This is a genomic window from Janthinobacterium sp. TND4EL3 (genome assembly GCF_900156175.1).
Taxonomy (GTDB): Bacteria; Pseudomonadota; Gammaproteobacteria; order Burkholderiales; family Burkholderiaceae_D; genus Janthinobacterium.
Map to the genome: position 1 here is coordinate 1 of NZ_FTMV01000024.1, position 54,649 is coordinate 54,649.

The 54,649-nt window shown below is 65.3% G+C and carries 44 protein-coding genes; 29 read left to right on the top strand and 15 right to left on the bottom strand.

Going from position 1 to position 54,649, the window contains the following annotated elements; translation table 11 throughout:
• Positions 1 to 187 precede the first annotated feature (187 nt).
• The gene (locus tag BXA07_RS26265; protein WP_076572418.1) at positions 188 to 451 is read left to right on the top strand and encodes a PAAR domain-containing protein; all 264 of its coding nucleotides are present in this window, start codon (positions 188 to 190) and stop codon (positions 449 to 451) included.
• A 6-nt stretch (positions 452 to 457) separates the two neighbouring features.
• Here the strand turns inward: BXA07_RS26265 and BXA07_RS26270 are convergent, their stop codons facing one another.
• The 4 genes from BXA07_RS26270 to BXA07_RS26285 all read right to left on the bottom strand — a co-directional run bounded on the left by BXA07_RS26270 (position 458) and on the right by BXA07_RS26285 (position 5,996).
• Entirely contained in the window at positions 458 to 1,780 is a 1,323-nt protein-coding gene (locus BXA07_RS26270; protein WP_076572420.1) for an aspartate aminotransferase family protein, read from the bottom strand.
• Between the two features lie 81 nt (positions 1,781 to 1,861).
• Complete coding sequence (locus tag BXA07_RS26275) at positions 1,862 to 2,758, bottom strand: MurR/RpiR family transcriptional regulator (RefSeq protein ID WP_076572421.1); 897 nt, start codon at positions 2,756 to 2,758, stop codon at positions 1,862 to 1,864.
• 44 nt (positions 2,759 to 2,802) lie between these two features.
• Entirely contained in the window at positions 2,803 to 3,087 is a 285-nt protein-coding gene (locus BXA07_RS26280) for a hypothetical protein (protein ID WP_076572423.1), read from the bottom strand.
• 242 nt (positions 3,088 to 3,329) lie between these two features.
• The gene (locus BXA07_RS26285; protein WP_076572425.1) at positions 3,330 to 5,996 is read right to left on the bottom strand and encodes a TonB-dependent receptor; all 2,667 of its coding nucleotides are present in this window, start codon (positions 5,994 to 5,996) and stop codon (positions 3,330 to 3,332) included.
• Positions 5,997 to 6,301: 305 nt separating this feature from the next.
• Here BXA07_RS26285 and BXA07_RS26290 point away from each other — a divergent pair, with 305 nt between their 5' ends.
• On the top strand, positions 6,302 to 6,706 hold the full coding sequence (locus tag BXA07_RS26290; protein ID WP_076572427.1) for a T3SS (YopN, CesT) and YbjN peptide-binding chaperone 1: 405 nt from the start codon (positions 6,302 to 6,304) through the stop codon (positions 6,704 to 6,706).
• Positions 6,707 to 6,710: 4 nt separating this feature from the next.
• Here BXA07_RS26290 and BXA07_RS26295 read toward each other — a convergent pair whose 3' ends face one another.
• The 3 genes from BXA07_RS26295 to cphA (BXA07_RS26305) all read right to left on the bottom strand — a co-directional run bounded on the left by BXA07_RS26295 (position 6,711) and on the right by cphA (BXA07_RS26305) (position 14,869).
• Positions 6,711 to 9,866 (bottom strand): GGDEF and EAL domain-containing protein, encoded by a 3,156-nt coding sequence (locus BXA07_RS26295; protein WP_076572429.1) that lies wholly within the window; start codon positions 9,864 to 9,866, stop codon positions 6,711 to 6,713.
• Between the two features lie 187 nt (positions 9,867 to 10,053).
• On the bottom strand, positions 10,054 to 12,624 hold the full coding sequence (gene cphA, locus BXA07_RS26300; RefSeq protein WP_076572430.1) for a cyanophycin synthetase: 2,571 nt from the start codon (positions 12,622 to 12,624) through the stop codon (positions 10,054 to 10,056).
• Positions 12,625 to 12,691: 67 nt separating this feature from the next.
• Positions 12,692 to 14,869 (bottom strand): cyanophycin synthetase, encoded by a 2,178-nt coding sequence (gene cphA / locus BXA07_RS26305; protein WP_076572432.1) that lies wholly within the window; start codon positions 14,867 to 14,869, stop codon positions 12,692 to 12,694.
• Positions 14,870 to 15,336: 467 nt separating this feature from the next.
• Here cphA (BXA07_RS26305) and BXA07_RS26310 point away from each other — a divergent pair, with 467 nt between their 5' ends.
• Both BXA07_RS26310 and BXA07_RS26315 read left to right on the top strand, forming a co-directional pair.
• Positions 15,337 to 17,607 (top strand): cyanophycin metabolism-associated ABC transporter, encoded by a 2,271-nt coding sequence (locus BXA07_RS26310; RefSeq protein WP_083708560.1) that lies wholly within the window; start codon positions 15,337 to 15,339, stop codon positions 17,605 to 17,607.
• Positions 17,608 to 17,609: 2 nt separating this feature from the next.
• Positions 17,610 to 18,080 (top strand): cyanophycin metabolism-associated DUF1854 family protein, encoded by a 471-nt coding sequence (locus BXA07_RS26315; protein WP_076572434.1) that lies wholly within the window; start codon positions 17,610 to 17,612, stop codon positions 18,078 to 18,080.
• Between the two features lie 134 nt (positions 18,081 to 18,214).
• Here the strand turns inward: BXA07_RS26315 and BXA07_RS26320 are convergent, their stop codons facing one another.
• Together BXA07_RS26320 and BXA07_RS26325 are read right to left on the bottom strand one after the other, a co-directional pair.
• On the bottom strand, positions 18,215 to 20,737 hold the full coding sequence (locus tag BXA07_RS26320) for a TonB-dependent receptor (protein ID WP_076572436.1): 2,523 nt from the start codon (positions 20,735 to 20,737) through the stop codon (positions 18,215 to 18,217).
• Positions 20,738 to 21,170: 433 nt separating this feature from the next.
• Complete coding sequence (locus BXA07_RS26325; RefSeq protein WP_076572437.1) at positions 21,171 to 22,685, bottom strand: AMP nucleosidase; 1,515 nt, start codon at positions 22,683 to 22,685, stop codon at positions 21,171 to 21,173.
• Positions 22,686 to 22,798: 113 nt separating this feature from the next.
• Between BXA07_RS26325 and BXA07_RS26330 the strand changes: the two genes are divergently transcribed.
• From BXA07_RS26330 to BXA07_RS26345, 4 genes are read left to right on the top strand one after another with little or no spacing between them, the layout of a single operon-like run.
• Entirely contained in the window at positions 22,799 to 23,398 is a 600-nt protein-coding gene (locus BXA07_RS26330) for a TetR/AcrR family transcriptional regulator (RefSeq protein ID WP_076572439.1), read from the top strand.
• Between the two features lie 17 nt (positions 23,399 to 23,415).
• Positions 23,416 to 24,219: a type I methionyl aminopeptidase gene (gene map / locus BXA07_RS26335; RefSeq protein WP_076572440.1), complete on the top strand. Its 804-nt coding sequence runs from the start codon at positions 23,416 to 23,418 to the stop codon at positions 24,217 to 24,219.
• Between the two features lies 1 nt (position 24,220).
• Entirely contained in the window at positions 24,221 to 24,619 is a 399-nt protein-coding gene (locus tag BXA07_RS26340) for a hypothetical protein (RefSeq protein WP_076572442.1), read from the top strand.
• Positions 24,620 to 24,675: 56 nt separating this feature from the next.
• Positions 24,676 to 25,326 carry an FABP family protein gene (locus BXA07_RS26345; RefSeq protein ID WP_076572444.1) on the top strand — a complete coding sequence of 217 codons (651 nt, stop codon included), beginning with the start codon at positions 24,676 to 24,678 and terminating at the stop codon, positions 25,324 to 25,326.
• On the opposite strand, the gene BXA07_RS26350 is transcribed toward BXA07_RS26345, so the two are convergent.
• Both BXA07_RS26350 and BXA07_RS26355 read right to left on the bottom strand, forming a co-directional pair.
• Positions 25,323 to 27,785 carry a tetratricopeptide repeat protein gene (locus BXA07_RS26350; protein ID WP_076572446.1) on the bottom strand — a complete coding sequence of 821 codons (2,463 nt, stop codon included), beginning with the start codon at positions 27,783 to 27,785 and terminating at the stop codon, positions 25,323 to 25,325. The two genes, BXA07_RS26345 and BXA07_RS26350, sit on opposite strands and share 4 nt — an antisense overlap.
• A gap of 81 nt (positions 27,786 to 27,866) precedes the next feature.
• Complete coding sequence (locus tag BXA07_RS26355; RefSeq protein WP_076572448.1) at positions 27,867 to 28,646, bottom strand: AraC family transcriptional regulator; 780 nt, start codon at positions 28,644 to 28,646, stop codon at positions 27,867 to 27,869.
• 108 nt (positions 28,647 to 28,754) lie between these two features.
• Here BXA07_RS26355 and BXA07_RS26360 point away from each other — a divergent pair, with 108 nt between their 5' ends.
• Together BXA07_RS26360 and BXA07_RS26365 are read left to right on the top strand one after the other, a co-directional pair.
• Positions 28,755 to 29,645 (top strand): DMT family transporter, encoded by an 891-nt coding sequence (locus BXA07_RS26360; protein ID WP_076572450.1) that lies wholly within the window; start codon positions 28,755 to 28,757, stop codon positions 29,643 to 29,645.
• Positions 29,646 to 29,682: 37 nt separating this feature from the next.
• Positions 29,683 to 30,279 (top strand): O-methyltransferase, encoded by a 597-nt coding sequence (locus tag BXA07_RS26365; protein WP_076572490.1) that lies wholly within the window; start codon positions 29,683 to 29,685, stop codon positions 30,277 to 30,279.
• Here the strand turns inward: BXA07_RS26365 and BXA07_RS26370 are convergent, their stop codons facing one another.
• Positions 30,280 to 30,789, bottom strand: a complete 510-nt coding sequence (locus BXA07_RS26370; RefSeq protein ID WP_076572492.1) for a GAF domain-containing protein — start codon at positions 30,787 to 30,789, stop codon at positions 30,280 to 30,282.
• 67 nt (positions 30,790 to 30,856) lie between these two features.
• On the bottom strand, positions 30,857 to 31,747 hold the full coding sequence (locus BXA07_RS26375; protein ID WP_076572452.1) for a LysR family transcriptional regulator: 891 nt from the start codon (positions 31,745 to 31,747) through the stop codon (positions 30,857 to 30,859).
• Between the two features lie 83 nt (positions 31,748 to 31,830).
• Here BXA07_RS26375 and BXA07_RS26380 point away from each other — a divergent pair, with 83 nt between their 5' ends.
• The 13 genes from BXA07_RS26380 (at position 31,831) to BXA07_RS26440 (ending at position 48,152) form a co-directional block, all read left to right on the top strand.
• Complete coding sequence (locus BXA07_RS26380) at positions 31,831 to 32,823, top strand: aldo/keto reductase (RefSeq protein WP_212592370.1); 993 nt, start codon at positions 31,831 to 31,833, stop codon at positions 32,821 to 32,823.
• 131 nt (positions 32,824 to 32,954) lie between these two features.
• The gene (locus BXA07_RS26385; RefSeq protein ID WP_076572454.1) at positions 32,955 to 33,788 is read left to right on the top strand and encodes a CheR family methyltransferase; all 834 of its coding nucleotides are present in this window, start codon (positions 32,955 to 32,957) and stop codon (positions 33,786 to 33,788) included.
• A 1-nt stretch (position 33,789) separates the two neighbouring features.
• On the top strand, positions 33,790 to 34,398 hold the full coding sequence (locus BXA07_RS26390; protein WP_076572456.1) for a chemotaxis protein CheB: 609 nt from the start codon (positions 33,790 to 33,792) through the stop codon (positions 34,396 to 34,398).
• Between the two features lie 106 nt (positions 34,399 to 34,504).
• Positions 34,505 to 35,632: a hybrid sensor histidine kinase/response regulator gene (locus BXA07_RS26395; RefSeq protein ID WP_076572457.1), complete on the top strand. Its 1,128-nt coding sequence runs from the start codon at positions 34,505 to 34,507 to the stop codon at positions 35,630 to 35,632.
• Positions 35,629 to 39,012, top strand: coding sequence for a hybrid sensor histidine kinase/response regulator (locus tag BXA07_RS26400; RefSeq protein WP_076572459.1), 3,384 nt, complete (start codon positions 35,629 to 35,631; stop codon positions 39,010 to 39,012). Before BXA07_RS26395 ends, BXA07_RS26400 begins: the two co-directional genes overlap by 4 nt.
• 46 nt (positions 39,013 to 39,058) lie before the next feature.
• On the top strand, positions 39,059 to 39,457 hold the full coding sequence (locus BXA07_RS26405) for an MAPEG family protein (RefSeq protein ID WP_076572461.1): 399 nt from the start codon (positions 39,059 to 39,061) through the stop codon (positions 39,455 to 39,457).
• Between the two features lie 106 nt (positions 39,458 to 39,563).
• Positions 39,564 to 41,249 (top strand): RecQ family ATP-dependent DNA helicase, encoded by a 1,686-nt coding sequence (locus BXA07_RS26410; RefSeq protein WP_076572463.1) that lies wholly within the window; start codon positions 39,564 to 39,566, stop codon positions 41,247 to 41,249.
• 86 nt (positions 41,250 to 41,335) lie between these two features.
• Positions 41,336 to 42,367 (top strand): ligase-associated DNA damage response exonuclease, encoded by a 1,032-nt coding sequence (locus BXA07_RS26415; protein ID WP_076572465.1) that lies wholly within the window; start codon positions 41,336 to 41,338, stop codon positions 42,365 to 42,367.
• On the top strand, positions 42,360 to 44,000 hold the full coding sequence (locus BXA07_RS26420; RefSeq protein WP_076572467.1) for an ATP-dependent DNA ligase: 1,641 nt from the start codon (positions 42,360 to 42,362) through the stop codon (positions 43,998 to 44,000). The genes BXA07_RS26415 and BXA07_RS26420 overlap by 8 nt, the downstream gene beginning before the upstream one ends.
• Before the next feature lie 7 nt (positions 44,001 to 44,007).
• Entirely contained in the window at positions 44,008 to 46,473 is a 2,466-nt protein-coding gene (locus BXA07_RS26425; RefSeq protein ID WP_076572469.1) for a ligase-associated DNA damage response DEXH box helicase, read from the top strand.
• Positions 46,470 to 47,144 carry a ligase-associated DNA damage response endonuclease PdeM gene (pdeM, locus tag BXA07_RS26430; RefSeq protein ID WP_076572472.1) on the top strand — a complete coding sequence of 225 codons (675 nt, stop codon included), beginning with the start codon at positions 46,470 to 46,472 and terminating at the stop codon, positions 47,142 to 47,144. The genes BXA07_RS26425 and pdeM overlap by 4 nt, the downstream gene beginning before the upstream one ends.
• A 194-nt stretch (positions 47,145 to 47,338) precedes the next feature.
• The gene (locus tag BXA07_RS26435) at positions 47,339 to 47,695 is read left to right on the top strand and encodes a KGG domain-containing protein (protein WP_076572495.1); all 357 of its coding nucleotides are present in this window, start codon (positions 47,339 to 47,341) and stop codon (positions 47,693 to 47,695) included.
• 190 nt (positions 47,696 to 47,885) lie between these two features.
• Positions 47,886 to 48,152: a hypothetical protein gene (locus tag BXA07_RS26440; RefSeq protein WP_139335784.1), complete on the top strand. Its 267-nt coding sequence runs from the start codon at positions 47,886 to 47,888 to the stop codon at positions 48,150 to 48,152.
• A gap of 19 nt (positions 48,153 to 48,171) precedes the next feature.
• On the opposite strand, the gene BXA07_RS26445 is transcribed toward BXA07_RS26440, so the two are convergent.
• The gene (locus BXA07_RS26445; RefSeq protein WP_076572497.1) at positions 48,172 to 48,765 is read right to left on the bottom strand and encodes a DUF2239 family protein; all 594 of its coding nucleotides are present in this window, start codon (positions 48,763 to 48,765) and stop codon (positions 48,172 to 48,174) included.
• Between the two features lie 87 nt (positions 48,766 to 48,852).
• Entirely contained in the window at positions 48,853 to 49,350 is a 498-nt protein-coding gene (locus BXA07_RS26450) for a pyridoxamine 5'-phosphate oxidase family protein (protein ID WP_076572476.1), read from the bottom strand.
• Positions 49,351 to 49,614: 264 nt separating this feature from the next.
• Between BXA07_RS26450 and BXA07_RS26455 the strand changes: the two genes are divergently transcribed.
• The 6 genes from BXA07_RS26455 to BXA07_RS26480 all read left to right on the top strand — a co-directional run.
• The gene (locus tag BXA07_RS26455; RefSeq protein ID WP_076572478.1) at positions 49,615 to 50,268 is read left to right on the top strand and encodes a PepSY-associated TM helix domain-containing protein; all 654 of its coding nucleotides are present in this window, start codon (positions 49,615 to 49,617) and stop codon (positions 50,266 to 50,268) included.
• A gap of 32 nt (positions 50,269 to 50,300) precedes the next feature.
• On the top strand, positions 50,301 to 50,816 hold the full coding sequence (locus tag BXA07_RS26460; RefSeq protein WP_076572480.1) for a DUF2271 domain-containing protein: 516 nt from the start codon (positions 50,301 to 50,303) through the stop codon (positions 50,814 to 50,816).
• Positions 50,817 to 50,828: 12 nt separating this feature from the next.
• Positions 50,829 to 51,653 carry a DUF4198 domain-containing protein gene (locus BXA07_RS26465; RefSeq protein ID WP_076572482.1) on the top strand — a complete coding sequence of 275 codons (825 nt, stop codon included), beginning with the start codon at positions 50,829 to 50,831 and terminating at the stop codon, positions 51,651 to 51,653.
• A gap of 26 nt (positions 51,654 to 51,679) precedes the next feature.
• A complete protein-coding gene (locus tag BXA07_RS26470; RefSeq protein WP_076572484.1) occupies positions 51,680 to 52,720 on the top strand; it encodes an FAD:protein FMN transferase in 1,041 nt (346 codons plus the stop codon).
• Between the two features lie 13 nt (positions 52,721 to 52,733).
• The gene (locus BXA07_RS26475; RefSeq protein WP_076572486.1) at positions 52,734 to 54,098 is read left to right on the top strand and encodes a sulfite reductase subunit alpha; all 1,365 of its coding nucleotides are present in this window, start codon (positions 52,734 to 52,736) and stop codon (positions 54,096 to 54,098) included.
• A gap of 103 nt (positions 54,099 to 54,201) precedes the next feature.
• Positions 54,202 to 54,649: IS1/IS1595 family N-terminal zinc-binding domain-containing protein (locus tag BXA07_RS26480; RefSeq protein WP_139335785.1), on the top strand; the 448-nt coding region annotated here is incomplete at its 3' end.

Sequence of the window (54,649 nt, forward strand, 5' to 3'; positions counted from 1 at the left end):
AGCGACCTGTCCGCCCCCGTGGCGCTGGTGGTGGCGCCGCCCGCCGTCGTGCGGCCGATCCAGCCCGGCAAGCCGTGGTTCCGCGCGCGCAGCGGTAATCACGCGTATCTGCCCTGGTGGGGCTTGCGCCACGATGCGCCCGAGTATTACCAGGGGTTTTCACAGTGAAACGCGATCAGGAGGCGATATGCGCGGCGTAATCCGCTTGAACGATCCTACCAGCCACGGCGGTAAGGTGGTGGGCGCGGCGCCGGACAGCACGGTGCTGGGCGTGGCCGTGGCGCGCAAGGGCGATCCTTGCACCTGCCCCATCAAGGGGCACGTGCGCTGCGTGATCGCCGAGGGCGATCCGCAAGTGCTGATCGATGGCGTGCCCGTGGCGTTTGATGGGCACAAGACCAGCTGCGGCGCCAGCCTGATGTCCACCGTGGGCAACAGCGGGCGCGGCTAGAGACGGTCAGCCCACGCAGGCGTCGATGGCCGTGCCCAGCTTGTCGACGATTTCATCGACGTGGCTGGCGTCGATGATGTAGGGCGGCGCCAGCAGGATGTGGTCGCCGTGCAAGCCGTCGATGGTGCCGCCCATGGGGTAGCACATCAGTCCGTTTTGCATGGCTTGCGCCTTGATGCGCGCGTGCAGGCGGCGGGCCGGGTCGAACGGCTGCTTGCTGGTGCGCTCCTGCACCAGTTCCAGGCCCAGGAACAGGCCGCGGCCGCGGATGTCGCCCACGTGCGCATGGTCGCCGAAGCGCTGGCGCAGGCGCTGTTGCAGCAAGCCGCCCATGGTGCGCACGTTGGCCAATAAATCGCGTTCCTCGATCTGTTGCTGCACGGCCAGGGCGGCGGCGCAGGCCGTGGCGTGGCCGATGTACGTGTGGCCATGCTGGAAGAAGCCCGTGCCGGCGCGGATGGTCTCGCGGATGTCCTTGGACACCATCACGGCGCCGATGGGCTGGTAGCCGGCGCCCAGGCCCTTGGCGATGCAGATGAGGTCGGCCGTGATGCCTTCCTGCTCGCAGGCGAACAGGCTGCCCGTGCGGCCTATGCCGCACATGACTTCGTCGAGGATCAACAGGATGCCGTGGCGCTGACAGATGGCGCGCATGCGCGCAAAATAGCCGGCGACGGCGGGCAGGGCGCCGGCCGTGGCGCCGACGACGGGTTCGGCGATGAAGGCCATGACGTTCTCCGCACCCAGTGCGACGATATTGTCTTCCAGTTCCTGGCCCAGGCGCGTCACGTAGTCGCCATCCGTTTCATGGGGCGCCTGGTCGCGCCAGGCGTAGCAGGGCGACACGTGGGTCACGCCGATCAGCAGCGGTTCGAACTGCTGCCGGCGCCAGGCGTTGCCGCCCGTCGCCAGGGCGCCCAGGGTGTTGCCGTGATAGCTCTGGCGGCGGGCGATGACGTGGCGGCGCTGTGGCTGGCCCCGCTCGACGAAATACTGGCGCGCCATCTTCAAGGCGCTTTCCACGGCTTCCGAGCCGCCCGAGACGAAATACACGCTGTCGATGCCGGCAGGCGCCCGGGCGACGAGAAAGTCGGCCAGTTCTTCCATCGGTGCGCTGGTAAAGAAGGAGCTGTGCGCGTAGGCCATCGTGGCAATCTGCCGCTGTACGGCGGCGATCACGGCCGCATCCGAATGGCCGAGGCAGGAGACGGCGGCACCGCCGCAGGCGTCCAGGTAGCGCTTGCCGTCGGCATCGACCAGGTAGGGCCCGTCGCCACCGGCGGCGACAGGGTAGCTGGCGGTCAGGCTGCGGTGGAAGACATGGCTCATGGCATCGCTTTCATATCGGCAAAGGGGAAAGCCGATTATAGGACGCGCCGCGTCGCGATGCAACATTTGATGTATTTGTTTTTAATTTGCATCATTTGATGTTTTTGCGTAGGCGCCCAGTGCCCGCAACTGGCTTTCCGCCGCACCGATGGCCTGCACGGCATCCGGTCCCGCGCGCGCCACCAGCAATTCCGCCAGGCTTTCCACGGCGGCGATGCCGGCCACGATGGAGGGGAAGAAGGAGGGGCTGTCGACGGCGATGACGATGCTGGCGTCGGCCTGCAGGGCCAGCGGCGAGATGGCGCTGTCGCTGATGGCGACCACCTGGCAGCCGGCCTGGCGCGCCGCCTGCGCCACCAGCAGCGCTTCGCTGGAATACGGCGCGAAGCTGACGACGACGACGGCTTCGCCCGCCTGCAGGGCGCGCAAGTCCATTTCCAGCGTGCCGCCCTGGCCGCTCAGCAGCTGCACGCTGGGGCGCAGCAGCCGGTACAGGTAATGCAGGGTGTAGGCGATGGGGTGGGCGGCGCGAAAGCCGGCCACGTGCACGCGCGGCGCCGCCTGCAGCAGGCTGGCGGCCGCGTCCAGGGCGGCGTGGCTGGCGCTTTCCGTGGCGGCCAGGTTGCGCTGCTGCGCCGTGAAGACGTCGGCGATGAGGTCGCGCTCCTGCCCTTCCTTGCCGGCCAGCGCATCGGCCTTGGCCGCGTAGCCGGCCGGCCCTGCGCGCAGGCGTTCGACGAAGAGGGCTTTCAGCTCGGGCCAGCCGGCAAAGCCCAGCTGCTGCGCCAGGCGCACGAGGGCGGCCGATTGCACCCGGGCCCGCGTGGCGATGCTGCGCATCGACAACACGGCCACGTCGTCCGGATGGTCGGCCAGGTAGCGCGCGCCGGCCTGGAATTGCGGGCTCAGTTCCGCATGGCGCGCCTTGATCAGGGCCATCAATGCCGCATGGTTATCGGGGGGTGTCGCTGCCTGCATCGCCGTGCCTCATTCAATACGTTGCGGCGATGGTACAGGATTCGTCAGCGCACCGGTAGCGGCAAGCCTGGCGCCAGGGCCGCCGTGCGCGGACGCAGGCGGGCAAACAGGTGCGGCCCGGCCGGCTGGCGGCGCGGTCCCGTCGTCAGCACACGCAAGGCGGTGGCCAGCGGCACGTCGTGGCAGTGCAGGAACAGGGCGGCGGCACCCGTGCCGGCCATTTCCTGCAGGGCCAGCGCATGTTCGACCAGCGCCGCCGTGCGCATGTCCAGCCGCATGGGAATGTCGGGCTGGAATAATTGGGCATCGATGGGCCGCGCATCGCGCATGTGCTGTCGCCGGGTAGGATGGTCGAGCTGACAGCATAAAAGGCGCGCGGTTTCCCATCTTGCGCTAAATCAATTCCCATGGCGAAGAGATGCCACAAGGCAAAAAAACGCCAACCGTTGCCGGCTGGCGCTGAAAACCCTCGCAAGGAAGAAAAAACTCTGATTGGCAGTGCTGTTTCTATGCCTGAGCAAACCATCGCCGGCGCGCGGCGCGCCGCGCGGCCGGTTTGCTCAGGTCACTGTCACAAGCTCCAACGTAATGACAAACCGACGACCTTGTCATACCGGCGCACGTCGCGCACATACTCCGGCGTGTCGTGATAGTCGTGGTAGGTCGAGTCGAGCAGGTTGTTGGCGTCCAGCGTCACCGTCATGGTCGGGTTGATCTTGTACGAGATCGACGCGTCCAGGGTCTTCGTCGGCGCCACGGTCAGGTGGATGCCCTTGCCGCGGTAGTTGTAGTCGTCGACGAACTTGTCGCGCCAGCTGTAGGCCAGGCGTGCCGACCACGGGCCCTGCTCGTACAGGCCGACGACGTTGGCCGACCATTTCGACATGCCCGTGAATGGATGCGAGTTGCCATCCACCTCTTCCAGTTCGCCCGTCATGTAGGTGGCGTTGGCCTGCAGGCCCAGCCCTTTCATCCAGCCAGGCAGCTTGTCATAGAACTGCTGGTAGGCCATCTCCATGCCCTGCAAGTGGCCCTTCGAGGTATTGCGCGGACGCGTGATGTCGTATTCGATGCCGTTGTAGGTTTCCTTGGCCGAGCCGGACAGGATGTAGTTCTTGAAGTTGTGGCGGAACACGGTGGCCGTGACGGAACCCGTCGGCGCGAAGTACCATTCCAGAGCCAGGTCCAGGTTCTTGCCTTCCACGGGCTTCAGGTCCGGGTTGCCGCCGCCGCCCGTCGGGCGCACCATGTCCAGGCTCTGGCTCAGGGTCACGCCGGGATTGAAGTCGGCGAAGTTGGCGCGCTGGATCGCCTTGCCCGCCGTCATGCGGCCGATCAGGTCCTGGCGCAGCATGGCTTTCAAGGTCATGCTGGGCAGGACATCCGTGTCGGAAGTATTCACGCGCACGGGCGAGATGACACCGTTTTGCGAGGAATTGCCCTGCAGGTCCTGCTTGGTCTGCACCACGCGCACGCCCAGGGTGCCGTCGAACGGCACCGCGCCCAGGTCGAAGCCGATGCGCGCCTTGCCGTAGACGGCATTGGTTTTTTCCACGTCCTGGAAGTGCGTCAGCGGATCTTCCGGGCTGCGTTCGCTGCTGCCCGTAAACAGCTGGCGCAGCAGGGCCGTGTTGTTGAGCATGAAATCGCGGCAGGGCGTGATCCAGCTTTGCAGGCCGAAGTTGCCCGTGTTCTGGTGCGAGGTGCAGGCCAGGCCGGGAATGCTGTCGGCGGTGATGGGCGAGGACAGGCCGCCCTGCACGTTCTTTTCGCGGATCGATTCGGCCTTGCGCTTGGCGATGCGCACGCCCGTGGAGAATTCACGGAAGAAGCCCGTGCTGTCCATGTCGTAGGTGGCGTCCGCGCGCCAGTCGGTGGAGCTGCCTTCGTCGTGGCTGTGGTTGTCGTAGAAGCCGAGCAGGGTGTAGTTCTTCGGATCGGCCATGTTGTAGCCGGGGTAGCTGATCTGCGCGCCGCCGTTCACATTCGTGCTGCCGATGACGCTGGTCGGATGGGCGAGGAAGTCGAGGATGGGGAATTCGCGCTCGAAGTTGCTCACCGTGCGCGCCAGTTCCGTCGTCACGCGCAATTGCGGCGTCACGTCCCAGCGCGCGCCGATGGCGCCTTGCGAACCGATCGAGCGGTCGCGCCGCGCCTGGGTCGAACCGAGCGTGAACGGCGACCACGGGCCGTCGATCTTGCCTACCGTGCCAGCCTGGTTGGTGCCGGGGATCAGCGTGATGTCGGGATTTTGTCCCCAGGGCAGCGAACCGACGAAGAACTGGCTGTCGAACGCATGCTTGATCAGGGTCGACATGCCTTCCGCATACACTTCGACCTGCGAGTTCGGGCGCCACTGGAAGGCGGCATTTGCCGCGTAGCGCTTGCGGTCGCCCACGGTCGGGATCATGCCGACGGAATCGGGGCCCGTGATATTGCCCGCTTCGGGGCGCTTGACGGGTTCGGCGTTCCAGATCGTCTCGTCATAGTATTTGCTGCGCTGGTAGGACAGGCCGAGCAAGGCGCCGAATTCGCCGTATGGCGTCTTCCAGCGGTTCGAGACCATGCCGCTGACGTTCGGGTCCGTCGAGCCGGACTTGTCGCGGTGCTCGGCGCGCACATTGCCCGAGGCGGTAAAACCCTTGAAATCGAAGGGGCGGTTGGTGCGCACGTCGATCACGCCGGCCGTGCCGCCTTCGACCATGTCGGCGCCCTGCGATTTATACACGTCCACGCGCTGCAGCATGGCCGTCGGGATGTCGGCCAGGTACAGGCTGCGGCCCACGGACGTGAACATTTCGCGGCCATTGAGCAGGGTCACGACGCCGGGCAAGCCGCGGATGATGACGGAACCGGCTTCGCCGCCTTCGCGGCGGATCTGCACGCCCGTCACGCGGCCGAGGATTTCGGCCACGTTCTTGTCGGGGAATTTGCCGATTTCATCGGCGACGATGGAGTCGACCACCTGGTCATTATTCTTCTTGATCGTCTGCGCGCTCTGTGCCGCCCGGCGCACGCCCGTGACGGCCACCACCGCGATGCCGCTGTCGGCTGGCGTCGCAGCAGGCGCTGTTTCTGCCACTTCTGCCGCCGGCGGCTCCGCGGCGGGCGCCTGCTGCGCCCACACGGAAGCGCTGCTCAGCAGGCCGGCGCCGGCCAGCGCGGCCACCGTGGCCTTCAAGGTCAGCCGTGTGTTGTGCCGGGACGTGCGGGTGCCCGTTGCTATCAATCTGTCCATCTTGTCTCCACCTGTATTTTAGTTATGTTGAGAACGCTGCGGCAGTCGCCGCCAGAGCTGAAACTTGCTCAAGAAACATGGTATGGGGAATGACTTTGCCCCACAAATGACTTCTTTTGCGATGTCAATATCAATTCCGGTATCCCTGCTGCATCCATGCGCCCTGGCGGCAGGCGCGCGTGCGTTGCAAGCACTCCACAGGGGCGGAAAATAGTTTTGTATTTTTTGCGGCCGGCCGCGTTGAGGTGGTGATGCAGTGGCGCCCATGATGTGCGCCGCCATCCCACTCACTGAAAGGATCATCCATGACCACACTCACCACCGCCACCGAATTCCTGCTGCAGCACCTGCGCGCGGAGGGCTACCCGGCGCAGACCGATAGCGATGGCGATATCGTTTTCCGCTTCGAGGGCATGGGGTATGTGCTGTGCCTGGACGCCGACGATGTCCAGTTTGGCAAACTGCTGCTGCCGAATGTCTGGCCGATCGATTCGCCGCAGGAGCAGCAGCGCGTGCTGGCGGCGCTCGATGAAGTCAACCGCCGCATCAAGCTGGTGAAGGGCCACGTGGTGCGCGGCCAGGTGTGGTTCTGCATCGAGATGCTGCTGCTGGAACAGCAGCACTGGGCGCATTTCCTGGCGCGCGCCACGCGTTCGATGGCGCATGCGGCCTCGCTGTTCGCCAGTGAAATGCGCGCCAGCGCGGAGTAAGGCGTCAGGCCGTGCAGTCCTGCGCCAGCCACGCCGCCAGCTGCCCGTGCGGCATGGGCCTGGCAAAGTAAAATCCCTGCAGTTCGTCGCAGCCGGCCTGGCGCAGCACTTCGGCATCGGCCGCGCTTTCCACGCCTTCGGCCGTCACCGTCAAGCCCAGGGTATGACCCAGGCCGATGATGGCCTTCGTGACGGCCAGGTTCTGCGGCGAATTGTGGATGTTCTGCACGAAGCTCATGTCGATTTTCAGCTTGTCGAGCGGGAAGCGGCACAGGTAATTCAGGCTCGAATAGCCGGTGCCGAAATCGTCGATCGACAGCGCAAAGCCCAGCGCCTTGATGGCGTGCAGGGTAGCGATGGTGTCGCCCACGTTTTCCATCAGGATCGACTCCGTCAGCTCGAATTCGATCAGGCCCGGCGCGATGGGAAATTCGCGCAGTACCTCGCGCAAGGTGGCCAGCAGGCCGCCATGTTTCAACTGGATGGCCGACAGGTTGACCGATACGCCGATATCGCCCGCACCGGCTTCGCGCCAGGCCACGTGCTGGCGGCACGCTTCGCGGATGACCCAGGCGCCGATGGGCACGATCAGGCCCGATTCCTGCGCTGCGGGGATGAAGCTGTCCGGCGCGATCAGTCCCCGTTGCGGATGCTGCCAGCGGAGCAGGCTTTCCACGCCGTTCAGGCGGCTGTTTTTCGCATCGACGCGCGGCTGGTAGTACAGCACCAGTTCGTCGCGTTCGATGGCGTGGCGCAGGTCGGATTCCAGGTGCAGCTGCTGCAACTGCTGTTCTTCCATTCGCGGCGTGAACATGCGCGCATGGTCGCGCCCCCCGCTCTTGGCCTGGTACATGGCCGTATCGGCATGGCGCATCAGGGTATCCATGTCGGCGCCGTGGTCCGGGTAGATGGCTACGCCCACGCTGCACGAGACATACAGCTCGCTGCCCTCCACCTGATGCGGCTGGCGCATGGCGGGGATGAGGCGGTCGTCGAGCAGGTCGCCGATGGCGGCGGCGTCGCCGATGCCATTGAGGATGATGACGAATTCGTCGCCGCCCAGGCGGCTGACGGTGTCGCCCTCGCGCACCAGCTGCAGCAGGCGAGCCGATACCGATTGCAGCAGGGCGTCGCCCACGTGGTGGCCCAGCGCGTCGTTGACGTGCTTGAAGCGGTCGAGGTCGACGAACAGCACCCCCACTTTTTCGCCGCTGCGGCGCGCCTGCGCGATGGCGGCCGCCAGGCGCAGCTTCGACACATGGCGGTTCGCCAGTCCCGTCAGCGCGTCGTGGTGGGCCATGTGCTCGATCTGCCGCTCGCTGGCCTTGCGTTCGCTGATGTCGAGCGAGCTGGCGATGAAGTGCGTGGTGACGCCGTCGAGGTCGCGCACGGCGTTCATCACCAGCCAGGCCGGATAGCTTTCCATCGACTTGCGCTGCACCGAGATTTCGCCCTGCCAGTAGCCGCGCCGCGCCAGCGTCTGGCGCAGGTTGTCGATTTGCTCGGGAGGGTTGTCGGGCGCCAGCAGGAAGGCCGGGCGCTTGCCGATCAGTTCCACCATGTCGTACTGCGAATGGCGGCGGAAGGCCAGGTTGACGGTAACGATGCGCATGTCGGCGTCCATCACGATCAGGCTTTCGGCCGACGCCTCGAAGACCTTGGCCCACAGTTCCAGGCGCGACTCCATCAGCTTGGTCTTGTTGATCGGCGTGAAGGTCGACAGCACGGCGCGCTGGCCCTGGTAGTCGATCAGGCGTGCCGAAATCAGGGCCCAGGTGCGTGTTCCGCCGCCGCCCCAGGAGACCTCGAATTCATCGACGGCGCCCAGGTCGCTCAAGCGCTGGAAGAAGCGTGACCGGGCTTGCGCGCTCATGCCGCCGACCCAGGGATCGAGTTCCATGCCGCCCTGCCAGCCATGCGCGGCCTGGTTTGCATGCAGCACGCGGTGGTGCGGGATCGAGGTGACCATCAGCGGGATGGGAATGGCGTCGACCAGCTCGCGCTGCGCGTCGGCCGCGCTGGCGCGTGCCACCAGGTCCTGCTGCGCCATGCGCTGGAAGTCGAGCTGCTGCAGCATGGTATTGAAGGCGCTCACCAGGCGCCCCGTCTCATCCTCGCTGTCCCAGACGGCGCGCAGGCTATGGTCGCCCGTTTCGCGCACGTCCTGCGCCACGCGCGCCAGGCGCCGGATGGGCAGGGCGATCTGCCGCGCGACGAAAAACACCAGACCCAGTATCATCGCCAGCAGCAGCACGGCCGTGCCCAGGTGCAGCCACATGCGCGTGAAAAAGCCATCCACGCGCAGCTGGATCAGGCGCTGCAGTTCGTTGGCCGCATCGCTCCATGCCAGGCGCAGCGCGGCGAGGGCCACCGCATTGCGGCGCAGCAGTTCCTGCATGCCGGCGGGACCGGTTCGTGCGCCGGCCAGCGCCTGGGTGCTGGCGCGAAATTGCGCCACGGCCTGCTGCAGCGCCGCGCGCGAACCGTCCAGATGCTGGCGCAGCAGCGGCGCGCTTGCGGCAAATGCTTCCGTGTAGTCGCTGTGGATGCCGCCCATGGTGGCGTCCATGCGCCCTTCGAGGATCAGGAACTGGGTCAGCATGCGCTGGCGCTGGGCGCCTTCGCTTGTCGCCAGCTGCAGCGCCAGGTCGCGCGTGCTGTTGATCACTTCCAGCAGTTCGGGAAAGCGCAGGATCACCAGCGACATGGTGTAGTAGCTGTCCAGGTCCGGGTCGAGGATCAGGTTGGACTGGTTGCCCACGCGCGTGAGCAGTTCGCGCCCGGCCGCAAAGGCGGGCGAGGGCCCGATGCCGCCATGGGCAGCGGGCGTATCGCCGGACTGGCGCAGCAGGGCGGCGAGTTCGCCGTTCAATTCGGCGCTGCGCATGCCGCTGCCGAACTGGCGCTCGGCCAGTCCGAGCGCCGCCGCCTGCGCCTTGGCCGGCGTGTCCATGCGTGACAGCGATAGCAGCGCGTCGCGGATCACGGCGATGTAGGCATTGCCTGTCATTTCCTTGCGCGAAAAGTCGATGGCGATATATTTTTCGTTAATGAGGATGCCGGAGATGAAGATGACGGCAGACAGGTCCAGTAAATAGATCAGCGCCAGTTTGCGCCCCACCGTCAGCTTGCCGATCAACCGCGAGATTCTGCCCACCATGCGTACACCGCCTTCTCGTCACCCAAGTTTGTGTTTTCTTATCAGCAATTTTCATGCCTGAATTTACAAGCTTGCAAGGTGCCTGCGCAGGCGTTTTCGCCGATGCGTGCCCCACGCTGGTGCGCAGGCACGGCGGCAAAGAAAAAGGGCGGCCCGCAGGCCGCCCTTGTGCGCCATGCAGGCGCGGTTACGCTTCGGCGACGCGCATGGCGATGTGCGCCAGCGCTTCTTCCACCTGGTCGATCAGGATCAGGCACAGGTCGCCTTCGTTCAGGCGGGCCAGGGCCTTGTCGATGGCGACGAATTCGCCGTTGATTTCATCGATATGGCTGGTGCGCTTGGCGCCGTCGAGGCCCTGGCGCAGCAATGCCACCACTTCGCCGTCGGCGCGGCCGCGCTGGCACTGGTCCTGGTACAGCAGCACGTCGTCGAAGGCGGCGCCGAGGATTTCCGTCTGCTGGCGGATGTCTTCGTCGCGGCGGTCGCCGGCGCCGCTGATGACCACCGAACGGCGCTTGGCCGGCATGCTTTCCACGGCCTGCACCAGCGCCAGGATGGCGTCCGGATTGTGGCCGTAGTCGGCGATCAGGGTGGCGCCACGATAGTCGAACACGTTGAAGCGGCCCGGCGCATTGTCGGCTTCATTGGCAAAGGTTTTCAGGCCCAGCGCGATGGTTTTCCAGTCCAGGCCCACGGCCCAGGCGGCGGCCAGCGAAGCCATGACGTTGTCGACCTGGAAGCCGATGGCGCCATTGCGCGTGATGGGCACCTGTGACAGGGCGATTTCGTGGCGTTCCTGGCCCTGCGCCGCGACCAGTTTGCCGTCTTCGACGAACACGACGCGGTTGCCCTGCGCGCGGTGCGTGGCCATCACGGGATGCGTCTTGTCGGCCGCGAAGAAGGTCACCGTGCCGCTGCAATTCTTGGCCATGCGCGCCACGGCCGGGTCGGTGGCGTTCAGCACGGCCACGCCGCTGTCGGCCACGTTCTGCACGATCACGCGCTTCAATACCGCCAGGTCTTCCACGGTGGTGATGTAGTTCAGTCCCAGGTGGTCGCCGGCGCCGATATTCGTTACCACGGCGACCTGGCAGCGATCAAAAGCCAGGCCTTCGCGCAGCATGCCGCCGCGCGCCGTCTCGAACACGGCCGCGTCCACGTCCGGGTGCAGCAGCACGTTGCGCGCGCTGCGCGGGCCGCTGCAGTCGCCGCTGTCGATTTGCCGGCCTTCGATGTATACCCCATCCGTGTTCGTCATGCCGGTGCGCAGGCCCGAGGTGGTGAGCAGATGGGCGATCAGGCGCACGGTGGTGGTCTTGCCGTTGGTGCCTGTGACGGCAACGACGGGGATGCGGCCATCGTCGCCTTCGGCGAACATGGCGGCGATGATGGCTTCGCCCACGGGGCGCGGCTTGCCGAACGAGGGCGCCAGGTGCATGCGCAAGCCCGGTGCGGCGTTCACTTCGACGATGCCGCCGTTCTGTTCTTCCAACGGTTTCAATACGCTGTCGGAGACGACGTCCACGCCGCAGATATCGAGGCCCACCATGTGCGCAGCGGCGACGGCGCGCGCCGCCACTTCCGGGTGCACGTCGACGGTGACGTCGGTGGCCGAGCCGCCTGTCGACAGGTTGGCGTTATTGCGCAGGATGACGCGCTGGCCCACGGGCGGCACGGAGTCGGCCACGTAGCCCTGCTTGGCCAGGCTGGCCAGGGCGATGTCGTCGAAGCGGATCTTCGTCAGCGAAGTAGCGTGGCCGCTGCCGCGGCGCGGGTCCAGGTTGACCTGGTCGACCAGTTCGCGCACCGTGTGCTGGCCGTCGCCCACCACTTGCGGCGGGTCGCGGCGGGCCGCTGCCACCATCTTGTTGCCGATGACGAGCAAACGGAAATCGTGGCCCGGCAAATAGCGTTCGACGAGGATGTCGTCGCGGAATTCCTGCGCCGCGATGAAGCCGGCCGTCAATTGCTCGCGCGTGGTGATGTTGACGGTGACGCCCTTGCCCTGGTTGCCGTCCTTGGGTTTCACGACGACGGGCAGGCCGATGTCGCAGGCGGCTGCCCAGGCGTCGTCCGCATCGACGACGACGCGGCCTTGCGGCACGGGCACGCCGGCCGAATCGAGCAGTTTTTTCGTCAATTCCTTGTCCTGCGCGATGGCTTCGGCAATGGCGCTGGTGCCGTCCATTTCGGCGGCCTGGATCTTGCGCTGTTTGCTGCCCCAGCCGAACGTCACCAGACTGCCTTCGGTCAGGCGGCGGAACGGGATGTTGCGCGCCACGGCGGCGTTCACGATGGCGCCCGTCGAAGGGCCCAGGCGCACGTCTTCATCGAGTTCCTGCAACTGGTGCAGGGCGCCGGCCAGGTCGAACGGCGCGTCGTCGAGCGCGGCGCGGCACAGCTGCTGCGCCAGTTCCAGGGCCAGGCGACCGACGGCTTCTTCCGAGTACTCGACGACGACCTGGAAGATGCCCGTTTCCAGGGTCGGCGTGGTGCGGCTGAAGGTGACGGGGCAGCCGGCTTGCGCCTGCAGGCCCAGCGCCGCCAGTTCCAGCACCTGCGCCATCGGCGCGGCGTTGTAATTGCCCAGCGGTTGCAGCGGGCTCAGTTGCGGAAAGAGTGCGCGCAGGCGGGCTTCGAAGCCGGGCAGCTGGGCGATGTCGAGTTCCTGCGTGGTGCAGGAAACAATGGCTTCCACGGCGGTGTCGTGGCTCCAGAGGTTGGGGCCCCGCAAGGCCCGTACGCGAGATACTTCCATAATTAAACCGTAATCCTGTTGTGTTCTTGTGGGCCCGGCCGTAGCCGGGCTTGAGTGCTGCTTTGCCTTAGTTCCCGATGCAGCCGGGGGCCGCGTCGAAGGTACGCAAGCCGGCGCAAATGAGGTCGACGGGCAGGTTCAGGGCCCAGGCGGCGGCGGCGACTGCCAGCACGCTGTCGACATTGCCGGCGGTGGCCGGTTTCAGCAGGTCCAGGCACAGCAAGACCGTTTCGATGGCGCCTTCGGCCAGCACGATGTGGTTGCCGCGCACGAACACGGCGCGCTGGCCGGCGGCCAGTTGCGCCGCGAGTGCCGGCAGGCCGCCGTCCTGCGCATACAAGGTCACCGTGCCGTCGCACAGATCGGCCAGTTCCAGCACTTGCGGGTGGGCCGCATGGAGCACGGCCACACCCGTCGGCACGACCACGTCCACCTGGCTGCGCACGACCTTGTACAGGCCCGCTTCATCGAGAACGTCGAAATCCTTGACGCTCTCCAAACTGCCCATGTCCGTGACAACGCCGATCTGGCACTTGTCGTAGGCCAGGCCTTCGGCCAGGATCATGCGCGGATTGCTCTCGAACAGGGCTGTCTGCACGGTGCGGTTGAGCAGCAGGCGCTGGCCCGCATCCCAGTTCACGCAATCGCTGCTGACGACGCGGCGCTGGTCCAGGTACATGCCTTCGCTGCAGACGGCGCCCGTGTGCAGGCCCGACAGGTTGAGCAGCTTGCACAGCATGCGCACGATCAGGCTGGTGCCGCGCGTGCCCGTCACGCCGATCAGCGGAATGCGGCCCGTTTCCTCGGGCGTGAACAGGTGGTCGACGATGGCCGCGCCGACAGGGCGGGGCTGGCCCACGCCTGGCTTGATGTGCGCCAGCAGGCCGGGGCTGGCATTGACTTCGATGATGGCGCCGCGCTGTTCTTCCAGCGGACGGGTAATATCCTTCGTCACCAGGTCGATGCCGGCGATATCGAGGCCCACGACGCGGGCGGCCAGCAGGGCCGCATGCACGACGGATGGATGCACGTCGTCGGTGACGTCGATGGCCACGTTGCCGTTCGGCTGGATCAGCACTTTCTGGCCCGCCTGCGGCACGGACAGGGCGGTCATGCCCTGGCGCTGCAGTTCGAGGATGATCTCGCCCGATTCGTGCGGCTTGACGGTACCCAAGGGGAAGTCCTCGCCTTCGCCGCGGCGCGGGTCGATATTGATCTGCGTGTTCACCAGTTCCAGCACGGTCGACACGCCGTCGCCGTCGACCCACAGCGATTCGCCCTTGGCGGCTGCGATCAGTTTGTTGCCAACGACGAGCAGGCGGTGTTCGTCGCCCGTGATGAAGCTTTCCACCAGCACGGCCGAGCTGTCGCCCTTGCGCGCGGCCAGTTCGTAGGCGGCCTTGACGTCGCTTTCCGTCATCAGGTTGAGCGACACGCCGCGGCCATGGTTGCCGTCATACGGCTTGACGACGACGGGCACGCCGATGTCCTGCGCTTCTTCCCAGGCCGCTTCGGCGCTGCGCACCAGGCTGCCTTCAGGCACGCGCACGCCGCACGATTTGAGCAGGAATTTGGTGAGGTCCTTGTCGCTGGCGATGCCTTCGGCAATGGCGCTGGTGCGGTCTGTTTCGGCCGTCCAGATGCGGCGCTGCGCGGCGCCGTGGCCCAGCTGCACCAGGTTGCCGTCGTTCAGGCGCAGCGAAGGGATGCGGCGCTCGGTGGCGGCATCGACGATGCTGGCCGTGCTCGGGCCCAGGCAGCGCGAATCGACCATGTCGCGCAGCGGCGCCAGCGCTGCTTCCAGGTCGTAGGCTTCATCGTTGATGGCGGCCATCAGCAGTTCGCGCGCGGCGGCCAGGGCGGCGCGGCCCACGTGCTCTTCGCGCGTGCGGAAGGCCATCTTGTAGACGCCACGCTGGCTGGTCGAGCGCGTCTGGCCGAAGCCCGTGCGCATGCCGGCCAGGTTTTGCAGTTCCAGCACCACATGTTCGAGGATGTGGGCCGCCCACGTGCCTTCGCGCAGGCGCTCGAAAAAGCCGCCCCGTTCGCCCACGCCGCAGCGGTGCTCGATCATGCCGGGCAGCCACGCCACCAGGCGCTCGTACAGGCCGGGCAGGGTATTGGATGGATAGTCTTCCAGTTCGCCGATGTCGACCCAGGCTTCAATCACCGGGCGATACGTCCAGATGTTGGGGCCGCGCAAGTGGGTGACGCGGGCAAATTCGATGTTCTTCTTCTTGATCATGTAAGTGGTTTCTTGATAACAAGCCAGGCGTCTGGGCGCCAGATACTTTATGTTGGCTCTACAGAGTCTTTTCAGGCTCGTGCTTGGTTCTTTATCCCGGGTATGCGCAGTGTGCCACTTTTAGCGGCCTCTTGTCGCGTTTGCTTCTCGTATTCTGCTGGTGTTGTCATTCTAATTGTTACTAATTGTTGCCATACTTGTTATAAAGTTACCGACTCCAGGCCAAGCTGGAGCATTTGCGCAACAGCGGGCTGTTGTATACTTGCCTGCGTACGATGAGCGCGCATTTTTTTGCGCCGTTTTGCCATCATTCATTACCGGCAGGCATCCATTCGATACAATACAGGAAATTGCCACTGGTGCATCCACCTCGCCATCGCGCAGTACATAAACATTGATCGGGCGTCTGCCCCATCCCCCAAATCCCGCCCTGAAGGGCTTGGCCTCGAGCCGGAGTATGCTTTACGATGACAACTGAACTGAGTGTTCCTGCAACAACTATTCCCCTCACTTCGCTGCCGGAACACTGGCTGGCGGAAGTGGAAAACAAGCTTTCTCCAGGGGAGAACGTTTTAAGTAGCGTTGAGGTTGACCTCGATGCGCGATTACGTTTCACAAAAGGCATAATTGTTGTCACTGAGAAGCGTTTACTGGCCCGTTCGCCGGGCGAAAACGCGTGGAAAAGCTGGTCTTTCCGCCCCGGACTGCGCCTGACGCACCATGACCACGCCGGTGTCGGCCACCTGGAGCTGTTCGACGACCACGGCCGCCTGGCCTCGTGGCGTTTTACTTTGGGCCAGAATCTGCACGCAATCCGCGTGCTGGAACAGTTCGTCGAGCGCCTCGACAGCCATTTGACGGGCCAGCCCGTGCTGGAAGCGGAGCAGGAAGTGTGTCCAAGCTGCAAGGCGCCCCTGGAGCCGGAGCAGGAAGAATGCCCGATCTGCGCCAAGGTGCTGCATACGCCGCCATCGACCTGGACCCTGTTCCGCCTGTGGCGCTTCGCCCACCCCTACCGCGGCCAGCTGGCGCTGGGCTTCCTGTTGATGCTGCTGAGCACCGCCGCGCACATGATTCCGCCCTACCTGACGGCACCGCTGATGGACAATGTGCTGATTCCATATCAAAATGGCAAGCATATCGACCCGTGGCTGGTGGTGTACTACATGAGCGGCTTGCTCGGTTCGGCCCTGCTGGCCTGGCTGCTGGGCTGGGGCAAGACCTATGTGCTGGCCCTGGTGTCCGAACGCATGGGCGCCGACCTGCGCTCGGCCACGTATGAACACCTGATGAAACTGTCGCTGGAATTTTTCGGCGGCAAGCGCACGGGCGACCTGATGGCGCGCATCGGCAGCGGCAGCGACCGCATCTGCGTCTTCCTGTCGCTGCACTTGCTCGATTTCGCTTCCGACGTGCTGATGATTATCATGACGGGCGTCATCTTGTGGTCGATGAACCCGTGGCTGGCCATCATGACCCTGGCGCCGCTGCCGTTCATCGCCTGGATGATCCACCTGGTGCGCGACCGTTTGCGCACGGGCTTTGAAAAGATCGACCGCGTGTGGAGCGAAGTGACCAACGTGCTGGCCGATACCATCCCCGGCATTCGTGTAGTGAAAGCGTTTGCGCAGGAAAAACGCGAAGCGGCCCGCTTCCGCGACGCCAATGCGCACAACCTGGCCGTCAACGACAAATTGAACAAGGTCTGGTCGCTGTTCTCGCCCACCGTTTCCTTCCTGACGGAGATGGGTTTGCTGGTCATCTGGTGCTTCGGCATCTGGCAGCTGTCGCGCGGCGAAATCACCGTCGGCGTGCTGACCGCCTTCATCGCCTACAGCACGCGTTTCTATGGCCGTCTCGATTCCATGAGCCGCATCGTCTCCGTGACGCAGAAATCGGCTTCCGCCGCCAAGCGCATCTTCGACATCCTCGACCACGTGTCGAGCGTGCCGGAGCCGGCGCAACCGGTCAAACTGGAGAAGATCGAAGGCAGGATCGATTTGCGCGAAGTCGGTTTCCGTTATGGCAACCGCGCCGTCAACCGCGGCATCACCCTGAACATCAAGGCGGGCGAGATGATCGGCCTGGTGGGCCACAGCGGTTCGGGCAAGAGTACGCTGGTCAACCTGATCTGCCGCTTCTATGACGTGTCGGAAGGGGCGATTCTGCTCGACGGCGTCGATATCCGCTCGTTCGCCGTGTCCGACTACCGCCGCAACATCGGCCTGGTGCTGCAGGAGCCGTTCCTGTTCTTCGGCACCATCGCGGAAAATATCGCCTACGGCAAGCCGCATGCGACGCGCCAGGAGATCATCGCCGCCGCGCGCGCCGCGCATGCCCACGAATTCATCCTGCGCCTGCCGCAAGGCTACGATTCGATGGTGGGCGAGCGTGGCCAGGGCTTGTCCGGCGGCGAACGCCAGCGCATCTCGATCGCCCGTGCCCTGCTGATCGATCCGCGCATCCTGATCATGGATGAAGCGACATCGTCGGTGGACTCGGAAACGGAAAAAGAGATCCAGAAGGCGCTCGACAACCTGGTGCAGGGCCGCACGACGATCGCCATCGCGCACAGGCTGTCGACCCTGCACCGGGCCGACCGCCTGGTGGTGCTGGACCGTGGCCAGGTCGTCGAAGTGGGCAGCCACGATGAACTGATGGCGAAAGAGGGCGCCTATTTCCGCCTCTACGAAGCACAGGCGCGCAACAACGAACTCGCCCTGGATGACAAGGAATAAGCATGGCCAGTACAACTTTTACATTGCACCGCGACCCTTTCGGCAAGCTGGTGATGACGGACGCGGACGGCCAGGTCTTTGAAGGCGTGGCGCCCGTGCGCGCCTTTCCCATCCAGTCGCCGGACGAAGGCATTTCGCTGGTGCTCGGCGACGGCAAGGAAGTGGCGTGGATCGACCGGCTCGACGCCCTGCCGGCGCCGACGCGCAGCCTGCTGCAGGAAGAGCTGGAAGGGCGCGAATTCATGCCCGAAATCGCACGCGTGAAAAGCGTCTCCAGCTTCGCCACGCCATGCACCTGGTACGTCGATACGGACCGGGGCGAGACGCAGTTCGTGCTGAAGGGCGAGGAAGACATCCGCCGCATCGGCGCCGCGTCGCTCTTGATCGCCGACAACCACGGCATCCACTTCCTGATCCGCGACATGTTCAATATCGACAAGACGACGCGCAAGATACTCGACCGCTTCCTGTAAGCGTTGGGCTTCCCCGAAAACCGCTGCCTGCAGCGGTTTTTTTTCGTCTGCCGGGCATGAAAAAAGCCGCACAGGCGTGCGGCTTTCGGGGGGCAGTACCGGCGGCCATTTCAGGCCGCCGGGATTGCGCTACATTACATGAACTTGTAGCCTGCACCGATGTAGAAGTAACGGCCGCGCACGTTGTACAGCTGGGCAAAGCCCAGGGTGCCGTACTGGTTGCCGGCGCCCATCGCGCTAAACGGTGGCATTTTGTCGAACAGGTTCTTTATGCCGGCCGTGACGGTCAGGTTTTGCATTGCCACGTACTGGCCCGTCAGATCCACTTCCGTGTGCGAAGGAATCGTGCGGGTGCCCGGCTTGATTTCGTCGCGGCGCAAGTCCGAGTCGATCATGTCGCCCGTCGTGCGGATGACCAGGGAGCCGGACATATTGTCCTTTTCCAGGCTGGCCGTGAACGTGTTGCGGTACTTCGGATTCATGAACGTCTTCATCGTGCTTTGTTCTTTATCCGTCGCCGTGTCCTGGGTGTCCATGCGGGTGTAGATGGTGGACGCATTCCGCAGCGTGAACTTGCCGAATGCTGTCTGCGGCGAGGTATAACGCAGGTCCGTATCGAAACCGCGCACTTCGGTGGTGGCCAGGTTCTGGTTGTTCAGCAGGATGCGCGCGTCGCCATTCTTGATTTCCACGTTGCCCAGTTCGATCGCCTTGGTTTCCGTCAAGGTGCCGATCTCGTTCTTTTTGTTAATCTTGAAGAAGTCGATGCTGGCTGTCAGCGAGTTTACCGGCGAGAACACCACGCCCAGGTTGTAGGTCTTGCCCGTTTCAGGTTTCAAGTCCTTGTTGGAGCCTGAGACCTGGTAGTAGGCGAAGTTTTTGCAATTGCCGGCAATCGATGGGAAGGCTTTGCAGATATCCGCGTCGCTGGTCGTGTAGGCGCCCGCATCGACGCCGCCGTACATCTGTTTCAGCGATGGCGCCAGGTAGCTGCCCGCATACGAACCGCGGAACATCAGGTTGTCCAGCGGCTGGTAGCGCAAGGCCAGTTTCGGGCTGGTCTTGCTGCCGACATTCGAGATGTCGTCATAGCGCAAGGCCACTTGCGCTTCAACGTTTTTCAGGAAAGGAATCGACAGTTCGCCGAAGATGCCCTTGGAGTTGCGGTCCGCCTTCACGGCAGCCTGCTGGATGCTGCCGAAGACCACGCCATCGATCTGGTTCTGGTCGGGCTGGTCGCTCAGCGTTTCCTTGTTGTACGACACACCGACGGCGTAAGCCATCGCGCCGCCTGCCAGGTCCATGATCGGCGCCGATGCCTTGGCGTTGAAGAAGGTCAGTTCAGACTTGCCGGCGCGCGTAGGCGTGAGGCGGATCTTGTCGACGGCGGCCTGCGGGTTGTCGGTGCGGGTCGGGTTGATCGAGCCATTGGCGATCGCTTCGTTGAACAGGTCGTAGTGCGCGTAGTTTGAATCGCGGTTGGTGGCCTTGCTCACGCCCTTGCCAATGGCGACGTCCCAGTCGATGCCGCGCGTCGTGCCTTCCAGCCCCGTCGAGAACTGGGTCATCGTGCCCTTGCGGTTGGTCTGGCGCGGACCCATTTGCATGAAGCGGCCGGCAACGGTCTGGTTGCCGACCTTGAAGTTGCCAGGCGCTGGCTGGGATGAAAAGTCGTCCTTGCTTTCGGAGTAGGTAAATTCCGCGAACGCGCGGATGCTGTCGCTGATTTTCAGGCTACCGATCAGCATGCCGCTGGTGCGGTCGGCGCCGTTGGTGGAGGTCAGCAAGGTCTTGTTGACGTCAAAACGGCAGCCTTCCGGGCTTACATCGCCTGCCGGGCAAGGCACCAGCGTACCGCCGCCACTGATATTGCCGCTAGGATGGTAGCCGCTGCGGCCATCCGGGCCGCCAAAGCGGCGGAAGTCGGCCGAGCTGGTCAGGTCGCGGTCCTTGCGGTAGATCGGGTCGCGCTTGAAGATGTCGACCGTGGCCAGCACGTTGAAGCCCTGGGTGTCATAGTCGCCAAAACCGTACACGAGGTTGGCGGTCTTTTCCTTGGCATCCGAGCGCGAGCTTTGACCAAAGCTGGTTTTCGCTTCCAGCCCCTGGTAATTCTTCTTGGTGATGAAGTTCATCACGCCGGCGACCGCATCGGCGCCATAAATGGCCGAACCGCCGTCTTTCAGGATTTCAATGCGTTCCAGTGCGCTCAGCGGGATGGCGTTGACGTCGACCGCGGCGCCCGCGCCCGAACCGTCAGCCAGCGCATTGGTCGGCAGGCGGCGGCCGTTCAGGAGGATCAGCACGTTGCGTTCGCTCAAGCCACGCATCTTGATGTTGGTGGTGCCGGAACCGGAGGGGGAGCTGGCGCTCAGTTCGCCCTGGTCATCGATGTCGATCGAGGCCAGGTTGCGCACCAGTTCGGCGACGCTGGTGGCGCCAGTGCGCTCGATATCTTTCTTGCTGTAAATCTCCACCGGCGCGGCTGTCTCGGCATCCACGCGTTTGATGGCGGAACCGGTCACGACGACGCGCTGCAATTTCTCGTCAGCCTTGGCGTCTTGCGCCTGGGCGGCCTGGTGCATGAAACCTGCGCTCATGACCAAAGTGCCGGCAAACATCATGCGCAAGGATTTGCTTAATTTCTTTTCAATCATTGTCCATCCTCCAACTAGGAAACTTTAGTTTCCGTAGGTTTTTATTTAGCTATTTGAAATTATTTTCAAAATGACCATATTACAAATTTAGTAGTTTAAATTTGCAATTCATCAGACCATTTTTTGATCTTTGCTGTCAAGAACAGGCGGGTATTTGTTGATGTATATGGCAATGGCCAGAATGAAGAACAATGATTTTCATTTGCGATGAGCATGAAAGTGTTAAATTTCAATTGTTAAATAAATTAAATTTGCCATCTGGAAAAATATTCGTCGAAAGTTCGGTGTTTGCTTTTCGCCTGTCTAGACATTTGTTGTTTTTTTGTGACGACATGTGGTCGGGAAAAGCGGGAGGCAGCAGTACTGCCGGTGCCGCGATCCAGGCAAAAAAAAGCCGCCCGGCAAGGGCGGCTGGCGTTGGGCGGGGCGGGGCTTACTGGAACGCCACCTCGGCAAAACTGCGCAATTTGCGGCTGTGCAGGCGGTCCACGCCCTGGCGGCGCAGCAGTTCCACGGCGCGGATGCCGATGCGCAGGTGCTGGTCGACTCTTTCGCGGTAGAAGTGATTGGCCATGCCGGGCAGCTTGATTTCGCCGTGCAGCGGTTTGTCGCTCACGCACAGCAGGGTGCCGTAGGGGACACGGAAGCGGAAACCGTTGGCGGCGATCGTGGCGCTTTCCATGTCCAGCGCGATGGCGCGGCTCTGGCTGAAGCGGCGCTCCGGCGTGCGCTGCGGCAGCAGTTCCCAGTTGCGGTTGTCCGTGCTGGCCACCGTCCCCGTGCGCATGATGTGCTTTAAATCATGGCCCGTCAGCTGGGTGATTTCCGCCACCGCCGTTTGCAGCGCCTGCTGGATTTCCGCCAGCGGCGGGATCGGCACCCACAGCGGCAAGTCTTCGTCGAGCACGTGGTCTTCGCGCACATAGGCGTGCGCCAGCACGTAGTCGCCCAGGCTTTGCGTGGTGCGCAGGCCGGCGCAGTGGCCCAGCATCAGCCAGGCGTGCGGGCGCAGCACGGCGATATGGTCGGTGATGGTCTTCGCATTGGCCGGTCCGACGCCGATATTGACCATGGTGATGCCGCTGCCGTCCGCGCGCAGCAGGTGGTAGGCGGGCATCTGCGGCAAACGCGGCGGCGCGGCGCCCAGCGCATCGTCGCTCTCGACGGTTTGTCCGACCCGGCGCGTGACGACGTTGCCCGGTTCGACAAAGGCGACGTAGCCGTCGTCGTCCGACGGCGTGGCGGCGTCGGGCGCGCGGTCCATCATGGCGTGGCCCAGGCGGATGAATTCATCGATGTAGAACTGGTAATTGGTAAACAGGACGAAGTTCTGGAAATGCTGCGGCGAGGTGCCGCTGTAGTGGCGCAGGCGCTGCAGCGAATAGTCCACGCGCGGTCCTGTAAACAGCGACAGCGGCTGCGCTTCGCCGTGCGCCGTCTCGTGGGTGCCGTTGGCGATGCCGTCATCCATGGCCGACAGGTCCGGCAGGTCGAACAGGTCGCGCATGGCCATGCGGCGGCCCGCATCCATATTGCCTTCGATATGGTCATGTTCGGCGAACGAGAAGTGCACGGGAATGGGCTGGGCGCTGACGCCCACTTCCAGCAGCACCTTCTGGCCGCCGTTATGGTTTTTCAGCAGCAAGGTGAACTGGTCGAGGTAGTAGTCGCCGAACAGGTCGGGGCGGGTCAGCGTGGTTTCAAACACGCCGGGGCCGGCGACAAAGCCGTAGGCCAGCGGCGAGTCGGCGCGCGCCACGGTTTCGGTCTGGATGCGCACGAAGGGGTAGCAGGCGCGCACCCGTTCGTGCATCTCCTCGCCGGCAACAAAGCGCTGCAGCGCATCGCGCAAGTGTTCGATGCTGCTGCGGTAAATGGCTTGCACCTGCGCCAGCGCCTGGCGTGGATCGTCGAAGCGGGCGGAGGCGATGAAAGGGGGCGTAAGCAAGCGGATTCTCCTTGTGGCGGTTCGTGCATACCATTGTAAGGCAGCAAGGCAAGTCGTGTGGGCGTTAGCCGGAGCCGCTTGACGGATTCAAATAGAATCTGTATTCTATTTGAATGGTCAGACTAGCCAAATTCAACGAAAACAACTTCATCGACAGCGCGATCGCCGTCGCCGCCCAGTGCGGCGTGGGCGCCGTGTCGATGGCCGCCATCGCCGTCAAGGCCGGTGCGCCCATCGGTTCCGTGTATCACCGCTTCGATTCGCGCAACGCCATCCTGGCGCGCGCCTGGCTGCGCGTAAAAAGCGACTTCCGCGAGGAAGTGGCCAGCCGCTGGCTCGGCGGCGACACCTGGGCCGGCGTGCATGGCTTGCTGGACTGGTGCCGGCGCAAGCCCGTGTACGCGCGCTTCCTGCTGCAATGCGCGGACAGCCCCGATTTCAGCAGTGGCCTCAGCGAGGAATTGCTGGCCGCCGTGGAAGAGGAACAGGCGGCGCTCGACGCCTGCTTTGAGCGCTGCGCCGAAGCCATGCCCGCCAGCAAGGAGCTTGATCTGGATCACATGCTGCTCAAGTTCGTGCTGATCGACGCCCCCGTGGCCGTCGTCAAGCCCTACCTGACCCAGGAGCGGCCGATACCGGCCAGCGTCGACGCCATGCTGCGCGCCTCGCACGATGCCGTGCGCGGCTGGGCGACCCAAACCATCACACACTGACAAAGAAAAGAATCCCCATGCGTTATTCCACCCAGCTAGAACACGGCAAGAAAATCCCCCTGCACGATGAAGAAGGCTTCATCGGCATGCGCGCGGCCGGCCGCATCGCCGCCGACACGCTCGACTACATCACGCCCTTCGTCAAACCCGGCGTGTCGACGGCCAAGCTCGACGCCCTGTGCGAGGAATTCATGCGCGCCGCCGGCGCCATCCCCGGCACCATCGACTACCACGGCTACAAGCACGCCAGCTGCATCTCCGTCAACCACGTGGTCACGCACGGCATCCCGTCCGAGACGAAGATCCTCAAAGTGGGCGACATCCTCAACATCGACGTGACGCCGAAGTTCCAGGGCTGGTTCGGCGACACCAGCCGCACCTTCAAGGTGGGCGCCGTGTCCATCCTGGCCAACCGCCTCGTCAACACGGCGTATGAAGCCATGATGGCCGGTATCCACACCGTGCGCCCGGGCGCGACCCTGGGGGACGTGGGTGCCGCCATCGAGGCGGTGGCCAAGGCGCAGGGTTTTTCCTCCGTGCGCGACTTCTGCGGCCATGGCGTGGGCCAGGTCTTCCACGACACGCCGCAAGTGCTGCACTATGGCCGTGCCGGCACGGGCATCGTGCTCGAACCGGGCATGATTTTCACGATTGAACCGATGCTCAACGTGGGCAGCTACCAGGTCAAGGTCTTGCCCGACAAATGGACGACGGTGACGAAGGACCGTTCGCTGTCGGCGCAGTTCGAGCATTCGCTGGCCGTGACGGAAACGGGCTTTGAAATCTTTACCCTGACCGGCTTGCCGGACCCGCTGGTCTGAGATGCACAGCGCCAGCCTGACGCAGCGCCTGCTGGACAAATACCGCTGCGATCCGGAAGACGCGCTGCAGCAGGTGGCGCTGGCCGTGCTGCAGCAGGAAGGCATCCGCGACGACAGCGTACTGCGTTCCGAGCGCATCGCGGCCCTGGCGCCGCCCGTCGCCGGCGTGGTGATGCTGGCCGGGTGGCTGGCCTACGTGGACTGGGAAGGCTTCGACAGCGCCCTGTATGCGAATATCGACGCGGTGGCGGTGCTGATCGCCGGCCAGCTGGACCTGCCGGAAGTGGCGGGCAATTTGCTGCAGGCGCGCGACGCGGCGCTGTTCGCCGCGCAGCGCCCCGCGCTGGCGCTGGCTGCGCTGGCGTACCTTGAACGCCACATCGCGCTCTTTCCACGCTAGCGGCCTGGGTCTTACAATAGCGGCAAGCACTGTTGCCCCATTTTGAAGACCTCCGCATGAGCGATTTTCCCGAAGATATCTACACCGAGCCGTCTGCCGACGTGCACACCCTGAACAACCTGGGTCCATTGACCGGCATGGCCGGCATCTGGACGGGCACGCGCGGCCTGGACGTCAAGCCGAAGGCCGATGGTCCGCGCAAGCAGGCCTTCGTCGAGCGCATCGAGCTGCAGCCGATCGACCCCGTCACCAACGGCCCGCAGCTGTTCTACGGCTTGCGCTATTACATCCACATCACCAAGCCGGACCAGGTCAAAACCTATCATGAGCAAGTGGGCTACTGGCTGTGGGAGCCGGCCACGGGCGCCGTGATCCAGACCCTCGCCATCCCGCGTGGCCAGATCGCCATGGCGTCGGGCACGACGACGGCGGATGCCAGCAGTTTCGAACTGGTGGCCAAGCGCGATTCGACGGCCTACGGCATCTGCTCGAACCCCTTCCTCGAACACGCGTTCACCACCGTCGAATACCGCATCAAGGTCGACATCCACGCCGACGGCACCTGGGGCTACGACGAAGACACGGTCATGCTCATTCGCGGCAAGGACGAGCCGTTCCACCACACGGACCGCAACCTGCTGACGAAAATCGCCGAGCCGACGCCGAACCCGATGGCCTTGCAGGCGCTGGCGGCAGCCGCCGCCTAAGGCTGCCCCTGGGCGACGGCCTTGATCGCGCGCTCCTCGCCCATGGCGGCGGCGATCTTCCAGCGCTGCATGGCGCTGGCGCGGTCCGGGCGTGTTAATCCGGCGCCTTCCCAGTCCATCAGGCCCAGGTTGTAGATGTCGCCCGCGCTGCCCTTGTCGGCGGCCAGGGTGAACCATTTGCGCGCTTCCTTGTGGTTGACGGGGATCTGGTAGCCGCGCACGTTGTACAGGCCCAGCAAATGCATGGCTTGGGCATTGCCCTTGTTGGCCGCCTGTTTCAGCAGATCCAGGCCGCGCGCCATATTGCGCGGCTCCTGCCAGCCTTCGGCCAGCATCACGCCCTTTGCCGTCAGCGCATAGCTGTCGTTTTTCAGCAGGCCCTTGCCGACCAGGGGCTTGGCGGCCACCTGGCGCTCTTCGCGCTGCCGCGCCGTCGGCGCCGTGGCGGGGCCGGGCTTGCCTTCGCCCATCAGCAGCATCCAGCCATATAGCCCATACGCGCCCGCGTCGCCCTTGCCGACCAGGCTTTCCAGCATGGCCAGCGCCTGCGTCTTGTCGCCATTTTCGTACAGCTTGACGGCCTTGGCGACACTTGCGTCCTGCGGCACGGCGGCCGGCGCATGGGGCGCGACGGGGGCCGAGGCCATGGCCGTTTGCGGCGGCGGAGCAACCGGGCGCACGCGCGCGGGCAAGCCATAGCTGGCGGCCAGCACGGCGACGCTGGCGGGCGCGAGGATCAGCACGTGGGCCAGCTGGTTGCGGCGGCCCTTGCCGGCGATGCCCATGGCCCGCGTGGCCTGCTGTTCGCCGCCCAGCGCTTCACTGAGCACGGCTTTGACCTTGCGGTTGAACAGCCAGTAACCGGCGCCCGCGACGAGCAGGCCGGCGACGGCGGCGGCACCGCGCCCGGCAAAAAACCAGGCGGCGATGGCGGCGGCCAGGGCTGCCAGCGCGCTTTTCCACCAGAATTGCTTGGACAGCCGCGTGTAGACCTGGCGCAGGGCGCCGAGCACGCAGGTGCGCACATTGTTGGCATAGTCGGCTGACACGACGTCGACGTGGGCGTGGTCCGCGTCGCCGCTGAGGACGGACTCGATCACGTCCGCATTCAGTTCCGACGCGGCCACGTCGCGCAGCGGCGTCAATAATCCCTGCACGTGGGCCGAGAACAGGCCGTCATCCAAGCTGCCGGCCAGCGCATCGCTGAGCGCCTTGAGGTCGCCGCGCAGCAGCTTTTCCACGATGTCGTCCAGGGTCAGCCAGCGCAGATCCGTGCCGTACGCGACCAGGTGGTGCTTTTCTCCGTTGCAGGCGGCGTCCAGGCGCACGATGCGCAGCTTGGCCGCATACAGGGCGTCGACTTCCTGCGGCTGGTCTTCATTGTAGATGCTCACTTTCGCCAGGCTCAAACTGCTGGCAATGGCCGCCAGTGAGTGCACGCTCTCCTTGTCGCGGATGCGGCGCGCGTCGTCGGGCGCCTGCTTGGGCAGGCTGACGCTGTAGCCGGGCGCCACGTGCACGTCGATCCAGGCCGCCTTGCCCACCTTGCCGGAACCATCGCACGGGTTGCAGCGCAGGTCGCCCACGCCGCTGCAGGTGCGGCACGTGATGCTGCCGCTGGCGCGGCAAGTGCCGCAATTGATGTTGCCGGAACCGTGGCAGGTGTTGCAGCTGACCTTGCCAAAGCTGCAATGGTAGCAATTGCGGTATTCGGTGCGGTACTGGGGCCGTGTTTCGCTGTGGTAACTGGTGTGCGAGCTGCCGTTGCTGTAGGTGGTAGTGGGCACTTGCACCGTCACGTAGTCTGTGACTTGCTCGGCTACCGTGCCGTTGCCGCTGCAATATGAGCACGACACCTTGCCGCTGCCATAGCAGCCGTAGGCGTCGCAGCTGACGGTGCGCCCGCCATGGCAGTTCCAGCACGTTTCCGTGGTCAAGCCGTGGCAGGTGTGGCAGCCGATGCGGCCTTTGCCGGAACAGGGGCTGCAGGTATCGAGGTGCCAGTACTTGACGGCGTGCGGCAGGTAAACGCCCGCTTCGACGCCGTTGTAGGCGTGGCCCGGCTGGCGCAGGGCAGCGTCGAGCTTGCCTGCCGCGCGGCGCAGCCGCTCCTTCTCCTGCGCGTGAGCGAGCGCTCCCACCTCATGGGAGCCGCAGCGGCAGTCATTGCCCGACGGCGCGAAATAGCCATTGATGACGCGCTGCTCGAAACGCGCCTCAAGTGCGTAATTGGCTTGCAGCGAAAAATCCTGCAGCACGTCTTCTTCGCCCAGCGGCGTGATGTCGTGCGGTTCGAAACGCGTCTTGTCCTGCACCAGGATGCGCAGCTTGCCCAGAACCGTGGGTGTTTCTTCCTTGTCCAGGCGAATGCGCGCCGGCGCCGTCACGGCCGTCTCTGCCACCTGCGGCGCATCCTCGCCGCCTTGGGTTTCATGGGCCGTCTCGGTGCTGGGGTTCATGCGCGTCCTTTTGCTCTCTGGAAAGATGTTTTAATTTTAGCATCCCTATATGACAAACCATGACAAAGCGGACCCGCATTTTCAGCGCAGGCCGCGGCGGAACTGGTCCGGCGTGCCGCCGCTCTGGCGGCGGAACATGGCGATGAAGGCGGAGGCCGTGCTGTAGCCCAGTTCCAGCGCGATCGCCTGCACGGTGTCGCCCCGTTCCAGCAGGGGCAGGGCCGCCAGGAAGCGCTGGCGCTGGCGCCATTCGCCAAAGGGCATGCCCAGTTCGCGCTGGCAGCGGCGCGCCAGCGTGCGCTCGGTGACGTGCAAGTGCGCGGCCCACTCGGCCAGTGAGCGGTTACTTCCCGGCTCCGCCTGCAGGGCGGCCAGCAGCGCCGCGATGACGGGCTCGTCGCTGCCGGGCAGGTAGTTGCGGCTGCACGGCGCCAGCTGCAACTGGTCGACCAGCACCTGCGCCAGGCGCTGGTCGGCCTCGGTGGCGGGCGTGGTGACGTTTCTTTCGGCGAAGTCGCCGAGTATGGCCTTGAGCAAGGGACTGAGCACCAGCGCGCACGGCTGCGCCGGCAGCTGCGTGCACAGGCTGGCATCGATGTAGGCCGAGTGAAACACCACGTCCTGGCGGATATAGCCGTCGTGCAAGGTCTCCGGTGGTATCCACACGGCATACTGGGGCGGCGACAGGTAGCGCTGGCCCGCCACCATGATTTCCATCACGCCCGTGGAGCAATACGTGAGCTGGCCCCACGGATGGCTCTGGTAATCGAACTGCTGGTGCGCGTGGTAATCGTCGAGGCGGAAATACACGGGATAGGGCAGGGCGTCGGAAACGGCGGGGAAATGCTGGTTGCTGGCCATGGTATCTCCTGTTTTGTCCTGTTCTTCGCATCGTTTGTCCGGTTTTCATTATATCCATGGAATCGGACCATGCGAAAATGGCAGTCATTGAATCGTGGAGTTACTTGCATGAAAGCCAAGCATTATCTGTTTCCCGTGATTGCCGTGCTGATCTGGGCCATCAACACCATCGTCAGCAAGATGGCTGTCGGCGTGATCGACCCGGCCGCCATCTCGTTCTATCGCTGGCTGCTGGCCGGCGTGCTGCTGGCGCTCGCGTTTGGCCGGCCCGTGTGGAAGCAGCGTGCCGTGGTGAAACCGTATCTTGGGAAACTGTTTGTGCTGGGTATGCTGGGCATGGTCATGTACCAGTGCCTCGCGTATATCGCCGCGCAGACGACGACGGCCACCAACATGGGCATACTGGCGTCGATGATGCCGCTGCTGGCCGTGGGCCTGTCCGTGCTGGTGTTGAAAGAGGCGCCCACCGTGGGCGGCGTGTTCGGCGGCATCGTGTCCTTGCTGGGACTCGGCTACCTGCTCAGCCATGGCGACCCGGCCGCGCTGCTCGCTCATGGCGCGGCCGTGGGCGACGCCCTGATGCTGCTGGCCTGCCTGTCGTATGCGGGCTACGGCGTGCTGCTCAAGCGGTGGAAGATTCCCCTGAATAACTGGCACTCCTTGCTGATCCAGGTCTGGTGCGCCGTGCCCGTGCTGTTCGTGTATTACCTGAGCCAGTCCGCGCCGCCCGTCACCGGCGCCGGCTTGCCGCTGGTACTGTTTGCCGGCATTCCCGCTTCCATCATCGCGCCGTTCTTGTGGATGCACGGCCTGGCCAGGCTGGGGCCCAGCCGCGCCACGACATTGATGAATCTGCTTCCCGTGTTCACGGTAATCATCGCCATGCTGTTCCTGGGTGAAACCTTGCATGGCTACGACCTGATCGGCGGCGGCGTGACCCTGCTGGGCGTGCTGATGGTGCAGACCCTGAAACGTCCATTGAGGCGCGCACAGGCGTAGTATTTTTGCTATGCTGGTATTTTGCAAAGGAGCCATCATGGCAAGCGCTGATACCATCGATATCCTGCTGGACGAACTGGAAGCGTTCGGTCTGGCCAATGATGCTGAACATGCCGAGCGCGCCAGCCGCATGCTCAACATCACGCGCGACACGGGCGAACTGCTGGCCGTGCTCGTGCACGCGCGAGGCGCCCGGCGCGTGCTGGAAATCGGCACCTCGAACGGCTATTCCACCCTGTGGCTGGCGCGCGCGGCGCGGGCGCTGGGCGGCAGCGTGGTGACGGTGGAAAAGGCGCAGGACAAGTTCGACATGGCGCACGCCAACTTTGCGCGCGCGCAATTGCAGGGCGTGATCGGGCAACTGCTGGCCGACGCGGGCGACGTGCTGCGCGATGCGGCGGACGGCGCCTACGATTTCATCTTCCTCGATTCCGCGCGCCAGCAGTATGAACAATGGTGGCCGCAGCTGGACCGCGCACTGGCGGCCGGCGGCGTGCTGGTGGTCGACAACGCCAGCTCGCACTACGCGGACATGGCGCCGTTCCTTGACGCCATCCGCGCCGACAGCCGCTACACGACGTGCCTGGCCACGGTCGGCAAGGGCGAATTCATCGCCGTCAAGTCCGGCAACTGATTATTCAGCGACGATGGCCGCTTCCAGCACGCGCACCAGCGATTCGACGCCCTGCGCGTCGACCTCGTCGAAGCGGCCGGTCAGGGGGCTGTCGAGGTCGAACACGCCGATGATGTGACCCTGCGCAAACACGGGCACCACCAGTTCCGAACGCGAATTGACGTCGCAGGCGATGTGGCCGGGAAAGGCGTGCACATCGTGCACGACGATGGACTTGCCTTCGACCACGGTAGTGCCGCACACGCCACGGCCTTTCTTGATGCGGATGCAGGCCGGCTTGCCCTGGAACGGTCCCAGCACCAGCTCCTCGCCCTTGAGAAAGTAGAAACCGGCCCAGTTCAGGCCCGGCATGGTATTGAATACCAGCGAACTGAAGTTGGCCGTATTGGCGATGAAATCGGTCTCGCCCGACAGCAATCCTTGCAGCTGCGAGCGCAGGTCCGCATACATGGCTTGCTTGGCGGCGGGGGTGTCGGTGGCGTAGGCGGCGTCGCTGAGGGTAAACGTCATGGTCGTGGTGGGGCGCAAAAATGGGAAAGGCGTCATGGTAGCGCGTCTGGCCCGCGCGCGTGCGCTTTCACTTTGTCAGATGTTCCACCGCCAGGCGGCGCAGCAGGGGCAGGGCCGCATGCCCGTGTTCTTCCCGCCAGGCCAGGCCGATGCCGGCCGCCAGTTCCTCGCCTTCTGCCAATGGCCGGTAGGCTACGCCAGCGAGGCGCAGCGCGCGGAACGAGTCGGCCAGCAGGGCCATGCCCTTGCCGGCCGCCACGTCGCCGAGCAGCACGTGGTGGTCCACGGCTTCGCGCAGGAAGGCGGGCGCGAAGCCGTGGCGGCGAAACACTTGCTGGCAATGGTCGAAAAAGGCGGGCTGGCGCGCCCGTTCGAACCAGTAGACGGATTCCTGGTAAATATCTGCCAGGCCCAGCTTGCGCTTCTTCGCCAGGCGGTGGCCGGCGGGCAGGGCCAGCATCATGGGCTGGCGCGCCAGCGGCTGCACGGCCAGGTCGAACGTGGCGCTGGGCAGGGCGAGCAGGGCGGCGTCGAGCTGGCCCTTGCGCACGGAGGCCACCAGGCGCGGCGAGGGCGCCGCCGTCAGTTCCAGGCGGACATTGCCCAGTTGCGCCTCCAGCGCCGCCAGCAGCGGACGGAACAGTCCCGCTTCGACGGAACTGGTCAGGCCCAGGCGCAGGCGCGCCGGGGCGGCATCGCGCTGCAGCGACGCTTGCGCCGCATCAAGCAAATCGAGGATGTGCAGCGCCTGCGGCAGCAGGGTGCGCCCCGCTTGCGTCAGGGCCACGCCCTGCGTGTCGCGCTCGAACAGGCGCGCGCCCAGCCTGTCTTCGAGCAGCCGGATGGCGCGCGACAGGGGCGGCTGGGTCATGTGCAACTGCTCCGCCGCCTGGCGGAAGTTCAGGCAGCGGGCGACGGCGCAAAACAGGGTCAGGGCATGGGTGTCGAGGGCTCTCATACCAGAAAGGTATCACGAAATCGCACATTCCCTTGCCGGCCTGCGCGGTGCAGACTGGCCGCATTGACGTGAGGGAGATCAACATGCAACTGCAACAACGACGCATCGGCCATAGCGGCTTGACCAGTTCGGCACTGGGCCTGGGCTGCATGGGCATGTCGGAATTTTATGGCGCCACGGACGAGGCGCAATCCTTGGCCACGCTGGAAGCGGCCCTGGCGGCGGGCGTGACCCTGTTCGACACGGCCGACGCCTACGGCTTTGGCCACAACGAGCAATTGCTGGGCCGTTTTTTGCGCCAGCACCGCGGCCAGGCGCTGGTCGCCACCAAGTGCGGCCTGGCGCGCGAGCCGGGCAGCTATGCGCGCCGCGTCGACAATACCCCCGCTTACATCCGCCAGGCCTGCGAGGCGTCGCTGGCGCGCTTGGGCGTGGAGGCCATCGACCTGTTCTACCTGCACCGATTGAACCTCGACACCCCGTTGGCAGAGTCGATGGGAGCACTGGCGCAGCTGATGCAAGAAGGAAAGATTCACGCCGTCGGCCTGTGCGAAGTGAGCGCCGCCACCTTGCGGCGCGCGGCGGCGCTCTGCCCCGTGGCCGCCGTGCAGAGCGAGTATTCGCTGTGGACGCGCGAGCCGGAGCAGGGCGTGCTGGCCGCCTGCCGCGACGTGGGCGCCAGTTTCTTTGCCTACAGCCCGCTGGGGCGCGGTTTCCTGACGGGGACGATCGCCGGTGCGGCCAGTCTCGACGCGGGGGACTTCCGCCACTTCAATCCCCGTTTCGCCGGCGACAACCTGGCGCGCAACCAGGCCATCGCCGGCCTCGTCAAGCGCATGGCGCACGACAAGGGCTGCACGCCGGCCCAGCTGGCGCTGGCCTGGCTGCTGGCCCAGGGCGACGACATCATCCCCATCCCCGGCACCAAGCGCATCGCCTATCTGCACGACAACCTTGGCGCGCTGGACGTGCGGCTCGATGCCGCGGAGCTGGCGGCGATCAGCGCCGCCTTTCCTTTGGGCATGGCAGCGGGCGCGCGCTATACGGACGAAGGCATGAAGGGCGTGGATGCGTGAAAAAAGGCGCGCGAGTGTACGCCAGCGTACCTAACTGACACTTTTCCTGCGGGATAATCGGCAACGATCTGCTAGCATTTGGCAGTGACTGCACGGTGCGCTTTGCAGCGTGTTCAACGGTCAGGTATCCGATGAGGTGGATGTTGTTAGATGACGATATTTTCGATATAGAACTGAAATTATTGCTTGAGGGAATCTTGCTGAGATATCAGCATGATTTCCGCGATTATTCCGTGGCCTCGCTGCGCCGGCGCATGCGCCAGGCCATGGAGCGCTTCGGCTGCGCCAGCCTGTCGCAGTTGCAGGACCGCATACTGCACGAACCGTCCGTGTTCGCGCAGATGCTGCAGTTCTTTACGGTGCAGGTGAGCGAGATGTTCCGCGATCCCGCCTATTTCCGCGCCTTGCGCGAAAAAGTCGTGCCCATCCTGCATACCTATCCTTCGATCAAGATCTGGGTGGCCGGCTGCAGCAGCGGGGAAGAGGTGTGGTCGCTGGCCATCCTGCTGGACGAGGAAGGCTTGCTCGAACGTAGCATGATTTATGCGACGGACATCAACGTCGAGGCCCTGGCCGCCGCCGAGGCGGGCATTTACGCCATCGAGCGCATCGCCCAGTTCAGCGAGAATTACCAGCTGGCGGGCGGCAAGCGTTCGCTGTCCGACTATTACACGGCGGCCTACAAGGGCGCCATTTTCGACCGGCGTCTGCGGCGCCAGTTCGTCTTCGCCGACCACAGCCTGGCGACGGACAGCGTGTTTTCGGAGGTGCACATGGTGTCTTGCCGTAACGTCATGATTTACTTCAATAAAGACTTGCAGGACCGGGCGCTGGGCCTGTTCCACGAAGCGCTTGTCAACCGGGGCTTTCTGGGGCTGGGCATGAAGGAAAGCCTGCATTTCAGCCGCCATGCGGCCAGCTTCAACGAGCTGAGCCCGGCCGAGCGCATCTTCCAGCGTGCCTGACATGCTGCCCACCTGCGACGTGGCGCCGCCGCCACCGGGCCTGCGCCTGATCGCCATCGGCGCCTCGGCCGGCGGCGTGGAAGCGCTGGGCATCGTGCTGCGCGCCCTGCCGGCCACCTGCCGCGCGGCCGTCGTGGTGGTGCTGCACCTGGCGCCGGGCCGCTCGAGCCAGCTGCCGCAGCTGTTTGCGCAACGCTGCCAGCTGCCCCTGCGCGAAGCGCAGGACAAGGAACCGCTGCAGGCCGGCGTCGTGTATTTCGCGCCGCCCGATTACCACCTGCAAGTTGAACCCGATGGCTGTTTTTCACTGTCGCAGGAAGAACCCGTATATTTTTCGCGCCCGTCCATCGATGTCCTGCTGGAAACGGCAGCCTACGCCTACCGGCGCGCGATGCTGGCCATCATCCTGACGGGCGCCTCGGCCGATGGCGCGGCGGGCCTGGCGCGCGTGCGGCAGCTGGGCGGCGGCGCCTGGGTGCAGGATCCGGCACGGGCCAGTTGCGCCGTCATGCCGGCCGCCGCGCTCAAGCGGGCCGGCGCCGACCGCGTGCTCGATTTGCCGCAGATGGCAGCCAGCCTGGCTCTGCTGGGCGATGCGGGGGACAAGTGAATGGGGGCGTGACAGTGCGTGTAATATATGCAAAGACTGAAACAATATTAATTTCCATATCGAAATATTATGGCATGCTGCCGTGACGATGCCTGAAGACTGATCCGTGACCGCTCCTATTCATATCCTCGTCGTTGACGACATCGCGCAAAACCTGATCGCCGCCGAAGCCGTGCTGGCGCGGCCCGGTATTGTGGTCCTGAAAGCCTCATCGGGCGCGGAGGCGCTGGAACTGTTGTTGACGCATGAGGTCGCGCTGGCCCTGATCGACGTGCAAATGCCGCAGATGGACGGCTTCGAACTGGCCGAACTGATACGCGGCAGCGAACGCACGCGCAGCATTCCCTTGATTTTCCTCACGGCCGCCTCGCGCGAGCCCAGCTACAGTTTCCGTGGCTACGAGGCGGGCGCCGTCGATTTCCTGTACAAGCCCATCGATGTGAAAGCCTTGCAAAGCAAGGTGGCCGTGCTGGTGCAGCTGTACCAGCAGAAACGCGAGTTGTCGGCCCAGCTCGATGAACTCAAGCATGCGCTGCACCTGAATGAACTGTTTACGGCCGTGCTGGGCCACGACTTGCGCACGCCCTTGTCAGTGGTGATGAACGGCGCCATGCTGCTGCCGATGATGAGCGACCACCCGAAGGTGGTCGTCACGGCGCAGCGCATCGAAAGCAGCGCCAAGCGCATGGCGCGCATGGTCGACCAGCTGCTGGACCTGGCGCGCATCCGCTCCGGCACGATGGAATTGCGCAGCAGCATGCACGACTACCTGGCGCTGGCGCGCGCCATCGTCGAGGAGTTCGAGACGGGCGGCCAGGCTGCATCCATCGAACTGAGCACTGTCGGCGAGCTGCATGGACAGTGCGATGCGGGCTTGCTGTCGCAAGTCATTTCCAATCTCTTGAGCAATGCCATCACGCATGGCGAGGCGGGCGCGCCCGTGCAGCTGGCCCTTGACGGACGGGCCGCCGACAGCATCGAGTTGCGCGTGATCAATCGCGGCGTCATCCCCGCCGCCCTGCTGCCGACCCTGTTCGAGCCGTTCCAGCAGGCGCGCGAGAAACGCAGGACGGGGCAGGGACTGGGCCTGGGCCTGTACACGGTAAACATGTTCGTCAAGGCCCATGGCGGCACCGTCGAGCTCAGCTCTTCGGCGACGCAGGGCACGGTGGCGGCGGTGCGCATCCCGCGCCATTGCCAGGTCTGCGTGCAGCCCGACGTGGCGGCGCCATGAGCATGCCTACCTGGCCGCGCGGCGGCGGCAGCATGGGGGAGCTGGTGCGCCAGTTCGACTGGTCGGCGAGCAGCCTCGGCGCGCTCGACGCCTGGCCCGCCCATTTGCGCACCAGCGTCGACATCGTGCTTCATTCGCCGATGGCGATGGTGCTGATGTGGGGACCGCAGCACGTGATGATCTATAACGATGAGTACATCAACATCGCCGGCCCGCGCCATCCTGCCGCGCTGGGCGGCACGGTGCCGGCCGTCTGGCCCGAGATCTGGGACTGGAACGCGCGCATCCTGGAGGCGGGCTTGGGCGGCGAGACGCAGGTGCACCGCGAGCGCTGCCTGCCGCTGTTGCGCGGAGGACAGCCGACGGACGTCTGCTTCGACCTGTTCTACACCCCCGTGCATGGCGCGGATGGCCAGGTCGACGGCGTGCTGTGCACGGCCGTGGAATTGACGGCGCGCATGGAAGAAGGGCGCCAGCTGAAGCTGGCCACGGCCGAACTGGGCAAGCTGAACACCAGCTTGCAGGCCGAGAGCGAGGCCGTGCGGGCCGCCAACCGGCGCCTGGACGAGGACCGCGCCCTGCTGCGCGCCCTGTTCCAGCAGGCGCCCAGCTTCATGGCCCTGCTGCGCGGGCCGCAGCATGTGTTCGAGCTGGCCAATGAGCACTATCTGCGCCTCGTCGGACGCGGCGACCTGCTGGGCCAGACTGTCGAAGCGGCCTTGCCGGAAGTCAAGGCACAGGGCTTCATCGACTTGCTCGACCAGGTCTACCGTTCCGGCGTCGCCTATGAGGGGCGCCAGGTCAGGGTGGATTTGCAGACGGCGGACGGGCAGACGGGCGAGCGCCACGTCGATTTCGTGTACCAGCCCATCAAGGATGCGGACGGCGCTGTCACGGGCATCTTCGTCGAAGGCATCGACGTCACCGAGCGCATGGAAGGCGAGGAGCGCCTGCGCCTGGCGCAGCAGGCGGGCGGCATCGGCACCTTCGAATGGTTCCCCGAAACGGGGGCGATGCTGGTGTCGCCCACGTTCCGCCGCCAGTGGGGCATCGCCGACGACGAGGAAGTCACGCAGCAACTGCTGGTGAGCCTGGTCGATGCGCGCGACCAGCAAAAGGTCGGTCCCAGCAAGCTTGAGCTGGCGCAAAATCCGCTCGAATACGTGGAATACCGCATCCGCCGTCCCGCCGATGGCGCGGTGCGCTGGATCGCCCGCCAGGGCGAGGTCATTCCCGGCCGCTTGCCGGGCCAGCGCCGCTATGTGGGCGTGTCGTTCGATGTGACGGAACGGCGCCAGATCGAGGAGGAACTGATGGCCAGCCAGGAGCGCATGGCGGCCATTTTCGGCCAGGCGTCCGTGGGCTTGTCGGAGCTGGGCCTCGATGGCCGTTTCCAGAGGGTCAATGGCGCGCTGTGCTGCATGCTGGGCCGGTCGGCCGAAGAGCTGCTGAGCCTGAACATGAACGACATCCTGCATCCCGATGATGTACCGGGCAACAACGTGCTGTTCCAGCGTCTGGTGGAGACGGGCGAGTCGTTTTCACTGGAAAAACGCTACCTGAAACCCGATGGTTCGCAAGTGTGGGTGTCGAGCAATGTCAGCCGCCTCGTCGATGAACAGGGACACACGCGTTCCTTGATCGCCGTCAAGACGGACATCACGGACCGGCGCCGCGTGGAAAAAGCGCTGCATGAATTGAACGAAACGCTCGAGCACCGGGTCGAACAGGAAGTGAGCGAGCGCACCAAGGCCGAAGACGCCTTGCGCCAGGCGCAAAAGATGGAAGCCGTGGGCCAGCTGACGGGCGGTATCGCGCATGACTTCAACAATGTGCTGCAGATTATTTCCGGCAATTTGCATCTGCTGCAGCACCTGGCGGGCGCGGATGGCCTCATGCGCCAGCGGCTCGACACGGCCATTGCCGCCGTCGAGCGGGGCGCCAAGCTGTCGTCGCACCTGCTGGCGTTTGCGCGGCGCCAACCGCTCAAACCCGTGGTGGCCGACCTGGCCCGCGTGGTGCGCAATATGGATGCGCTGCTGCGGCGCGCCCTGGGCGAAGCCATCGACATCGTGCACGTGGGCGGAGGCGGGCTGTGGAACACCCTGGTCGACCGCAGCCAGATCGAAAACGTCATCCTGAACCTGGCCATCAATGCGCGCGACGCCATGGATGGCGCGGGCAAGCTGACCATCGAGCTGGGCAATGTCGTGCTCGACGAACATTATGTACACAATCTGGTCGACGTGCCGGCCGGCCAGTACGTGATGCTGTCGGTGACCGATACGGGCCGCGGCATGAGCGGCCCCGTGCTGCAGCGCGCATTCGAGCCGTTCTTCACCACCAAGCCGGAAGGGGCGGGCACGGGCCTGGGCCTGTCGATGGCCTACGGCTTCGTCACGCAGAGCCGCGGCCATATCCGCATCTACAGTGAACCTGGCGTGGGCACGGGAGTCAAAATCTATCTGCCCCGTTCGCTGATGGCCGAAGCGGACGAGGAAGTGGAATTGAGCGGCGTCGTCACGGGCGGCACGGAAACCGTGCTGGTGGTGGAAGACGACGTGGGCGTGCGCACGACCGTGGTCGACATGCTGGGCGCGCTCGGCTATATGGTGCTCAAGGCCGAGGATGGCGAAAGCGCGCTGGCCGTGCTGCACAGCGGCGCGCAGATCGACTTGCTCTTTACGGACGTGATCATGCCCGGCCCCGTCAGCAGCACGGAGATGGCGCGCCAGGCGCGCGAGCTGCAGCCCGACATCGCCGTACTGTTTACTTCCGGCTATGCGCAGGACGTCATCGTGCACGAAGGGCGGCTCGATGCGGGAGTAGAATTGCTTAGCAAGCCGTACCGGCGCGAAGAGCTGGCGCGCAAGCTGCGCCACGTGCTGGCCAACCGCCAGCAGCAGATGCGCGCGCGCCAGTTTGAACGGTCCGGCGCGCCGGTGTCCGGCGGCCTGATGGCCAGCGCCCTGGGCGCCGGCACGCCGGGGCTGGATTTGACGGGCCATGCGCCAGAACCGCAGGGGGACATGCCGACATCGATGAAGATACTCGTGGTGGAAGACAATCTCGATTCGCAGCTGATGGTATGCGAACTGGTGGGCATGCTCGGGCATACGGTGAGCGGCGTGTCCGATGGCGAGTCCGCGTGGCAATTGCTAAGCGAACAAGATTTCGATATCCTGTTTACCGATGTCAGCCTGCCCGGCATGTCCGGCATCGCGCTGGCGCGCATGGTGCTGCGCGAAAAACCTGACATGCGCATCATCTTTTCCACCGGCTACGGCAAGGAATCGATGGATGAGCTGGGCTTTTCCGCCAGCGTCCTGCGCAAACCGTATGACTTGATGGAGCTGCAAGCGGCACTCGACCAATCCTGACGGGCGCGCGCCATCGGCCCGCCCGCCTTACCCTGCAGAGGCAAGCATGACCCCTGAACTGACGATGCTCGCATGTACCCTCGTGCTGGCCCTGCTGCAAATCCTCCTGCCTGCGCTGTTGCGCACGCTGGAAACGGGGCCGCAATACAATATGGGGGCGCGCGACAGCGCGGGGCCGCCCGTGGGCAAGGTCACGGGCCGCTTGCAGCGGGCCCAGGCCAACCTGTTCGAAACCCTGCCCCTGTTCGCCGCCGCCGTGCTGATCGCCCACGTGACGGCGCAGGAAAGCGCGCTGACCCTGTACGGCGCGGCCCTGTACCTGGCTGCGCGCGTGCTGTATCTGCCCCTGTACGCGTTTGGCGTGCCCGTCGTGCGCACGCTCGTGTGGTGCGTGTCGATCGCCGGCCTGCTGATGCTGTTCTGGGCCATCCTGTTCGCTTCCTGAATTCCTACGCGGGCTGTAGCAGCCGTCCTATGGCGGTGCGCCAGGCCCGGCCGTAAAGTGGCGGCAGGCTGGCGACTGGCGCCGGCATGCGAGGGACCAGACCACGATGGCGACTACTATTTCTGCATTGCAAGATCCGCGCCGCGCCCGCCAGCGCAAGATCGAGCGGCTGCTGCGTTCCGTATTCGGCATCGCGCGCCTGCGCGCGGGCCAGCAGGACGTCATCGACAGCGTGCTGGACGGGCGCGACACCCTGGCCATCATGCCCACGGGCAGCGGCAAGTCGCTGTGCTACCAGCTGCCGGCCGCCCTGTTGCCGGGCGCCACGCTCGTCGTGTCGCCGCTGATCTCGCTGATGCACGACCAGCTGGAAAAATTGCACGCACTGGGCATCACGGCCGTGCAGCTCAACAGCAGCCTTTCGCGCGCCGAGGAAGACGACGCCATCGCCCGCATCGCCCACGGTGGCAAGCTCATCATCTTTTGCACGCCGGAACGCCTGGCGACGGCCGACTTCCTGGCCCTGCTGGCCGCCGCGCCGCCGTCGCTGGCGGTCATCGACGAAGCCCATTGCATCTCCCAGTGGGGCCATGACTTCCGTCCCGCCTACCTGGACATCGCCGCCGCCCTGCGCGCGCTGGGCCGTCCGCCCGTGCTGGCCTTGACGGCCACGGCCACGGAAGACGTGGTGGCCGATATCCGCACCCAGCTGGGCGCGCCGCAGTTGCGCGTCGTCAATACGGGCATCTACCGCGCCAACCTGCGCTATGGCGTGATCCAGGTCACCAATGCCGGCGAAAAACACGATACAGTCCTGCGCCTGCTGCGCGAGACGCCAGGCACGGGCATCGTCTACGCGGCCACCGTCAAGGCCGTCGAAGACCTGGCGGCGCATCTGGAAGCGCTGGGCGAGAGCGTCACGTGCTACCACGGCAAACTGGCGGCGCGCGAGCGCAAGCACAACCAGGAGCTGTTCATGGGCGGCGAGCGCCGCATCATGGTGGCCACCAACGCCTTTGGCATGGGCATCGACAAGCCCGACACGCGCTTCGTCATCCACCTGCAGGTGCCGGCCAACCTGGAAGCGTACTACCAGGAATCGGGCAGGGCGGGGCGCGACGGCTTGCCCGCCGACTGCACCTTGCTGTACTTCCAGCAAGACAAGCGGGTACAGCAATTTTTCCTGGCCAAGCATTACCCGACGGCTGAAGCGCTGGCCACGATCATTGCGGCAGCGCAAGACTTGCCGGCCAGCTTCACTTTTGCCGCGCTGGCAGCGGGCTTGCCCGAGTGTTCCGATGGCCACCTGAAGGTGTGCCTGAAACTGTTGAAGGACGGCAAGCTGCTGCGCCAGGACCGCCAGCTGGGCTACAGCCTGAAGCCGCCGTCGGCAAGGTCGCCCACGTACGCGCAGCTGGCGCAGGTCTATGTCGACAAGCAGGAACGTGACAAGCAGGCGCTCGAGCAGATGGTGGCGTATGCGCAGAGCGGTTTTTGCCGCTGGAAGCTGCTGCTCGATTACTTTGGCGACGCCGGGGATTTCGAGCGCTGCTGCACCTGCGACAATTGCCAGTCGCCGCCCGCGCTGACGACGCCCATGCTGCTCGACGACGCCCCCGTGCCGCCGCTGCCCGCCGCGCCATCGGCACCGTCGATCGCCGTGGGCAGCCGGGTGCGCGTGCCCCGCTTCGACATCGGCACCGTGCTGTCGGTGGCCGGCGACCAGGTCACCATTGCGTTTCCGGAAAATACCACGCGCACCTTCATGGCGGAATTCGTCGCCCCCGCGTGAAGCCAGTGTGCGCTGCCTGACAGATGATCTGGCGCAAGAGCGCTAGAATCAGGCCATTCCAAGGCGTGTTAACGTAGGAGCTGGGCATGGCGGACATGGTAGTGGTGCGCAAGGAAGGCCTGTATTGCGTGCCGGGACAGTTTTATATCGACCCGTGGCGTCCCGTCGAGCGCGCCGTCATCACGCATGCGCATGCCGACCATGCGCGCGTCGGCCACCGGCATTACCTGTGCGCGTCCGACGGCGTCAACGTGCTGCGTGCCCGCCTGGGCGCCGTCTCCATCCAGGGCCTCGCGTATGGCGAGACCATCGACCACCACGGCGTGCAGGTGTCGCTGCATCCGGCCGGCCACGTGCTCGGTTCGGCCCAGGTGCGCCTGGCGCACGGCGGGCAAGTGTGGGTGGCATCGGGCGACTACAAGCTGCAGCCCGACCCCACCTGTGCGCCGTTCGAGCCCGTGCGCTGCGACACGTTCATCACGGAATCGACCTTCGGCCTGCCCATCTACCGCTGGCAGGCGCCGCAGGAAATCTACGACGACATCAACCAGTGGTGGCGCAGGAATGCGGCCGAAGGGCGCACCAGCGTGCTGTTCTGCTACGCCTTCGGCAAGGCGCAACGTATCCTGGCGGGCCTGGACGCCACCATCGGCCCCATTATCTGCCATGGCGCGGCGCAGGCATTGACGCAGGTCTACCGCGAGTCGGGCGTGGCCTTGCCGGCCACCGTGATGGTGGGCGAGGTGACGGACAAGGCCGCCCTGAAGACGGCGCTGGTGATCGCGCCCCCGTCGGCGGCCGGTTCGCCGTGGATGAAGCGCTTCGGCAACTACAGCGATGCGTTCGCCAGCGGCTGGATGCTGCTGCGCGGCGCGCGCCGGCGGCGCGGCGTGGACCGCGGTTTCGTGCTGTCCGACCATGCCGACTGGCCCGGCCTGATGCAGGCGATCACGGCCACGCAGGCCGGACGCATCATCGTCACCCACGGTTCGATCCCCGTGATGGTGCGCTGGCTGCAACAGAACGGCTGGCAGGCGGGCGGCTTCGAGACGGAATATGGCGACGACGAGATGCCAGACAGCGTGCCCGCGGCGCCGGAGGACGTTGCGCATGCGTGACTTTGCCCGCTTGTACGCGGAACTCGACGAAACCACCTCCACCATCCGCAAGCTGGCGGCGCTGCACGGCTATTTTCGCGGCGCCTCGCCCGAGAACGCGGCCTGGGCCGTGTATTTCCTGGCCGGCGGCAAGCCGCGCCAGGCCGTGCCCACCAGATTGCTGCGCGATTACGCGACCGAGCGGGCGGGCCTCGATGCCTGGCTGTTCGACGAGGCCTATCACGCCGTGGGCGACCTGGCCGAAACCATCGCCCTGATCCTGCCCGCGCCCACCAAACGTAGCGACATCGGCCTGGCCGAGTGGGTCGAGCAGCGCATCGCGCCGTTGCGCGGCGCGCCGCCGGACGCCATCCGCGCCGCCCTGCTGGGGTACTGGGACGAGCTGGACACGCGCGAACGCTTCCTGTTGATCAAGCTGATCGGCGGCGGCTTTCGCGTGGGCGTGTCGAAACTGCTGGTGACGCGGGCGCTGGCATCGATCGCCGCCGTCGACAGCAAGCTGATCGCCCAGCGCCTGATGGGCTGGACTGATGGCAAGGTCAGCCCCACGGGCGCGGGATACTTGAAGCTGATCAGCCCGCAGTCCGGCGAGGAACACGCGCTGCGTGGCGGCCAGCCCTACCCCTTCTTTCTCGCGCACCCCTTGCAGGCGGCGCCGGAAACCTTGGGCGACGTCGGTGGCTGGCTGGCCGAGTGGAAATACGACGGCATGCGCGCCCAGTTGCTGCGCCGCGATGGCGTGAACTGGCTGTGGTCGCGCGGCGAGGAATTGATCACGGAGCGCTTTCCCGAACTGGCGCAGCTGGCCTTGCCCGAGGGTACCGTGCTCGATGGCGAAATCCTCATCTGGCAGCCGGGCGACGTGCCGGCGCCATTTGCAGATTTGCAACAACGGATGGGGCGCAAAACGGTCACGCCGAAGTTGCTGGCCGAGCTGCCCGCCGTGCTGGTGGCCTACGACGTGCTCGAACTCGATGGCGTGGACGTGCGCCACCTGCCGCAGCACGAGCGCCGCGCGCTGCTGGAAACCGTCGTCGCCAGCGTGCACTCTCCCGCGCTGCGCCTGTCGCCGTGCATCGCCGCCGCGAGCTGGGAAGCGCTGGCCGCCATCCGCGAGGAATCGCGGGCGCGCGGCGTGGAAGGCCTGATGCTCAAGGCCATGCCGGCCGCGTATGGCGTGGGCCGCACCAAAGACGTGGGCACGTGGTGGAAATGGAAGATCGAGCCCTACGCCGTCGACGCCGTGCTCATCTACGCCCAGGCGGGCCACGGCCGGCGCGCCTCGCTGTACACGGACTATACGTTTGCCGTGTGGGATGAAGTGGAGGAGGGCGGGCAGGGGGAACGTAAGCTGGTGCCGTTCGCCAAGGCGTATTCGGGCTTGACGGATGCGGAAATCGCGCAGGTCGATGCGGCCATCCGCAGGACGACGATAGAAAAATTCGGCCCCGTGCGCAGCGTCAAGCCCACCATGGTGTTCGAGATCGGCTTCGAAGGCATCGCCGCGTCAAGCCGCCACAAGGCGGGCATCGCCGTGCGCTTTCCCCGCATCCTGCGCCGCCGTGTAGACAAGACAGTCGCCGATGCCGATACCCTGGCCACCCTGAAGGCCATGCTGGCGGGCGCCGCATGAGCAGGCGATGAGCAAGAGCGCGCTGGCGCAGCGCGTCGATGCCTGGTTCACGGGGCGCGGCTGGGCCGTGTTCCCTTTCCAGCGCGCCGTCTGGCGGGCCAGCGCACTAGGGCAATCGGGCCTGCTGCATGCGAGTACAGGGTCCGGCAAGACCTATGCCGTCTGGTTCGGCGCCCTGCTGCGCGCCGAGCGCCTGGCGCGCAAGAGCCGCAAGCAGGGCTTGCGCGTGCTGTGGATCACGCCCATGCGGGCGCTGGCGGCCGACACCGTGCGCGCCCTGCAGGCGTCCGGCGAAACGCTGGCGCCCGGCTGGCGCATCGAGGCGCGCACGGGCGACACGAGCGCCGCGCAGCGGGCGCGGCAGGCCAAGGCCTGGCCCGAGGTGCTCGTCACGACGCCGGAAAGCCTGTCGCTGATGCTGAGCCAGGCTGACGCGCAGGAACGCTTCAGCCTGCTGGAAACGGTGATCGTCGACGAGTGGCATGAATTGATGGGCAGCAAGCGCGGCGTGCAGGTGCAGCTGGCGCTGGCCCGGCTGCGCCGCTGGAATGGAAGCTTGATGACGTGGGGCCTTTCGGCCACCCTGGGCAATCTGCGGCAGGCGCAGGACGTCTTGCTGGGAGAACAAAGCGATGGCGTGCTGGTCGAAGGTAAAATCAAAAAGCGCATCTGCGTCGACAGTTTGATCCCCGTCAATCCGACGCGCTTTCCCTGGGGCGGCCACCTGGGCATCCAGATGCTGCAGCCTTTGATCGCCGAGATCGAGGGCAGCGCCACCACGCTGGTGTTCACGAATACGCGTTCGCAGGCCGAGCTGTGGTACCAGCACCTGCTCGATGCGCGGCCCGACTGGGCCGGCCTGATCGCCCTGCACCATGGTTCGCTGGACCGCGAAGTGCGCGAGTGGGTCGAGCAGCACCTGAAGACGGGCGAGCTGAAAGCCGTCGTGTGCACGTCCAGCCTGGACCTGGGGGTCGATTTCCTGCCCGTCGAACGGGTGCTGCAGGTGGGCAGCGCGAAGGGCATCGCGCGCCTGGTGCAGCGGGCCGGGCGCAGCGGCCACGCGCCGGGGCGCATTTCGCGCGTCACCCTGGTGCCCACCAACAGTCTGGAATTGCTGGAAGCGGCCGGTGCCCGCGCCGCCCTGGCGCAGGGCCATCTGGAGGCGCGCCCCGTGCCCGACAAGCCGCTCGACGTGCTGGTGCAGCACCTGGTGACGATCGCGCTGGGCGGCGGTTTTCACTCAAACGAGTTGTACGGAGAGGTGCGCACGGCCTGGTCCTACCGCCACCTGACGCCCGGCGAGTGGCAATGGGCGCTCGATTTCGTTGCGCGCGGCGGGCAAAGCCTGACCGTGTACCCGGAATACCGCAGGGTGCTGCCGGACGAGCAGGGCACGTACCGCGTGCCGGACGTGGCGCTGGCGCGGCGCCACCGCATGAGCATCGGCACCATCGTCTCGGAGGCGGCGATCCAGGTCAAGTTTCTCGGTGGCGGGCGCATCGGCAGCATCGAGGAATCGTTCATCGCGCGCCTGAAGCCGGGCGACCATTTTTTGTTTGGCGGGCGCATCCTGGAATTCGTGCGCGTGCACGAGATGACGGCCTATGTGCGGCGCGCTACGGGCAGCCGCGGCGCCGTGCCGCGCTGGCAGGGCGGCAAGATGCCGCTGTCGTCGGAACTGGCGCACGCCGTGCTGGACCAGCTGCAGCTGGCGCAGGAGGGCCGTGCCAAGGGACCGGAAATGCGCGCGCTGGCGCCCCTGCTGGCCATCCAGGCGCGCTGGTCGGCCCTGCCCACGCGCACCGACTTGCTGGTGGAAACCCTGTCCAGCCGCGAAGGCCGGCACCTGTTCGTGTATCCGTTCGCGGGCCGCTCCGTGCATCTGGGCCTGGCCTCGCTGCTGGCCTACCGCATTGCCCGCGTGCAACCGGCCACCTTGTCGATTGCCGTCAACGACTACGGTTTTGAATTGCTGGGGGCAAGCGAGCTCGATTTTTCTCCCCTGTTCGACGGGGCCACGGGCGCGGGACTGGACTTGTTCAGCACGCAACATTTGCTGGAAGACGTGCTGGCCAGCCTGAATGCGACGGAACTGTCGCAGCGGCGCTTCCGCGAAATCGCCCGCATCGCCGGCCTCGTGTTCCAGGGCTATCCGGGCCAGCCGAAAAGCGCGCGCCAGCTGCAAGCGTCGTCCTCGCTGTTTTTCGAGGTGTTCCGCAAGCATGACGCGGCCAATTTGCTGCTCACGCAGGCGCAGCGCGAAGTGCTGGAGCAGGAACTGGAGCTGACGCGGCTGCGCGCCACCTTGCGCGAGCTGCATGAACGCAATATTTCCCTGCAGCCACTGGAGCGCGCCTCGCCGTTTGCCTTCGGCCTGATGGTCGAGCGCTTCCGCGAACAGCTGACGACGGAAAAGCTGTCGGACCGGGTGGCGCGGCTGGTCAGCGCGCTGGAAAAGGCGGCCGCATGAAGGGACAGGAGCAAGCGCATTGCGCGGTGGAGCTGGCCGGCGAGGTGGTCTGGTTGTTGGCGGACAAGGCCGTCTACTGGCCGGCGCGCAGGATGCTGGTCGTGGCCGACATCCATTTCGGCAAGGCCGCCGCCTTCCGCGCGCTGGGCGTGCCCGTGCCGCATGGCACCACCACGCAAAACCTGCTGGCACTCGACGCCTTGCTGGCCAGTTATGCCTGCGAGGAAATCGTCTTTCTCGGCGATTTTCTGCATGCGCGCGCGGCCCATGCGGCGGCCACCGTGGCGGCCATGCTGGCCTGGCGCGCCCGCCATCCCCGCTTGCGCCTGACCCTGGTGCGCGGCAACCACGATGCGCATGCGGGCGACCCCGCTGCGGCGCTGCGCATCGCCATGGCGGACGAGCCGCATACGGTGGGCGGTTTTTCCTTCTGCCACCATCCTGAAACGCCGGCGTCCGGCTATGTGCTGGCCGGCCACGTGCATCCCGTGTTTCACTTGCGCGCAGACCGGGGCGGCATGCGCCTGCCGTGTTTCCTGCTGGGACCATCGCGCGCCATCCTGCCCTCGTTCGGCGCCTTCACGGGTGGCCACGCCGTGCGGCCGGGCATTGGCGAGCGCGTCTACGTGACGGCCGACGCGGCGATTTTTCCGCTGCCCGCTCACTGCTGAGTGTTAGATACTTTTGGTGAAGAACTGAAAGTAACTAGGCCACCACGGGCGGGACTCATCCTACATGCGCTCTTGCCATCCTCCTATTTCTTGCGCCCCATGCGCGCACTAAGATGACGGTTCCCTTGCCATGCGAGGGGAAAGAATTGCATGGTTTGCACTGTTTTCTGATTCCATCGATCAAGGAGATCATCATGGCCACATCGAGCGACAATAAACAGCAAGGTAGTAAAACCAGTAGCAGCAGTAGCGGCAGCAGCAGTGGCAGCAAGCAAAGCGATACGAGCAAACGCGGCTTCGCTTCCATGGACCCCGCCCAGCAGCGCGAAATCGCCAGCGAAGGAGGGCGGGCCGCCCATGAAAAGGGCACGGCGCATGAATTCACGTCCGAGGAAGCACGCCGCGCAGGCAGCCAAAGCCATAAAAATGATGCGAACCGGCAAAGCGCCGTCAGCTCCGGCGGTTCGCGCGACAATGCCAGCAGCGACAACCGGCAAAGCGGCGGTTCCGGTTCTAGCTCGGGTTCCGGCTCCGGCTCGCGCAACAAGTAGCGGCGCGCCGTAGCACGAGACGCATCGGTGGGCATGGCCGGCGGGAAGCGGGGGCTTTCCGCCGGCTATGTGCGGGGTTTTTCCTGCGGCGCCAAAAAGTGATGCAATGCAGCAGACATGGACTATGATGAAAAGGCTGTGATGGCAGGCTAGCGCGTAGTCAAGCCCGCAGCCAATTTTCCGGGAGAAGATGATGGGCAACTCCAACACGCCGAATCCAGGCAATAGCCAAGGCGGCACGCCGTCCACGGCGGGCAGCAAGCAAAGCACGGCAGAGGCAGCCGAAAGCTTTGTGCTGGTCGATAGCGAGCAGGGTCTCGATATCGGCGACGATCTGTTTTCCATCGGCGAAGTGCGGCGCGCCGACCGTCTGCCGCATCACCAGTCCGGCGTGGCCGGCCAGAGCCGGCAGAGCGCCGACGATGCGCCCGACACGACGGGCAGCACCGGCGTCTGAGCTGCCCCCGTCCGTTTCCTTAACTGTCTGATAATCCCCGCTGGGCCAGCCGCGTGACGTGTTCGCGCACGTCGGCTGGCCAGTCGCGCACATTTTCAAGGAAGGCTTGCTGCCGCCCCGCGAACAGGGCGCGGCTCGCTTCCTCGAAACCGGCGGCGTCACCTGCCAGGGCACTCATGACCTTATAGGCCGCTTCGCGCGCCTGGCGCTGTTCATCGTGCGCCTTGTTGCCGCGCTGCGCCTGCTCCACCAGCTTGCGCAAGGCGACGGACGCGCCGCCCGGCTGCGTCGCCAGCCATTCCCAGTGGCGGGGCAGCAAGGTGATTTCGCGCGCCACCACGCCCAGCCTGGGCCGGCCCGCCGTGCGCGCCGGGGCGGGAGCGTCGTCCTGCGGCGCCGGCGCGGCTGCGCGCGGCAGGCGCTGCAACACCTCGTCCAGGCTGCCATGCAGGTTCAAGTCCACCTGGCTGCCGCTGGCATCGTCGAAGATCAGGATCTGCGCATCGGGATCGCGCGTCACCAGCTCCTTCAACGTTTGCGCAAGCGCATGTAATGTGCCGGAGGCAATTTTGTGTGGGCCGGCAAAGGCGGTCAGCTGGGTGGGGGCGTGCATGGCTTGCTCCAATGAGTGCATATGCAGGCAATTTTACCCGGGTTAAATCGGAAGTCAATAACACCCGGGTAAAATAGTGCGCCCCTGCTACAGGTCGATTCGGCCGTGTTCGCCCAGATCTTTCGGCGGCTCGCCCGTGATGGCGGCCTTGGCCATTTCATAGAATTGCATCATCTTGCTGGCGCTGCTGTCCCAATATTCGGCCGACTGTATCGTCACCTTGATCAGCGACAGTTTCGGATCGTCTAGCCCGCCGGGAAACCAGGCTTGCACCAGCGGGCTCCACAGTTCCTCCGCCTTGGCGCGGTCCTTCAGCAATTCCGCATGGCCGCAGACGGACACGTACAGGCTGTCGCCCGTGTCGACGAAGCTGACATTGACTTGCGGGTTGTTCAGCAAGTCGCGCGTGTAGCCGGCCTCGTCCGAGACAAAGAACCAGATCCGTCCATCGGCGTCCACCTGCTGCTGCGTCAGGGGACGGCTGGTGAGCGTGCGCGTGTCGTCGCTGGTGGTGAGCATGCCGAACTTGACGTCCTTGATCTTGTCCGCGATGCTGGCCAGTTGTTCGCTGGAATAATGTTGCATGGGTGCTCCCTTGTTGGTTGTCCTGAACAACAGCATAGGCGGACGCAGCGCGCGGCTCTGTACGCCAGCTTACGTAGCGCAGGGGGGCTTTGTTTCAAAGCTGTTACAAAACGCTGGCCTGGCGGGGCGCCCCATGTATTGACTTAATAAATGATAATCATTATCATTTGTTGTAATGACCAAGTTTGAACTCTGATTGAAGGATGGGAATGAAGCACACTGACTTGTCGCGCCAGCTGGCCCGCCCCTTGCCGGGAGCGGAGCATGCATAGTGCGGGCGCCGCCGACAAGGCCAGGAACAACGCCAGCCGCGCCGTCTGGCTGAAGAATCTGCACCAGTGGCACTGGATCAGCTCGGCGCTTTGCCTGCTGGGCATGTTTTTGTTCGCCATTACCGGCATCACCCTGAACCACGCCAGCCAGATCGAGTCCAAGCCGTCCATCGCGCGCCAGCAGGCGACCCTGCCGGCCCCCCTGGTCACGCAACTGGCCGCCTTTGCCGCCCAGCATGACGGCGCCAATGCGCCCCTGCCGGCCGCCGCCGAAACCTGGCTGAAACAGCAGTGGTCGCTCAACGCGGGCGGCCGTCCCGCCGAGTGGAGCGTCGACGAAGTCTACCTGCCCCTGCCCAAGGCGGGCGGCGACGCCTGGGTGCGCATCGGCCTGGAAGACGGCGCCGCCGAATATGAATTGACGGACCGGGGCTGGGTGTCCTGGCTGAACGACGTCCACAAGGGCCGCAACACGGGCGTGGCCTGGAACTGGTTCATCGACATCTTTGCCGGCGCCTGCATCGTGTTTTGCCTGACGGGTCTGTTGATTTTGAAGTTCCACGCGGCCAACCGGCCATTTACCTGGCCGATGGTTGGCCTCGGTATCCTGATACCCTGCGCGATCGCCTTGCTGTTCATACACTGATCGTTTTTATTTTTCCTTTTTACAGGCACACCATGAAATTACGCTACTCCCTGGCGCTTGGCCTTCCCCTGATCGGCACTTCGGCGATGGCGGCCGACCTGGCCCTCAAGATTGAGATTCCGCAACTGAACGTGGCGGAATACCACCGCCCCTACGTGGCGGCGTGGCTGGAAACGGCGGACCAGAAGGTAGTCGGCAACCTGGCCGTGCTGTACGACGTGAAAAAGAAGGACAAGGCAGGCGAAAAATGGCTGAAGGACATGCGCCAGTGGTGGCGCAAGAGCGGCCGCGACCTGGCCATGCCCGTCGACGGCGTCAGCGGCGCCACGCGCGCGCCCGGTGAGCACAATCTGACCTTCCCCGGCTCGAAGGCCGTGCTCGACAAGCTGCCGGCCGGCGAGTACCAGCTGGTGGTGGAGGCGGCGCGCGAGGCGGGCGGACGCGAACTGGTGCGCGTGCCGTTCCAGTGGCCGCCGAAGTCGGCCCAGTCCGTGCCTGCCAAGGGCAAGGAAGAACTCGGCAATGTCGTCGTCCAACTCAAACCTTAAGGCGCCCCTACCATGTTGAAGCAATTGAATAAACCGCTGCTCGCCCTGGCCCTGGCCGGCCTGGCCATGAACGCCCACGCCCACCGCGGCTGGATGGTGCCATCGAGCACGATGGTGGAAAGCAAGGACGCCTGGGTGACGGTGGACGCGGCCGTGTCCGACGGCCTGTTCGAGATCGACCACCAGCCGCTGCGCCTGGACGCGCTGCAAGTCATCGGCCCGGATGGCGCCAAGGTCGCGCCGGCGAATACCGTCACGGGCCGTTTGCGCAGCGTCTTCGACGTGAAAATGGAAAAGCCGGGCACCTACAAGGCCGCCATCGTGTCGCAAAACGTGATGGGCAGCTACACGGTGAATGGCGAGCAGAAGCGCTTCCGCGGCAATGAAGAGACTTTCAAGAAGGAAGTGCCGGCCGACGCGAAAGACCTGAAAGTCACGCGCACGGCAGCCCGCCTGGAAACCTTCTTCAGCAATGGCGAAACCAGCACGGAAGTGTTCAAGCCGACGGGCGTGGGCCTGGAATTCGTGCCCGTCACGCATCCGAACGACTTGCGCGCGGGCGAGAAGGCCACGTGGCGCTTCCTGGTCGACGGCAAGCCGGCCGCGAACCAGGCTTTCAGCCTGGTGCCGGGCGGCGTGCGCTACCGTGGCGTGCTCGGTGAAATCCGCCAGAGCACGGACGCCAAGGGCGAGATCACGTTCACCGTGCCGGCCGCCGGCATGTATTACCTGAGCAGCACCTGGCCTGCGGCCGCCCCAGCCGTGGCAGGGCAGCCGCCGGCGATGCCCGAGCGCCGCATGACCTACGCGGCCACCGTGGAAGTGCTGCCGCAGTAAGCGGCGGCCCGTTCACAAGCTCGCCGATGCGCCGGGTCCTGCTGCCGCAGCATATTTCCGACCAGGTCGCGCCGCCCGGCGCCGCGATCCGGGATTTGCGCGGCCTGTCCATGGGCACCAGCTGGTCGGTTCGCCTGCTCGAATCCGACATGCCGGGACGCGCCGGCAGCGCCGACCTGCAGCAGGGCTTGCAGCAGCAGCTGGACCTGGTCGTGGCGCAAATGAGCCACTGGAGCGACGAATCCGACCTGGGCCGCTTCAACCGGGCCGAACCGGGCAGCTGGCACAGCCTGCCCGCCGCGTTTTGCGAGGTGCTGGGCTTTGCCATGCACGTCTCGCAGGCGTCGGGCGGCGCGTACGACCCGTGCGCGGGCGCCCTCGTCAACCTGTGGGGCTTCGGCCCCCGCCACCGCTACGATGAACCCGGTTTTATTCCTCCCAAGCACGAAACGGTGGCCCTGCTGCTGGCGCAGCGCCAGCGCCGCCGCCTGGAGCTGGACTTGCCGGCCCGCCGCGTCCGCCAGCCTGGCGGCTTGCAGCTGGACCTGTCCGCCGTGGCCAAGGGCTATGGCGTGGACCGCCTGGCCCGCTACCTGGACAGCCAGGGCATCGGCCATTACCTGGTCGAAGTGGGCGGCGAGCTGCGCGGTGCCGGCAGCAAGCCCGACGGCCAGCCATGGTGGGTCATGCTGGAACAGGTCGATGGCGCCGCCGATGGTGCCGACAATGCGCAGCAGCCGCCGGAAATGCTGCTGGCGCTGCACGGCCTGTCCGTGGCGACGTCGGGCGACTACCGGCGTTTCTTCCAGGATGGCACGGCGCGTTTCTCACACACCATCGATCCGCGCAGCGGCATGCCGATCGCCAATCAACTCGCTTCCGTCACCGTCGTGCATGAGCAATGCATGGCGGCCGACGCCTGGTCGACGGCCCTGACGGTGCTCGGTGTCGAGGCCGGCTTGGCGCTGGCCGAGGAGCAGGGCCTGGCTGCCCGCTTCCTGCAGCGCGACGGCCCTGGTTTTCACGAAACGCTGAGCAGCCGCATGCTGGCCATGCTCGACGAATGAAGATTTATTTCCCATGATTTTTACGCACGATACGACGCGGCTGGCCTTGCTGGCCACCCTGTCCCTCAGCTACGCGGGCGTGTGCCTGGCGCCCTGGCTGCGCGCGCGCGGCAAGCGCCGCGCGTCCGATGCCGCCAGGGCGGCGCTGGCCAACAGTCCCGCCTGGCTGGTGGCGTACGCGAGCCAGACGGGCAATGCCGAGGAACTGGCCGCGCAAACGGCGCGCAGCCTGCAGCTGGCCGGCATCCCCGTGCGCCTGTGCGCGCTGGCCGAACTGACGGCTCTTGATCTGCAACAAGCGGAGCGGGCCCTGTTCCTGGTCAGCACGTATGGCGAGGGCGACGCGCCCGATAATGCGGCCGCCTTCATGGGCCGCCTGATGACGGGCGGGCTGGCGCTGCCGCAATTGCATTACGCGGTGCTGGCCCTGGGCGACCGCAGCTATGGCCAGTTCTGCGGCTTCGGCCGCGCGCTCGACGCCTGGCTGGCGGCACAGGGCGCCTTGCGCCTGTTCGAACGCATCGAGGTCGACCGCAGCGCCAGTGGGGCCATCGAGCAATGGTTCCAGCACCTGAGCCACCTGGCCGGCACCAGCGACGCGCCCGACTGGAGCGCGCCCGCCTTCGGCGACTGGCGCCTGACGCGCCGGCAGCTGCTCAACCCGGGCAGCGCGGGCGGCGCCATCTATCACGTGGAACTGGCGCCCGTGGAAGGCAGCCTGCCCGACTGGCAATCGGGCGACCTGGTGCAGGTGACGGCGCCCGCCGAGCCGTCGCAGCCGCGCGAATACTCGATCGCCTCGATCCCGCGCGATGGCGGCGTGCACTTGCTGGTGCGCCAGCACGCGCATCCCGACGGCAGCCTGGGCCTGGCCTCGGGCTGGCTGACGGCGCAGGCAGCAGTCGGCGACGTGGTGCAGCTGCGCTTGCGCCAGCACAAGCGCTTCCGCCTGGAAGACAATGCCCAGCGTCCCTTGATTTTGATCGGCAACGGCAGCGGCATCGCCGGCTTGCGCGGTCACCTGAAAAGCCGCGTGCTGGCCGGGCAGCGGAGCAACTGGCTGATCTTTGGCGAGCGCAATGCCGCCCACGATTTTCATTACCGCGAAGAAATTGAAGGCTGGCACGCCAGCGGCGAGCTGCCCCGTCTGGACCTGGCGTTTTCGCGCGACCAGGCCGAGCGCACCTACGTGCAGGACCGCCTGCGCGGCAATGCCGACGAAGTCAGGCTGTGGCTGGAGCAGGGCGCGGCCATCTACATCTGCGGCAGCCTGGCCGGCATGGCGGGCGGCGTCGACGAGGCCCTGCAGGAGATCGTGGGCCGCCCCGCGCTCGATGCGCTGGCGGCTCAGGGGCGCTACCGGCGCGACGTGTATTAATTGTCCATCAAAAAGGCTCTGTCTTCGTTAAATAGGGGATTTCCAGGAATCTTGCTCTGCCCCGGCTGTCTGACTGTCTATATCAGACAAACAGGAGCCTTCCATGCAGCATGCCAAATGGATCCGTTTTATCGCGCAGTTTGCCCAGCTGAGCCGCCGCCAGCGGCAGGCAGGGATCGCCCTGCTGCGTGGCAACACGCCACACGACGCTACCGTCGCATTGCTTGAAAGCGTGGCGCAGCCGCATTTGGCTTGTCCCGCCTGCCACAGCTGCCATGCTCACCGACACGGCCATGCGCACGGACTGCAGCGTTACCGCTGCGTGCCATGCGGGCGCACCTTCAATGCGCTCACCGGCACGCCGCTGGCCCGCTTGCGCCATAAATCGCTGTGGCTAGCCTACGCCGATTGCCTGCTGGCATCGGCTTCCGTGCGCAAGGCAGCAAGCCAGCTGGGCGTGCACCGCAACACCACCTTCCGCTGGCGCCACCGATTTTTGACGCTTGCCAGGACGGACCGCCCGCTGTGCCTGCACGGCATCGCCGAGGCCG

Excerpts from the sequence above, each read along its gene's own strand:
- BXA07_RS26265 (WP_076572418.1), top strand. The coding sequence starts at position 188 with ATGCGCGGCGTAATCCGCTTGAACGATCCTACCAGCCACGGCGGTAAG.
- BXA07_RS26270 (WP_076572420.1), bottom strand. The coding sequence starts at position 1,780 with ATGAGCCATGTCTTCCACCGCAGCCTGACCGCCAGCTACCCTGTCGCC.
- BXA07_RS26275 (WP_076572421.1), bottom strand. The coding sequence starts at position 2,758 with ATGCAGGCAGCGACACCCCCCGATAACCATGCGGCATTGATGGCCCTG.
- BXA07_RS26280 (WP_076572423.1), bottom strand. The coding sequence starts at position 3,087 with ATGCGCGATGCGCGGCCCATCGATGCCCAATTATTCCAGCCCGACATT.
- BXA07_RS26285 (WP_076572425.1), bottom strand. The coding sequence starts at position 5,996 with ATGGACAGATTGATAGCAACGGGCACCCGCACGTCCCGGCACAACACA.
- BXA07_RS26290 (WP_076572427.1), top strand. The coding sequence starts at position 6,302 with ATGACCACACTCACCACCGCCACCGAATTCCTGCTGCAGCACCTGCGC.
- BXA07_RS26295 (WP_076572429.1), bottom strand. The coding sequence starts at position 9,866 with ATGGTGGGCAGAATCTCGCGGTTGATCGGCAAGCTGACGGTGGGGCGC.
- cphA (WP_076572430.1), bottom strand. The coding sequence starts at position 12,624 with ATGGAAGTATCTCGCGTACGGGCCTTGCGGGGCCCCAACCTCTGGAGC.
- cphA (WP_076572432.1), bottom strand. The coding sequence starts at position 14,869 with ATGATCAAGAAGAAGAACATCGAATTTGCCCGCGTCACCCACTTGCGC.
- BXA07_RS26310 (WP_083708560.1), top strand. The coding sequence starts at position 15,337 with ATGACAACTGAACTGAGTGTTCCTGCAACAACTATTCCCCTCACTTCG.
- BXA07_RS26315 (WP_076572434.1), top strand. The coding sequence starts at position 17,610 with ATGGCCAGTACAACTTTTACATTGCACCGCGACCCTTTCGGCAAGCTG.
- BXA07_RS26320 (WP_076572436.1), bottom strand. The coding sequence starts at position 20,737 with ATGATTGAAAAGAAATTAAGCAAATCCTTGCGCATGATGTTTGCCGGC.
- BXA07_RS26330 (WP_076572439.1), top strand. The coding sequence starts at position 22,799 with ATGGTCAGACTAGCCAAATTCAACGAAAACAACTTCATCGACAGCGCG.
- map (WP_076572440.1), top strand. The coding sequence starts at position 23,416 with ATGCGTTATTCCACCCAGCTAGAACACGGCAAGAAAATCCCCCTGCAC.
- BXA07_RS26340 (WP_076572442.1), top strand. The coding sequence starts at position 24,221 with ATGCACAGCGCCAGCCTGACGCAGCGCCTGCTGGACAAATACCGCTGC.
- BXA07_RS26345 (WP_076572444.1), top strand. The coding sequence starts at position 24,676 with ATGAGCGATTTTCCCGAAGATATCTACACCGAGCCGTCTGCCGACGTG.
- BXA07_RS26350 (WP_076572446.1), bottom strand. The coding sequence starts at position 27,785 with ATGAACCCCAGCACCGAGACGGCCCATGAAACCCAAGGCGGCGAGGAT.
- BXA07_RS26355 (WP_076572448.1), bottom strand. The coding sequence starts at position 28,646 with ATGGCCAGCAACCAGCATTTCCCCGCCGTTTCCGACGCCCTGCCCTAT.
- BXA07_RS26360 (WP_076572450.1), top strand. The coding sequence starts at position 28,755 with ATGAAAGCCAAGCATTATCTGTTTCCCGTGATTGCCGTGCTGATCTGG.
- BXA07_RS26365 (WP_076572490.1), top strand. The coding sequence starts at position 29,683 with ATGGCAAGCGCTGATACCATCGATATCCTGCTGGACGAACTGGAAGCG.
- BXA07_RS26370 (WP_076572492.1), bottom strand. The coding sequence starts at position 30,789 with ATGACGTTTACCCTCAGCGACGCCGCCTACGCCACCGACACCCCCGCC.
- BXA07_RS26375 (WP_076572452.1), bottom strand. The coding sequence starts at position 31,747 with ATGAGAGCCCTCGACACCCATGCCCTGACCCTGTTTTGCGCCGTCGCC.
- BXA07_RS26380 (WP_212592370.1), top strand. The coding sequence starts at position 31,831 with ATGCAACTGCAACAACGACGCATCGGCCATAGCGGCTTGACCAGTTCG.
- BXA07_RS26385 (WP_076572454.1), top strand. The coding sequence starts at position 32,955 with ATGAGGTGGATGTTGTTAGATGACGATATTTTCGATATAGAACTGAAA.
- BXA07_RS26390 (WP_076572456.1), top strand. The coding sequence starts at position 33,790 with ATGCTGCCCACCTGCGACGTGGCGCCGCCGCCACCGGGCCTGCGCCTG.
- BXA07_RS26400 (WP_076572459.1), top strand. The coding sequence starts at position 35,629 with ATGAGCATGCCTACCTGGCCGCGCGGCGGCGGCAGCATGGGGGAGCTG.
- BXA07_RS26405 (WP_076572461.1), top strand. The coding sequence starts at position 39,059 with ATGACCCCTGAACTGACGATGCTCGCATGTACCCTCGTGCTGGCCCTG.
- BXA07_RS26410 (WP_076572463.1), top strand. The coding sequence starts at position 39,564 with ATGGCGACTACTATTTCTGCATTGCAAGATCCGCGCCGCGCCCGCCAG.
- BXA07_RS26415 (WP_076572465.1), top strand. The coding sequence starts at position 41,336 with ATGGCGGACATGGTAGTGGTGCGCAAGGAAGGCCTGTATTGCGTGCCG.
- BXA07_RS26420 (WP_076572467.1), top strand. The coding sequence starts at position 42,360 with ATGCGTGACTTTGCCCGCTTGTACGCGGAACTCGACGAAACCACCTCC.
- BXA07_RS26425 (WP_076572469.1), top strand. The coding sequence starts at position 44,008 with ATGAGCAAGAGCGCGCTGGCGCAGCGCGTCGATGCCTGGTTCACGGGG.
- pdeM (WP_076572472.1), top strand. The coding sequence starts at position 46,470 with ATGAAGGGACAGGAGCAAGCGCATTGCGCGGTGGAGCTGGCCGGCGAG.
- BXA07_RS26435 (WP_076572495.1), top strand. The coding sequence starts at position 47,339 with ATGGCCACATCGAGCGACAATAAACAGCAAGGTAGTAAAACCAGTAGC.
- BXA07_RS26440 (WP_139335784.1), top strand. The coding sequence starts at position 47,886 with ATGATGGGCAACTCCAACACGCCGAATCCAGGCAATAGCCAAGGCGGC.
- BXA07_RS26445 (WP_076572497.1), bottom strand. The coding sequence starts at position 48,765 with ATGCACGCCCCCACCCAGCTGACCGCCTTTGCCGGCCCACACAAAATT.
- BXA07_RS26450 (WP_076572476.1), bottom strand. The coding sequence starts at position 49,350 with ATGCAACATTATTCCAGCGAACAACTGGCCAGCATCGCGGACAAGATC.
- BXA07_RS26455 (WP_076572478.1), top strand. The coding sequence starts at position 49,615 with ATGCATAGTGCGGGCGCCGCCGACAAGGCCAGGAACAACGCCAGCCGC.
- BXA07_RS26460 (WP_076572480.1), top strand. The coding sequence starts at position 50,301 with ATGAAATTACGCTACTCCCTGGCGCTTGGCCTTCCCCTGATCGGCACT.
- BXA07_RS26465 (WP_076572482.1), top strand. The coding sequence starts at position 50,829 with ATGTTGAAGCAATTGAATAAACCGCTGCTCGCCCTGGCCCTGGCCGGC.
- BXA07_RS26470 (WP_076572484.1), top strand. The coding sequence starts at position 51,680 with ATGCGCCGGGTCCTGCTGCCGCAGCATATTTCCGACCAGGTCGCGCCG.
- BXA07_RS26475 (WP_076572486.1), top strand. The coding sequence starts at position 52,734 with ATGATTTTTACGCACGATACGACGCGGCTGGCCTTGCTGGCCACCCTG.